Genomic DNA, 56,575 nt, shown 5'->3' on the forward strand with positions numbered 1-56,575 from the left:
GTCAAGCAGGTGCTCGATCTCGGCGCGCAGACGCTGCTCGTGCCGATGGTGCAGAGCGCGGACGAGGCGCGCGCGGCGGTGGCGGCAACCCGTTACCCGCCGCACGGGATTCGCGGTGTCGGCAGTGCGCTGGCGCGCGCATCGCGGTGGAATCGCGTCGGCGAGTACCTGCATCGCGCGAACGACGAGATGGCCGTGCTCGTGCAGGTCGAGACGCGCGCGGGGCTGGAGGCGATCGATGCGATCGCGCGGGTCGACGGCGTCGATGGCGTGTTCATCGGGCCGGCTGATCTTGCGGCCGATCTCGGCCATCTCGGCCATCCGGGGCACCCGGACGTGCAGACCGCGATCGACGGCGCGATCCGCGCGATCAAGGCGGCCGGCAAGGCGCCGGGCATCCTGAGCGCGGATGAAGCAGCCGCGCGGCGCTATCTGGAAGCGGGCGCGTCGTTCGTCGCGGTCGGCGTCGATACGACGCTGCTGGCACGGAGCGCGGAGCGGCTCGCCGCGCAGTTCAAGGGGAGCGGCGGCGCCGCCGCGAAGCAGGGCGACGGCACGTATTGACGCAGCGGCGGGCGGTTTTCCCGTGCCGGGCGCCGGCCGTTCGTCGCGCGGCGTCATGCCCGCGCATGGCGGCCGTACTTATCCCGGTGCTTGCCGTCCCGCCTCCAGGTACCTTCCCGGCGTCGTCCCCAGCGCGCGCCGGAACATGTCGATGAACGCGCTCACGTTGTCGTACCCGAGATCGAGCGCGATCGTCGTCACCGGCACGCCGTCGGCAATGCGCTCCAGCGCCCGCAGCAGCCTGGCCTGCTGACGCCACTGCGCGAACGTCAGCCCCGTCTCGGCGACGAAGCGGCGGCTCATCGTCCGCGCGCCGATGCCGGCCCATTCGGCCCATTCCTCCAGCCGCCGGTCGTTCGCGAGATCCGCGGCCAGCGCATCGGTGATCTTCACGAGCCGCGGGTCCCGCGGCCGGACCAGCCCCAGCGCCTCGGCTTCCGACGCCGCGATTTCATCGAGGATCACGTCGGCGATCCGCGTCTGCGCGGCATTCAGATCGGAATCGCCCCAGCTCGCCGCGCGCTGCACGGCTTCGCGCAGCAGCGGCGTCGTGCGGATCGCGCGCGGCGTCGCCGGCAGCGCCGCGCAGCGGGCTTCGGCGACGAACGCCGACCAGCCGGCAATCGGCCCGAACGAGCGCAGCGAATGCCGGCAATGCGGCGGAATCCAGATTGCATGAATCGCCGGCACGACCCACTCCTGGTCGTCGAGGCCGATCGTCACGAGCCCGCTCAGCGCGCCGACGAGCTGGCCGCGCGCATGCGAATGCGGCGCGGTGATGCGCGGGTCGCGTTGCGACAGGACGGCGGCGACCACGAACGGGCCGTCGTCGGACGTGACGAAGCGGGCGGGCAGGAGTGGATCGGACATGGCCGGATATCGGTATCGAATGGCTGTTATACCGGAGATCGGCCGGATTCGCACGCCTACACTGCGTCCATCGATGACAACCGGAGTACGACGCGATGCGAGCCGAACAGATGCTTCCCGACCATGCCGACCGGATCGATGCCGGCGGAACGACGATCCGCAAGGGGACCGTCGGCGCGTTTCTGGTCAACGCGCGTGTATTGATCGACCCGAACGCTGCCCCGGCCGAGCGGGCGCGTGCGGAGGCCGACGCGATCGATGCGTTGCCCGCGCTGCGTGCGCTCGGCCTGTTCGACGTGCTGGAAGTACGCGACCCCGCGCTGCGCGCATGGCTCGATGCCCGGTAAGGCCCACTCTCCAGAATCGAAGGAATCACCATGAAAGCAGCAGTCGTCGAAGGCGCCGGACAGCGTCCGGTTCATACGGAGTTCGAACCGCCGAGTGCGATGCCGGGCCACAGCCTGATCGACGTGACGGCGTCCGCGCTGAGCCGCATCGCGCAGGGGCGTGCGGCGGGTACGCATTATTCCTCCGTTGGCGCTTATCCGTTCGTTGTGGGTGTCGACGGCGTGGGGCGTCTCGATGATGGCCGGCGCGTCTACTTCTTCGGTGCGCCCGCGCCGTTCGGTGCGATGGCCGAACGCACGATCGCGCCGGATACGCAGTGCGTGCCGCTGCCGGACGCGCTCGACGATGTCACGGCCGCGGCGATCGCGATTCCCGGGATGTCGTCGTGGGCGGCGCTGACCGAACGCGCGAGGTTCGTCGCGGGCGAGACGGTGCTCGTCAATGGCGCAACGGGCACGTCGGGGCGGCTCGCGGTGCGGATCGCGAAGCATCTCGGCGCGGCGAAGGTGATCGCGACGGGCCGCAACGCGGCCGCGTTGCAGGCGTTGCTGAGTGCCGGCGCGGACGCGGTGGTGTCGCTGCAGCAGGACGACGTGCATCTGGCGCGGGCGCTCGAACCGCATTTCCGCGCAGGCGTGGACGTCGTGCTCGATTATCTGTGGGGCGCCAGCGCGCAGACGCTGCTGGTTGTCGCCGCGAAGGCGACGCCCGGCGGCCGGCGGCTGCGTTTCGTGGAGATCGGCTCGATCAGCGGCGCGGATGTGCTGTTGCCGGGCGCCGTGCTGCGCGCGACCGCGATCGAGCTGATGGGCAGCGGCTTGGGCAGCGTGCCGTTGCCGCGCCTGCTGGCGTCGGTGCGCGGCGTGTTCGAAGCGGCCGGCGAGGCAGGACTCGCGATCGACACGCGCACGGTGCCGCTGTCGGCCGTTGGCGAACACTGGGGCGATTCGAGCAGCGTCGTGCGTCCGGTGTTCACGATGCGTGGCGGGTGAGCGGCGGATCGCCACGTGGCGGGCCGGATGTGGCGTGAGCGCCGGGTTGCGCGGCGGCATCGGGCCATTCGCCGTCATGCCGCCGCGCGTAACGTGAAAGCAGGCGGGGCGGCCGATCACCCGCTGCCGCTCGTCACGTCAGCTTCAAAACCGCTGCTGAATCCCCGCCGTGACCCCGACCTGCGTGGTGCCATACCCGGCGAAATCGCGCGACACGCCGACCTTCTGGTCGTGTTTCGCGATCGCGAACGCGCCGGCCGCATACAGCACCGTCCGCTTCGACAGCGCGTAGTTCGCGCGCACCGACACCAGCGTCGGGTCGGCGTCCGTGCCGCCCTTGATGTTCTGGTGATAGACGGCCGCGATCAGCGAGAACGTCGGCGTGAACTGGTACGACCCGCCGAGCCAATACATGTCGCTCAACTGGTTCGCGGCCGTGGTGTGGAACGTGCGCCGATAGTTGCGATAGCCGGCCATCGTTTTCAGGTTGCCGAAGTCGTAGCTCAGGCCCGCGTGGATGCCCTGGATGTAGTTGACGGTATCGGCCGGCGTGACGCTGTCGGCCGCGCCGTTTTGCCGGTCGAACGTGACGACGGCCGCGAACGGCCCCGTCTCGTAGCCGACCGCGAAATCGTACTTCGAGCTGGTCTTCATGCTGCCCGGCACGTTGCCGAAACCGTACAGCGCGCCGAACTTGAAGCCGCTGAATTCGCCGTCGTAGCGCACCGCGTTCGACGAGCGCGTGAACAGGCCGTCCTTGCGGCCGCCGGTCGCCATCGACGAGGTCGCCCACGAGTAGTTCTGCGCGTAACCCATCGGGTCGAACGGCAGCATGTAGTCGTAAGTGACGGTGAAGTTGCGGCCGAGCGACAGTTCGCCCCATTTGCCTTTCAGGCCGACCGTCGCGCGGCGCGCGAAGATCGAGTCCGGGCCGTCGTCGGACGCGCCGTTCGCGAGGTCGATCCCGCTTTCGAGGCGGAACACGGCCTTCAGCCCGCCGCCTAGATCCTCGACGCCGCGCAGGCCCCAGCGCGACGTGTTCTTGTTGCCCGACTTGAGCTTGACCGAATTGCCGCCTTGCGGCGCCGCATGGTTCGTGAATTCGATGCCGGCGTCCATGATCCCGTACATCGTGACCGACGACTGCGCGTGCGCGGCGCCTGCCGCGAGGCCGGCCACGGCGGCCGACCCGGTCAGGACGGCGGCGTGAAGGGAACGGTGTGCGCATGACTTCATTGGCGGTGTCTCCTTGGTTCTTGTGGGTTGGGTGAAACGGATACGGCGCGCGACCGCCCGCGGCGGACGCCGGGAAGCGTCCGCCGGACGGAAGGCCGTTGCGTGGCGCGAGGCGCGCGACATGCGCGGCGGCAGGCGAGCCGCCGCGCCCGGGTCAGCCCGCTTTCGCGAACGCCCAGCAGTCGTTGGTCGGGAATTCGATCCAGTGCTTGCCGGCCGCGCGCGGCACATGGCCGAACGCACGCAGGCGCATCTCGCCGCAATGGAACAGGTATTCCCAGCGGTCGCCGAGATACATCGACGTGACGAGGTCGGCCTGCAGCCGGTTCGCGCCCGGGCCGTCGGCGACCTGCACGCGTTCGAGGCGGATCACGGCCTGGGCGTCCTGGCCGGGTGCCAGCGTGTCACGGGCAAGCGCCTGCAGTTGCCAGCCGTCGCCGGCGAGCGTCACGCATTCGCCGTCGATCGCGGCGACGCGCGCGTCGATCCGGTTGTTGCTGCCCATGAATTCGGCGGTGTACAGCGAGCGCGGCGCGCCGTACAGCTCGGCCGGCGTGCCTTCCTGCTCGATGCGGCCGTTGCGCAACAGCAGGATGCGGTCGGACATCGCCATCGCTTCGGTCTGGTCGTGCGTCACGCAAAGGGCCGACAGCCCGAGCGACACGATCAGCTCGCGCAGCCACGCACGTGCCTCCTCGCGCAGCTTCGCGTCGAGGTTCGACAGCGGCTCGTCGAGCAGGATCACGGGCGGGTTGTAGACGAGCGCGCGGGCGATCGCGACACGCTGCTGCTGGCCGCCCGACAGTTGATGCGGAAAGCGTTCCGCGAGATGGCCGAGGCCGAGCTGGTCGAGCGCGGTCTGCACGCGGCGCTTCTGTTCGGCCGGTGCGACGCGGCGCAGCTTGAGCCCGTAGCCGACGTTGTCGGCGACGGTGCGGTGCGGCCACAGCGCGTACGACTGGAACACGAGGCCGAGCGAGCGCTGTTCGACCGGCAGGTCGATGCGCTGTGCGCCGTCGAAGAACACGCGGTCGTCGAGCTGGATGCGGCCGTCGGACGGCTGTTCGAGGCCGGCTACCGCGCGCAGCAGCGTAGTCTTGCCGCTGCCCGACGCGCCGAGCAGGCACACGACTTCGCCGGCTTTCAGTTCGAACGACACGCCCTTGAGGATCGGGTTGGCGCCGTAGCTGAGATGCAGGTCGTCGACGATGAGCTTATCCATGAAGTTTCACTCCGAAGCGCAGGGCCACGCCGAGACCGGCGCCGACCATCGCGATGTTGATGACAGAGAGCGCGGCGACCTGGTCGACGGCGCCGGTCGCCCACAGCGACACGAGCAGCGCGCCGATCACTTCGGTGCCGGGCGACAGCAGGTAGACGGCCGTCGAGTATTCGCGCTCGAAGATCATGAAGATCAGGAGCCACGCGGCGAGCAGGCCGAAGCGCACGAGCGGCAGCGTCACGTCGAGCGATACGCGGCTGCGGGTCGCGCCGACGCTGCGGCCGGCTTCCTCGAGCTCGGGGCCGACCTGCAGCAGCGCGCTCTGGATGAGCCGCATCCCGTACGCGAGCCACACGACCGTGTACGCGATCCAGATGCTCCACATCGAGTTCTTCAGCTCGCGCAGGCCGGGCACGAACAGGAAGATCCACAGGAACGCGAGACCGGCGAGGAGACCCGGCACCGCGCGCGGCAGCAGCACGAGGTAGTCGAGCAGCTTGGTCGCCCAGTCGGGGCGGCGGTGGCCGGCGAACGCGACGAGCGAGTAGAAGCCGATCGCGAGCGCGCCGCCGATCACGCCGATGCCGAGCGTGTTGACGATCGCGCGCACCAGGTTGTCCTGCTCGAACAGTTCGATGAAGTTCGACAGCGTCAGCACGTCGGCGAGCGGCACGCCTTCGCCCCAGTTGGTCACGAACGCGCGCAGCACGATGCCCGAGATCGGCACGATCACGGTCAGCATCAGCCACAGCGCGACGATCGCGAGCGCGACCCAGCGCCACACGCCGAGCGGCAGCACCGTCGCGCGGCCGGCCTTGCCCTTCACGGTGACGAAGCGGTTCGCGGTCTTCAGCAGGCGGCGCTGCAGCAGCACGAGCGGGAACGTGATCGCGACGATGCACACCGCGACCGCGGCCATCAGGTGATACGACGGCACGCCGAGCTTGTTGGTCAGCTTGTACAGGTAGGTCGCGAGCACGAGGTGGCCTTCCGGATCGCCGAGCACAAGCGGCAGCCCGAACACCTCGAAGCCGAGGAAGAACACCAGCACGCCGGCGAACAGCAGCGCGGGCATCGTCATCGGCAGGCTCACGTCGAGCGCGACGCGGAACGGGCGGGCGCCCGTCACGCGGGCGGCTTCCTCGACGTCCGAGCCGAGGTTGCGCAGCGCGGCCGACGAATACAGGTACACGTGCGGCACGTGCGTGAGGCCGACGATCACCGTGATCGCGAAGATCGAATACACGTTCCAGGGCACGTTCTGCACCCCGAACAGTTCCTTGAACCACACCGAGTAGAAGCCGACCGGGCCGGCCGCGACCACGTAGCCGAACGCGAGCACCATCGGCGACACGAACACCGGCGTGAGCAGCAGCGGTTCGAGCCAGCGGCGGCCGGGCAGGTCGGTGCGCACCATCAGGAACGCGAGGATGCCGCCGAGCGGGATCGAGATGAACAGCATCCCGCCGGCGATGATGAACGAGTTCTTCACGGCCGACCAGAAGTCGGGATCGCTGAAGATGAAGCGGAAGCCTTCGATGCCGAGCGTCTTGTTCGCGTCGAAGAACGGCGCGGACAGCAGGCTCTGGAACAGGATGAAGCCGAGCGGCAGCGCGACCGCGACGGTCAGGACCGCGACGACGATCCAGCGCAGCATGCCGGCGAGCGGCTGCAGGCTGCTGACCGGCAGCGCGGGAATCGCGTCGCGCGGGCCGGTGGCGGGCGGAACGGCCGGTGCCGTGCCGCGGGTGCTGGTTGAAAGCATGAGTTCGCCCCTGCGGCCATCCGGATGGCCGCCTCAAGGAAGTCGGTAAGGGGAAGGGGCCGTCCGCGCGACGTGCGGCGGGCGGCCCGAGGTCAGCGGCTCAGCGCATCAGCGCTTGATCGCCTGCTGCCATTGCTTCAGGAACGCGAGGCGTTTCGACTGGTCGAGATAGACGAGCAGACCGGTGCCGATCTGGATCGGCTTCAGCGAATCGCCGAGCTCCTTCGTGAGGCTCGCGGCCGACGTTTCGCCGCTCACGTCCGTGCGGATCGCGTACAGGTTCGCCTGGTTCGCGATCAGCGTCTGGCCGCGTTTCGACAGCAGGTAGTCGACCCACAGCTTCGCGGCGTTCGGGTTCTTCGCCTTCTTCGATACCGTGGCGAGGCGGCTCACGACCTGCGTGTAGTCCTTCGGAAACACGTAGCCGATCGACTTGTCCTTCTTCGCCTTCGCGTACGCATACGACCCGATGATGTTGTAGCCGATCAGGTTCTCGCCCGACGAGATGCGCTCCATCATCGCGCCCGTGCTCGACTGCAGCTTCGGGCCGGTCGCGCCGATCGCCTTCACGAGTTCCCACGTGACCTTCTCGTTCACGTGCGCGTCCTGCGTCAGGTAGTTGAAGCCGACGCCCGATTTCTCGATGTCGTAGGTCGTGACCTTGCCCTTGAACTTGTCGGCCTGCGTGGTGAGCAGCTTGATCAGGTCGGCGCGGGTCTTCGGCACCTCGTTCTCGGGGATCAGGCGCTTGTTGTAGACGATCGCCAGCGGTTCGAACGTCGTGCCGTACGCCTGCTTCTGGTACTGCGCCCATTGCGGCACGTTCGGGCTTTCGGGCGAATCGTAGGACGCCATCAGGCCGTCGTTGACGAGCTTGACCTGCAGGTCCATCGCCGAGCTCCACAGCACGTCGGCGCTGGTGCTGCTCGCCGCGTTCTCGCTGATGTAGCGGTTGTACAGCTCGGTGCTGTTCATGTCGTTGTACTCGACTTTCACGCCGTACAGGCTTTCGAAGTCCTTGATCAGCGGACGCACGAGGCCCGTGTCGGTGGTCGAGTAGACGATCAGCTTGCCTTCCTTCTTCGCGGCGTCGATCACGCCCTGGTAGTTCCCCGGGTAGCCGGCCGGAACCTGCGCGACGGCGCTGCCGGCGGCAGTGCCCAGAACGACCGCGAGCGCGGCGGCGAGTTGCTTCGGTGCAAACGGCATGTCTTCCTCCAGTGATGCGTGGGTTTTGTTCGAGTGACGCGGATGTTAATTGCGGGGCACTTTCAGCCTGCTTTCATTCCGGTGCGCAATCGCGCCGTCCGTGTCATGGATTTCCCGAGGTCGACGCGGCCGCCGCCGCGGGTTGCGCGGCGTGCGGCGGGGCGAGAAGGGGGAGGACGCGGCGCGTGGTCGCGCGCTATGCGGAGGCGGCCAGCAACTGGCCGAGGACGCGGCCGCCATGCCGCGCGTGCGCGGCCGTCAGCGCGGCATAGCCGACGACGACGCCCGCTTCGCACCGGGCGCTTCGACAGAAGCCGCGGATCGGCTGCAGCGCGATGCCGGCCGCGCGGGCTTGCGCGACCCAGCCCGCGTCGTCGAGGCCGGGCGGCAGCCACAGCACGAAATGAAAGCCCGCGTGCTCGCCGGTCACCGTGTACCGGCCGCCGGCATGTTTGGCCAACTGGTCGAGCACGATGTCGCGCCGCTGGCGGTACGCGTGGCGGGCGGCGCGCAGGTGCTTCGCGAAATCGCCGTGGCCGATGAAGCGGGCCAGCGCCAGCTGGGGCGCGACGCCGACCGAGCGCGCGGTCGCGTGCCAGACGGCGGACAGCGCCGGCCGCAGTGCCGCCGGCACCACCATGAAGCCGATGCGCAGCCCGGAAAACAGCGTCTTGTTGAACGACCCGCAATAGATCACGCGGTCGCACGCGTCGAGCGATTTCAGCGCGGGCAGCGGGGCGGTCTGGTAGCTGAATTCGCCGTCGTAGTCGTCCTCGATGATCCACGTGCGGTGGCGCTGCGCCCAGTCGAGCAGTTCGAGCCGGCGCGAGACCGACATCGTGACGCCGAGCGGCGCCTGATGGGCGGGTGTCACGTACGCGGCGCGCGCATCGGGATGGCGCTCCAGCGACGCGGTGTCGATTCCTTCCCGGTCGACCGGCACGTCGATCACGGTCGCGCCCGCGAACGTGAAGATCTGCCACGCCGACGCATAGCCGGGGTCCTCCATCAGCACCGTCGAGCCGGGCGCGAGCAGCGTGCGTGCGACGAGGTCGATCGCGTGGCGGATCCCGGTCGTGATGACGATGTCGGCGGCCCCGCACGGGATGCCGCGGTATTCCCGCAGGTACGCGGCGATTCCCGCGCGCAGGCCCTCGACGCCTTGCGCCGGCGTCGCGCCGAGATCGTCCGCCGTCGCGGCGAGCAGGCTGGCGCCGAGCGCCTTCTTCCATTGCTGCATCGGCAGCAGGCCGGGATCGGCGAGCCGCGCGACGAACGGGACGCCGGGGCGCACGCCGTGCTCGGGCTCGGCCGGGGCGGCCGGCGCCGGCGAAGCCGGGATGGGGCGCGGGGCGCCGCCGCGCGACTGAGCCGTCGCGCGCAGATAGCTGTCCGGCACGACCGCGCACACGCGCGTGCCGGACCCTTGCGTACGGGCGATGTAACCCTCGGCGCACAGGATGTCGTACGCCGCTTCGACGGTGCCGCGCGCGACATCCCAGCGCGCGGCCAGCGTCCGGCTCGACGGCAGCGGGCTGTCGCCCGGCAGCAGGCGTTTCAGGATCGCGTCGCGAATCGTGTCGGCGATGCATTCCTGCTTCGACTGCGGGCTGCCGCCCGACAGCCCGGCAGGGCGCGGCAGGTCCAGCGGAATCGCGGCTTTGCCTCGCGGCATAGTGGTCCAGTCAATGGGCGATTTAATGGTCCTTCAGCTTATATCACTTTCGCCTTAGATTGCTGTCGACCCCACTCATCCGACCCACACGGACCTACCGCATGAAGACGCGCTCACTACCCCGCCGGGGCTGGCTGTTCCTGTTGATGCTCGTCGTGTGCCTGCCGCGCGTCACGATCGATGCGTACCTGCCGTCGCTGCCCGCGATGGCGGATGCGCTGCACGGCACCGACGCGCAGTTGCAACTCACGCTGACCCTCTACATGGTCGGCTATGCGCTGTCGATGCTGGTGTCGGGGCCGCTGTCCGACCGCTACGGCCGACGCCCGGTGCTGCTCGGCGGCCTGTGCCTGTACGTCGTCGCGAGCGTCGCGTGCGCATGGTCGACCAGCATCCCGGCGCTGATCGCCGCGCGCGTGTGCCAGGCGCTGGGCGGCTGCAGCGGCACGGTGATCGGCCGCGTGATCGTGCGCGAGCGCTTTCCGGCCGCGACGCAGGCCACGATGCTCGGGCATATTTCGGCCGGCATGGCGCTGTCGCCGGTGGTCGCGCCGCTGGCCGGCAGCGCGATTGCCGAGTGGCTCGGCTGGCGCGGCGTGTTCGGCTGGCTGGCGGCGGGCGGGCTGGTCGCGACCGCGATGGTGCTGCGCTACCTGCCTGAAACCCGTGAACGCGACGCGCGGCCGCCCGCCGGCGCCGGGCTGCTGCGGACCTACGCCGGCCTGCTGCGCGACCGGCGTTTCCTGCGCTATTCATTCGCGATCAGCTTTGCCTACGGCACCTACTATCCGTTCATCGCGGAATCGTCGACGCTGTTCCAGCGGCACATCGGGGTGTCCGGGCCGGTCTATGCAGCGATCTTCGGCGTGACCGTGCTCGGCTACCTGATCGGCTCGAATGCGTTCGCGCGGACCAGCGTGCGCTGGTCCGCCGATTCGGTCATCGCGGCGGCGGCGGTCGTCAATCTGGCCGGCGCCGCCGCGCTGTGGGTCGGCGGCGCGATCGCCCCGACGTCGGTGACGGCGCTCGTCGTGCCGATGTTCGTCGTGATGATCGCGGTCGGGGTCGCGATTCCGGCCTGCCAGTTCGCGGTGATGCAGCCGTACACGCAGATCGCCGGCACCGCGTCGGGGCTGTTCTTCTTTATCCAGATGGCGATCACGGCCGCGTGCGGCGGCGTGCTGGCGTGGCTGTCGGACGGTACCGCGCACCCGATGATCGTCGTCACGGCCGGCGCGAGCATCGCGTTCGTCGCGGTGGTGGCCGGTTTTCGCGAGCGCGGCGTGGCCGGCGAGGCGCGCATCGCGGCGCGCAACCGTGCGGCGGCCGAACGCTGAGGCGCGGTGGCCGGCATCGCGCGCGGCGGGTTCGCGACACCCGCGCAACCCGTGTTTCCGCGAGGCGTGGAGACGGAAAGGATCATGTAATGTAGCGGGCTGTTCGCTGACCTTACCGGAATCCCCATGCGTGTGCTGCTCGTCGAAGACAACCCGAACCTGGCCCAGTCGCTGAACGACGCGCTGAGCGCCGCGCGCTTCGCGGTCGATCACATGGCCGACGGCGAGGCGGCGGACCACGTGCTGCGCACGCAGGACTACGCGCTGGTGATCCTCGATCTCGGGTTGCCGAAGCTCGACGGGCTGGAGGTGCTGCGGCGATTGCGTGCGCGCCGCAATCCGGTGCCGGTGCTGATCCTCACCGCGCACGGGTCGGTCGAGGACCGCGTGAAGGGGCTCGATCTCGGCGCCGACGACTACCTCGCGAAGCCGTTCGAGCTGACCGAACTGGAGGCGCGCGCCCGCGCGCTGATCCGGCGCAGCCTCGGTCACGAGCATTCGCGCGTCGAATGCGGGCCGCTTTCGTACGACAGTATCGACCGCAGCTTCCATCTCGCGGGCGAGCCGCTGTCGCTCACGCCGCGCGAGCGCTCGGTGCTCGAGGTGCTGATCCTGCGCAACGGTCGCGCGATCAACAAGGACACGCTGTCGGAGAAGATCTTCGGGCTCGACGAATCGGTCAACGCGGACGCGATCGAGATCTACGTGTACCGGTTGCGCAAGAAGCTGGAGAACACGGGCGTCGCGATCGTCACGCTGCGCGGCCTGGGCTATCTGCTCGAAGCGAAGGCGGAGACGGCTGAATGAGCGGCCCCCGCGCTCACGGTCATTCGCTGCCTCCCGAGGGAGCGCATGCGTTCCTCGGGGCGGCGCGGCGGCAGGCATGATGACCCGCCCGAACCTGCGCGCGCAGGTCGCGCTGTGGCTGCTGCTGCCGCTGCTCGGCCTGCTCGCGCTCGACTCGTGGCTCACGTACCAGCGTGCGATGAGCGCCGCGCACGTCGCGTTCGACCGCACGCTGTCGTCGTCGCTGAAGTCGATCCGCGAAGGCGTGCGGCTCAACGACGGCGAGGTCGAGGTCGACCTGCCGTATCTCGCGCTCGAAATGCTCGAATCGAGCGACGGCGGCAAGATCTACTACCTGATCCGCGAGGACAACGGCCACACGATCACCGGCTATCCGGACCTGCCGCTGCCGCAGGGGCGCGACGCGGGCGACGGCGCGCCGTTCGTCACGCGCTACTACGACGTCGTGTATCGCGGCGAGCAATTGCGGATGGCCGCGCTGCGCATTCCGGTGCACGACGTGCCGACCGCGCAGTCGCGCATCGTCTGGGTGATGGTCGGCGAGACGATCGAGGCGCGCCAGGCGCTCGCGCGCGAGATCCTGATCGGGTCGCTGCTGCAGGAAGGGCTGCTCGTCGTGCTGGCGCTCGGGATCGTGTGGCTCGGCGTCGGCCGCGGGCTGCGGCCGCTGAACCGGCTGTCGGCCACCGTCGCCGCGCGCAGCGAGGACGACACGACGCCGCTCGACACCGGCGCGATGCCGAGCGAGCTCGCGCCGCTCGTCGATTCGATCAACCAGTACATCGGCCGCACGCAGCGGATGCAGGTGGCGCGGCGGCGTTTCTTCGCCGATGCGGCCCATCAGTTGAAGACGCCGCTCGCGGCCGTGCAGGCGGGCGTCGAGCTCGCGTTGCGGCCCGACGAGCAGCCGCGCGCGAACGTGCACCTGCGGCGCGCGAACGGCGCGGTGCGGCAGGCCGCGAAGATCGTCCAGCAATTGCTGTCGCTGTCGCGGCTCGATTCGGACAGCGGCCATGCGGTCGCGCACAAGCCGGTCGCGCTGCACCGGCTCGCGCGCAGCGTGACGCTCGACTGGTCGCCCGTCGCGCGCGCACGCGACATCGATCTCGGCTTCGAGCACGAGGCCGACGTCGACGTGCTCGGGCAGTCCGACTTGCTCGGCGAAATGGTCGGCAACCTGATCGACAACGCGATCCGTTATGCGGGCGACCGTGCGGTGATCACGGTGCGCGTCTCGCGCGACGGCGCGGACGCGCGGCTCGACGTGATCGACAACGGGCCGGGCATTCCGGCCGACGAACGCGACGCGGTGTTCGAGCGCTTCCATCGCGGCAGCAAGACGCAGACGGTCGAAGGAACGGGGCTCGGGTTGTCGATCGTGCGGGAAATCGCGCGTGTGCATCAGGGCAGCGTGACGCTGGCCGATGCGGCCGGCGGCGGGCTGATCGTGACGATCCGGCTGCCGGCGGCGGTGAGTGATGCGATGCCGCGCGCCGCGTGAAGGGAACGGATGGTGCTATCCGGCTCAATCGCCGAAGCCGATCTCCGCTTCGACCGGCTGCCCGACTTCGAGCCACGCACCCGCACCTTCGACGACGATCGCATTGATGCCGAACGTCAGCGCACCGTCGTAGTTCGGATTCGCGCGATAGGTCTGCATCGTGTCGGTCGGCTCGTGCGGCCATGCGGGATCGGGCGCGCCGGTCGCCTGGTCGATCGTCGGCATCGGGCAGCGCGTGCACAGCTTCACGAGTCGCAGCCGCACCGGCGTGTCGCCGTCGACGTCGAGATGCTCGACGAAATCCTCTTCGTACGCGTCGAGATCCGACACGACGATGTTCGGCCGGAAGCGGTTCATCGGGATCGCCGGCGCGCCTTTCGCGGCAAGCCGCGCGTTCAGGTCGTCGAGCGACGACTGGCCGATCACCAAAAGCGGATAGCCGTCCGCGAACTGCGTATGCGTATCGATCTCGCCGGTCCATTTGCGATTGCAGCCGCGGCGTGCATCGGGGCCGAAGCGCGCGAGCTTCGTCGGCACGCCGAGGAATTCGGTGAGCCACGCGGCCGTTTCGGCGCCCGTGTCGATCGCGTCGACGGTGTCGCGCCACACGGTCGCCGCCATCTTCGGCGTGGCGGGCGTCGCGTCGCCGTCGAGCGGCGTGCGCAGTGCCGGCATGCCCGGCGCGTTCAGCACGAGCGCATCGTTGTCGAGCGTCGGACGGATCAGCGCGAGACGCGGATGCGTGCGCTGCGTGAGCATCTGCCCGTGCGGATCGGTGATCAGCCAGTGGCGGTCGTAGGCGAGGCCCGTTTCAAGCAGTTGCGCGCGCGTGAGCGCGATGCCGGCACAGGATTTGATCGGGTAGACGAAGAGTTCGGTGATGGCTGGCATGACGCTGGCTGACGGCGGGATGATCGAATCGCGATTGTGCCAGATCGGGCCGAAGCCGTTTGGGCGGCTGCGTACCGCCTACCGCCAGGCATCCGTCAGCCGAGCGGGAAGCCGGTGTCGAAGGTCGTGCGCACGTCGAGCGGCTGGCGCAGCAGCCCGGCCTTCAGGTAGAAGTCGGCCGTGCGCTGCTGTTCGGCAATCACCGTCGCGTCGATCGGCAGCCAGCGCGTGCCGCGGCGCTCGAATTGCAGCTTCGCGGCGGCCGGCGGAATGCCGATGATGCGCGCGAGCGCCGCCGAATACGCGTCGGCGTGCCGGTACGACCAAGCCTGCGCGCGCACGACGCGTCGCAGGAAATCGTGCAGCACGTCGCGCTTCGAGGCGATCGCCGCGTCGGTCGCCGCGAGATAGCTGAGGCCCGACCACAGTCCGCGGCCGTTGACCAGCACGCGCGCGCGGCCGCTCGTTTCGGCGAGCGCGGTGTAGGGCTCCCAGGTCGCCCACGCGTCGATCGAACCGGTGGCGAGCGCCAGCATCGTGTCGGCCGGCGGCAGGAAGCGGAACGACACGGCATCGGGCGGCAGGCCGGCCGCATCGAGCGCCTTCAGCGTGACGAAATGGCCGATCGAGCCGCGCGTGGTGCCGATGCGCTTGCCCTTCAGGTCGGCCGCGCCTTTCAGCGCGGCGTCGGGTTGCACGAGCACGGCCGTGCCGTACGGATCGGAACGGTTCGCGCCGATCACCTTGATGCGGGCGCCCGATGCGAGCGCGAAGATCACCGGCGCGTCGCCGATCGGCCCGCAGTCGACCGCGGCTGCGTTCAGCGCTTCCGCGAGCGGCGCGGCGGCCGGAAATTCGGTCCACGCGATGTCGTACGCGAGGCCGTTCAGTTCGCCGGCCGCTTCGAGCAGCGCGCGCAGCCCGCCTTTCTGGTCGCCGGCGCGCAGCAGCGGCCGTGTACCGGATTGCGCGCACAGCGCAGTCGGGGCGGCGGCGATCGTGGCAAGGGCGCTCGCCTGCGCGAGGAAGTGGCGTCGGGTCGGATTCATCGTGAAGTTCGGTTGAAGGAAGGATTCGTGGGTTCAATGCGGGAGCCCGGCCTGTACGTCGCGCACGGGTTCGTTGTCGACACGCAGCAGCAGCGCGGTCAGGGCGTCGCCGCTGGTGGCGCGCGCGGCCGGCCGGGCCACCGCATCCGAGCGGCACAGCAGGTCGGCGTCCGACCAGCCGGCGCTGCCCGGCAACGCCCGCGCCCGCAGCCACCCGCGTCGATCGGCGAGCAGTTGCGTGCCGGCGAGTGCCTCGGGTGCGACGCCGGCAATCGTCGCGAACGCGCGCCACGCATCGGCGGTCGTCGCGACGCAGTTCGCGCGCGAGCCGGTCGACGGCGGCACCAACCCCCCGTTTTCGGTGACGAGCAAGGTCTGCCAGCGCGCGTCTTCCGGCGGTGGCGTGGCGCCCGGCTCGAGCGCGACGACGCGCACGCGCTGGCCTTCGCGCCAGCGCTCGAGCGCTTGAGGCGCGGCGCCGCCGCACCGCACGTCGAGGGCCGGCAGCGGGACCGGCACCAGCCACGCGCCTTCCGCCTGCGCGCCGCTGCCGGCGGCCAGCGCTTTCAGGTAGTCGAGCACGGCCCAGGTGTCCTGCGGGCCGAGTGTCGCCGCGAAGCCGGGCATCGTCGACGCGCCGTGCTCGTCCTGCGTGCCGTGGCGCACGCGCCAGAACAGTTCGCCGTCGAGGCGACGCGCGAGCAGCGCGCCGGCGAAGGTCGGCGGCCAGTGCGCGAGCGTGGCGGCGAGCGGCCCTTCACCGCGTCCGTCCGCGCCGTGGCAGGCCGCGCAATGTTGCGTATACAGGTGCGCGCCGCGCATCACGTTCGCTACGGAAAACGGCGCGGGATCGCGCTGGAAGCTCGTCGGCACGGCCGGCGCGAGCCACAGCGAAGCGGGCGGCCACGGCGCGAACCACGCGACGGCCAGTGCGGCGATGGCCGATGCGATACGCCACTTGCGCGAAGCGAGCGCGGTGCACGCGAGCACGACGGCCAGCGCCGTCACGCCGCAGGCGAGCGCGAGCTGCCGCGTGAGCCCCGCGTCGATGCGCAGCGTTTCGAGCGCGATGCGATGCGCCCACGGCCACGCGGCCTGGCCATCGGCGTCGCCGGTCAGGCCGATCGCGTGGAGCCCATGCGCCAGCGCGATTTGCGCGCGATACAGCAGTTGCAGGAACGCGATGGCCCAGTCGGCGAACGGCGGCGCATTCATCGCGCGCGTCTCCGCCGGACGGCAATCAAACGTCGAACGGCATCCGGCATCTACCAGCTCGCATCGAGCCCGAGATGCCGCAGCGCGTCGTGGCGCAAGGCGGCGAGGCGCGGGTCGCCGCGATGGCGCGGGTAGGGCAGGTCGACGCGCAGTTCGGCGACGATCCGGGCCGGCCGCGGCCCGAACACGATCACGCGCTGCGCGAGGAACAGCGCTTCTTCCACGTCGTGCGTGACGAGCAGCGCGGAGAACCCGTCGCGCTGCCACAGCGCGGTCAGCTCGGCCTGCATCGTGAGCCGCGTCAGCGAATCGAGCTTGCCGAGCGGCTCGTCGAGGATCAGCAGGCGCGGATCGTTGACGAGCGCGCGGGCGAGTGCGACGCGCTGCGCCATCCCGCCGGACAACTGATGCGGAAACACGTTCGCGAACTCCTGCAGCCCGACGCGCGCGAGCGCATCGTCGACGCGATGCTGCGCGGTGCGCGCCACCCCGCGCGCTTCGAGGCCGAGCGCGACGTTCGCGCGCACGCGCCGCCACGGGTACAGCGTCGGGTCCTGGAACACGACGATGCGCGACGGATCGGGGCGCTCGATCGGCACGCCGTCCTGCGCGATGGTGCCTTGCCGCGCGGCGTCGAGCCCCGCGACGAGGCGCAGCAGCGTCGATTTCCCGCAGCCGCTCGGGCCGAGCAGTGCGACGAATTCGCCGGCCGCGACCGACAGCGACACGTCGTCGAGCACCGGCAGCGCGCCGCCGGGGCCGTCGAACGCGTGGCTGACGCGGCGGATGTCGATGCGCGCGCCGCGCGGCGGCGTGACGGCGGGCGCCGCGGCAATGGCCGCGGACGGTTCGAGTACGGCGGCGCTTACCATTTGACGGTTCCTTTCTGCCACGCGAGCACACGGTCGCGCAGCGCGAACAGCAGCGCGATCAGCCCGGAAAACAGCAGCGCCATCACGATCAGCGCCGCATACATGTTCACGTACGACGCCCAGCCCTGCGCCCAGCTCAAATACCAGCCGAGCCCCGACTTGACGCCCATCATCTCGGCGACGACCAGCACCGTGAACGATGCGCTGAGCCCCATGAAAATGCCGACGAACACGTGTGGGAGCGCGGCCGGAATCGCGACGCGCAGCACGAGGAAGCGCGCGTTCGCGCCGAGCGTGCGCGCGACGTCGTAGTACTGCTTGTTCACGCTCGCGACGCCCGACCACGTCAGGACGGCAACCGGGAAGCCCGTCGCCAGCGCGATCAGGAACGCGGCGGCCGAATAGCTCGACGGGAAGAAGTAGAACGTGAGCGGCAGCAGCGCGGTGGCCGGCACCGGCCCGAGCACGCGCAGCACCGGATGCACCCAGTAGCCGATCCGGCGCGACCAGCCGATCGACACGCCCACCGCGAAGCCGACCGTGACGCCGTACGCGAAGCCGAGCGCGAGCAGCTTCAGCGTGTTGGCGGCGCTGCCGGCGAGGCGCGGCCAGTCGTCGACGTAGACTTCGATCAGCGCCTGCGGCGGCGCGAAGAACGGCGTCGGCAGCCAGCCGGTTTTCGCGGTGACGATTTCCCACGCGGCGAGCACGAGCGGCAGCGCGACGAGCCACGGGCCGGCCGGACGCACGCGTGCGAGCCGCGTGCGGGTCGCCGCAACGAGATGGCCGAGCGTCGCGGCGACGAGCAGCAGCGCGGCGATCGTCCACGCGGCCGTGCCGAACGTGTCGGTGTACGCCCAGTCGCTGAAGCCGACGATCCGGTTCGGCCACAGTTGCGTGAGCGCGCCGAGCGCGGCCCACGCGACTGCGGCGGCGACCCCGATCGGCCAGATACGCTCGCGCCGCGCTTGCGCGGCCAGCGTGGCGTCGCACGTCGTGCAGGCCGGGCGAGCGGAAGCTGTAGCGTTGGCGGCGGCGCCGGCCGGAGCCGATGCGGTGCGTGCGGCGGAAGCGTGTTCGATCGTCGACATCGCGTTACCCCAGTACGTTCGCATAGACCTGCTGCGCGAAGCGCTGCGGGTCCGTGCTCTTCTTCAGTACGCTGATGCGGCGGAAATCGTCCGCATAGAACGCGATTTCCTGCTGCAGGTCGACGTTGGTCGGGTGATGCGTGTAGGTGAGCGTCGCGTACAGCCTGCGCAGATCCTCGGGGCTGATCTTCGGCGAATACTTCGCGAACACCTTCGCGGCTTCGTTCGGGTTGTCGTGCGTGTACTCGGTGGCCTGCACGATCGAGCGCGCGAGCGCGGCGGCCGACGGCCGGTCGTTGCGCACGAGGTCGCCGCGCGCGCCGATCACGCAGCACACCTTGCGCGCGTATTCGCCGGACAGGTTGGTCGCGAGTTCGGTATACGCGCCGTTGCTGCGCTTTTCGAGCAGATAGAGGTTCGGGTCGCCGTCGGCGATCGCGTGGATTTCGCCCTTGTCGACCGCGACGCCGAGCAGGTCGGCCGGATACTGTCGCCACGTGATGTCGCGCTCCGGATCGATGCCGTTCTTCGCGAGCAGGATCGAGAAGAAGTGCTTGCCGGGCGCGGCCAGATCGCTGACGCCGACCGTCTTGCCCTTCAGCGCCTGCAGCGTCGTGACGCCGGCTGCCTTCGCGCCAAGCAGGCGCACGCAGCCGCCGTGCGAGCTGCCGATGATCTTCACGTCGAAGCCGGCTTCGAGCGGCTTGAGCCAGCGGTGGATCATCCCGACCGCCGCGTCGGCCTTGCCGGTCGCGATCGATTCGAGCAACTGGTCGGTCGAGCCGCTGTAGTTGATCAGCTCGACCTTCAGCCCGTTCTTCTCGAAGAAGCCGCGCTCCTGCGCGACGACGATCGGCGTCAGGCAGAACGCGTTCTGGTTCCACGCGAACGTCAGCTTCTTCAGCGGCGGCGCGGACCAGGCCTTGCGGCCGAGCGTGATCGCCGGTACGGCGAGCGCGGCGGCGCCGGCCGCGCGCAGCAGCCGGCGGCGTTGGTCGTCGTGCGCGTCGGCGGGCGCGGGTGCGGTGGTGTGGGTCATTGTGTGGTCTCCGGGGTAGCGCAAGGGCGGCTCAGTCGAGCAGGTCGGGTTCGTCGGCGACGACGCGCGCGAACAGGCTGTCGAACGCATGCAGCGCGCCGTCGGGGCCGCCGATCTGGCCGTGCGTATGGCGCGCGGTCGCGTGATCGATCGGCTGCGGCGTGCCGGCCGCTTCGGCCAGCAACTGCGTGTGCGCGGCGTTGTCGAGCGCGATGTACCACCACGCGGCGGCCTCGACCGTCGGGCCGGCCGTCAGGATGCCGTGGTTCTTCAGGATCACGCCCTTGTGCGTGGTGCCGTCCGGCTTCGCGAGCGCCTCGGCGATCCGCGCGCCTTCGCTGGTGTCGACGACCATCCCCGTGAAATCGTCGAACAGCGCGTGATCCTCGTAGAACACGCACGCGTCCTGCGTGAGCGGATCGAGCGGGCGACCGAGCGTCGACCAGGCCTTGCCGTAGGTCGAATGCGTGTGCGCGGCGGCGACCACGTGCGGATGGGCTTCGTGGATCGCCGCATGGATCGCGAACGCGGCCTTGTTCAGCGGCCGCTGGCCGATCGCGGTTTCGCCGCGTGCGTTGACGAGCAGCAGGTCGGACACCTTGATCTGCGAGAAATGCACGCCGAGCGGGTTCACCCAGAAATGGTCGGGCAGCTCCGGATCGCGCGCGGTGATGTGGCCGGCGAGGCCCGACGCGAAGCCGAAGCGCGCGAACAGCCGGAACGCGGCTGCGAGCCGCTCCTGCCGGTGGCGGCGCTCGGCGGCCACGTCGATGCGCGGCGCGGGCGGATCGAACCAGAAGTGCTGGCGCGGGGTGTCGGCGAGCACGAGGCCCGATGCGGTACGGTTGGGGGGCGAAAGGACGGCGGACATGATCGCGTAGGGCTCCGTTGGGCTCAGGCGGCGCGGCGTGCCGCGTCGCGTTCGGCGACGGCGTTGCGCACGCGCGGAATCAGTTCGCGGCCGTAGTCGATCGCGTCTTCCAACGGGTCGAAACCGCGGATCAGGAAGGTCGTCACGCCGAGGTCGTAGTAGTCGAGCAGCGCGTCGGCGACCTGTTCGGGCGTGCCGACGAGCGCCGTCGAATTCGAGCGCGCGCCGGTGAGCTTCGCGATCTCGGTCCACAGTCGCTTGTCGACGCGCGAGCCGCGCTCGGCCGCGGCGAGCAGGCGGCGCGCGCCTTCGCTCTGCTGCGGGCCGCCGGCGCCGAGTCCCGCCGCTTCGCGCAACCGGCGCGTTTCGTCGAGGATGCGGTGCGCGCGCGCCCACGCTTCGTCCTCGGTCGCCGCGAGGATCGGGCGGAACGACACGGAGAAGCGCACCTGGCGGCCGTGCTTCGCGGCTTCGGCGCGTACGCGGGTCGTCAGGTCGCGCACCTGGTCGAGCGATTCGCCCCACAGCGCATAGACGTCCGCGTGCTTGCCGGCCACCGCGAGCGCGGCTTCCGACGCGCCGCCGAAGTAGATCGGCACATGCGGCTGCTGGAACGGCTTCACTTCCGAAAAGCCCTGCTTGAACCGGTAGTGCGCGCCGTCGTGATCGAACGGCTGCGTTTCCGTCCAGATCCGCCGCAGGATGCCGAGGTATTCGTCGGTGCGCGCATAGCGTGCGTCGTGATCGAGGAAATCGCCGTCGCGCTGCTGTTCGCTGTCCGAGCCGCCGGAGATGAAGTGCACGGCGAGCCGGCCGCGGCTGAACTGGTCGAGCGTCGCGATCTGCCGCGCGGCGAGCGTCGGCGCGGTGAATCCCGGGCGATGCGCGAGCATGAAGTGGATGCGCTCGGTCGCGGCCGCTGCAAACGCGATCGTCAGCGTCGCCGACGGGCCGGTCGAGTGATGCGGCACGAGGATCCGGTCGAAGCCGGCCGTTTCGTGGGCGCGGGCAAAGTCGCGCACATAGTCGGGATCGACCACGGGGCCGGACGCCGGGTGGATTTCCGACTGCTTCTGGCTCTGGATCATGCCGATGAATTCGACGCTCATCTGGGTCTCCGGTGCAGGGACGTCCCGGCGCACGGCCGGGCAGGAATGGAGCGCAGGTTAACGCCGGGATCATGCGGAATGGAAATAATCAATCCCGATTTGAATATCAGATTTGCATGGTTTGGGGCCGCATGCGTTGCGCATACGCTATGGGCTCGCGAATGATCGGGCGCGCGTTGGCGCCGTTCTCGTCGCCGTGTCCGAACTACCCAGGGAATCCGTTTCGATGTCCGCCAGCCTTGCCGCTTCCTCGCCGCCACCGCAACCTGCGCTGCGCCTTCTGCCTGCCGATGCCGCCGGCACCGCCGACGTTGCGGACGCAGACGCCGACGGGACGAACGACGCGCGCCTCGCCGCGCGGCTCGAACACCTCGCCCCCGAACTCGCCGCCGATGCGGCCCGCAACGACGTCGACGGCCGTTTTCCGCACGAGAACTTCGCGCGGCTGCATCGTGCCGGGCTGATCGCGCAGGTCGTGCCGCGCGAGCACGGCGGCGCCGGGGCGACGCTGGTGCAGGCGAGCCGGATCGTCGCCGCCGTCGCGCGGGCCGATCCCGCCACCGCGCTGGTGCTGACGATGACGTACCTGCAGCATCGCGCGCTCGGCCGCGCCGACAACCGCTGGCCGGCGCAGGTGCGGCGCGCGGTGTTCGACAGCGCGGTCGCGCACGGTGCGCTGATCAATGCGCTGCGCGTGGAGCCGGCGCTCGGTTCGCCGTCGCGCGGCGGGCTGCCGGCGACCATCGCGCGCCGCGATGGCGACGGCTGGCGGCTCTCGGGCCACAAGCTGTACAGCACCGGCATTCCGGCGCTGCGCTGGCTGGCCGTGTGGGCGCGCACCGACGAGCCGACGCCGCGCGTCGGCGTGTTTCTCGTGCCGCGCGACCCTGACACCGACGGCGATCGCATCCGCGTGATCGAAAGCTGGAATCACCTCGGCCTGCGCGCGTCGGGCAGCCATGAAGTCGTGTTCGACGACGTGCCGCTGCCGGCCGATCATGCGGTCGACGTGCGTGCGCCGGACGCATGGGTCGTGTCGGCTGCCACGCACGCGGATGCCGACGCGCAGGCCGATCAGCAGGCGTGGATGGTCGCGTTGCTCGGCAGCCTGTACGACGCGGTGGCGCGCGCATCGCGCGACTGGCTGGTCGAGTTCGCGACGACGCGTGCGCCGAGCGGGCTCGGCGCACCGCTCGCGACGCTGCCGCGCGTGCAGGAAGCGGTCGGCGAAATCGAGGGCTGGCTGCACGCGAATCGCGTGCTGCTCGACGATCACATCGCGCGCACCGACGCCGGCAATGCGCCGTCGGTGACGACCAGCGGCCTCGTCAAGCGGACCGTGACCGAGCAGGCGATCCGCACGGTCGAGCAGGCGCTGAAGCTGTCGGGCAATCACGGGTTGAGCCGCACCAATCCGCTGGAGCGCCACTATCGCGACGTGCTGTGCAGCCGCGTGCATACGCCGCAGGACGATGCGATCGCGGTGGCGGCGGGGCGGGCGGCGCTCGATGCGGCGACGCCCGGAGCAACGAACGCGGCGGCGGGCGGAACGTCACGCGACGGGATCGAACGCGACCGACGCGATGCGTGAACGGGGTCGGGTGGCCCCGCAGGTCATTGGGGCGGCGCGTTGCCGACGCCGCCCGGTGTGGTCACGCAGCCTGGTCGTGCGTCTGCTCGGCGACCGCGAACGCGGTCCGCGCATGCGCGGCGACGACCGCGAGCGGCGCGTCGAAGCGGGCCGCATCGTGCCGGCGCAGCAGCCACAGGTCGATCTGCGGCTTGAAATCGGCGAGCGGCACGATGTCGAGCGCATCGCGCAGCGGGCTGCCTTCGACGAGCGGCAACGGCATCAGCCCGAGGCCGAAGCCGTTCGCGACGCTCTGCAGTTGCAGGTCGCGGCCGTACGCATCGAGCGTGACCGGCATCGGCAGGCCCTGCGCGTCGAGCGCGCGCCGCAGGCCCGCACGAAAGCCGCAGCCGTCCGGATTGAGCACCCAGCCGCGCGCGTGGCAATCGGCGAGCCGGTAGCTGCGGCGCGGCCAGTCGCCCTTGCGGCCGACCGCGACGAGCCGTGTGGCCAGCAACCGAACGCCTTCGACCTGCGCCGGCAGCACCATCTCGCGCGCGAGGAAGACCAGCGCCGCCTCGAGTTCGCGGCGGGCGATGCGTTCGACGAGCTGGCCGCCCCATGCGGTCGTGACCTGCGTCGCGAGCGCGGGCCACTGCGCGCCGAGATCCGCGATGAGCGCCGGCAGCATCAGCTCGCCGAGCCCTTGCGTGAGCCCGATGCGGAATTCGCCAGCGGGCGGTTGCCCGCCGGCCGTCAGTTCGCGCAGCGCATCGACCTCGCGCAGGATCGCGCGACACTGGTCGAATACCTGCCGGCCGATGTCGGTCGGGCGTGGCGGTTTCGTGTTGCGGTCGAGCAGCGTCACGCCGAGCGCTTCCTCGAGATTCTGGACGCGCCGCGTGATCGCGGGCTGCGTCATCCCGAGCTCGGCTGCGGCCTGGCTCAGGGTCTGGCAGCGGACGACCGCTGCAAAAGCGTCGATATCGCTAATTTTCATGTTTGTTCTGCATGGTCTTTCGGGTGCATCATGACGATCCATCATATTCGGCATCATATTCGAGGAGACAGCCGATGAGTACGCTTTCGTTGCAACAGACGCCGCTGCGTCCGTTCGTCGAGGGTCTGGATGCGCTGCTCGCGTCCGGCGCGAACGAGGCGCGCATTCTCGACGAGGGCGGCGCGCTGCTCGCCGCGCTCGTCGAACACGACGACTGGTTGCCCGACGCGTTCGCGCAGCCCGATCCCGAGCGTTACCGGCAGTACCTGTTGCATCTCGACCCGGACGAGCGCTTCTCGGTCGTCAGCTTCGTGTGGGGACCCGGCCAGGCGACGCCGATCCACGACCACACGGTGTGGGGGCTGATCGGGATGCTGCGTGGCGGCGAGTTCTCGCAGCCGTACCGGTTCGACGCGGCCGGCAAGCCGGTGCCCGCGGGCGACGCCGTGCGGCTGCAGCCGGGCGAGGTCGAGGCCGTGTCGCCGCGCATCGGCGACGTGCATCGCGTGACCAACGCGTTCGCCGACCAGGTATCGATCAGCATCCACGTGTACGGCGCGAACATCGGCAAGGTCGAGCGCGCGGTGTACCTGGACGACGGGACCGTGAAGCCGTTCGTGTCGGGCTATTCGAATGCCTGACGTACAGCCCGCTGGCGTGGCCCGTTGCGGGTGCGCGCCGGCAGGGCGAAGATCGAGCCGTTCCGCTTCATTCACCGACTTCAACGTATTCAACATAGAGACATCGTGACGCAATCCGCCGATTCCATTTCCCGCTTTCCCGTCGCGTCGTACCAGGACGTACGCGCGCGCCTGCTGGCCCGTGACGAGATCGCGCTGATCGACGTACGCGAGGAAGATCCGTACGCGCAGGGCCATCCGTTGTGGGCCGCCAACTTTCCGTTGTCGAAGCTCGAACTCGACGCGTGGACCCGGATTCCGCGCCGCGACACGCCGATCGTCGTGTTCGGCGAAGCGGGCGGTGAGGATCTCGCACCGCGCGCGGCCGCCACGCTCGCGCGGCTCGGCTACACCGACGTGCGGCTGCTCGACGGCGGCCTCGCGGGCTGGGTCGCGGCGGGCGGCGAACTGTTCATCGACGTGAACGTGCCGAGCAAGTCGTTCGGCGAATGGGTCGAGGCCGAGCGCCATACGCCGTCGCTGTCCGCGCAGGAGGTGCAGGCGCTGATCGACGCGAAAGCCGATGTGGTGATCGTCGATGCGCGGCGCTTCGACGAATACCAGACGATGAACATCCCGACGTCGACCAGCGTGCCGGGCGCGGAACTCGTGCTGCGCGTGCGGGCGCTCGCGCCGAATCCGCACACGCAGGTGATCGTCAACTGCGCGGGCCGCACGCGCAGCATCATCGGCACGCAGTCGCTCGTCAACGCGGGGCTGCCGAATCCGGTCGCCGCGCTGCGCAACGGCACGATCGGCTGGACGCTGGCCGGCCAGACGCTCGAGCGCGGCGCGGCGCGCCGCTTTCCGGACGAGATCGACGCGGCGCAGCGCGCCGATGCGCGTCGGGCCGCCCGCGCGGTGGCCGAGCGCGCCGGCGTGCCGCGTATCGCGCTGGCCGACGTCGCCGCGCTCGACGAACCGGGCCGCACGCTGTATCGCTTCGACGTGCGTACGCCGGAGGAATACGAAGCCGGCCATCTGCCGGGCTTCCTGAGCACGCCGGGCGGCCAGCTCGTGCAGGAGACCGACCATCACGCGGCCGTGCGCGGCGCGCGGATCGTGCTGGCCGACGACGACGGCGTGCGCGCGGACATGACCGCGTCGTGGCTCGCGCAGATGGGCTGGGACGTGTGCGTCGTCGAGCCGGCCGGCACCGCGGCATTCGCCGAGCGCGGCCAGCCGCCGCGCGACGTGCCGGCAACGCCGCCCGCGACCGACGTGTCGCCCGCGACGCTCGCCGGCTGGCTGAAGGAGGCCGCGCCGGGCGAGCTCGCGATCGTCGACGTGACGGCCAGCGCGAACTACGTGAAGCGTCATATTCCGGGCGCGTGGTTCGCGGTGCGCGCCCAGCTGCGCGACGCGCTGGCGGCGATTCCGCCCGCGAAGCGCTACGTGTTCACGTGCGGATCGAGCCTGCTGGCACGGTTCGCGGCGGACGATGCGCGCGCGCTGCTGCCGGAGTCGGCCGACATCCGCGTGCTGACCGGCGGCACGGCCGCGTGGATCGACGCCGGGCTGCCGCTGGAGAGCGGCGAGACCCGTCTCGCGTCGCCGCGCGTCGACCGCTACCGGCGCCCGTACGAAGGCACCGACAACGCGGCTGCCGCGATGCAGGCGTATCTCGACTGGGAATACGGACTCGTCGACCAGTTGAAGCGGGACGGCACGCACCACTTCAACGTGATCTGACCGACGCGAGGCGACCGGCTGCGGCGCGTCGCGCGCCGCGCCCGGTCACGATGCGGATCGGCGCGTGAACGTATCGACGGCCGTGCGGCCGACGGCCGGATCGTCGGTGAAGAAGCCGTCGATGCCGGCGCGCAGGTACGCCTGGATCTCGCGCACCGAGCCGGCCGTGTTGCGCGTGGACGGCGTGCCGCCGTCCTTCAGCGACGCGGGCAGGAAGTTGTTCTCCGGACGGAACGTGTACGGATGTACGACGAGGCCGGCCTCGTGCGCATAGCGCACGTACGGCGTCGGCTGCTGCAGCGTGCCGTCTGCGGCGACCGCGATGATCGACGTCTTGTACGGCCCGACGCCGTTCGCGTAGGTCGCGATCTCGCGCATGCCGTCGCGCGTCGACAGGTCGCCGTAGGTGCGCGTGTCGTTCGCCTTCACGAAGTCGTACGGGCGCTGCTGCGCTTCGTCCATCAGCTGCACGAGCTTCCAGTTCGGCTGGCTCGACTTGATCCGGTTGCGGATCGCCTTCAGGTTCGCGACTTCGAACGACTGGATGTAGACGGTCGCCGTGCGCGACGTGTACGCATCCTTCAGCAGCGCGTCGACGAGGCGGTCCTCGAGCGGCAGGCCGATCGACTGGAAGTAGGTCGGATGCTTGGTTTCCGGATACAGGTGGATCGTGCGGCCGGTCTGCGCGGACATCTGCTTCGCGAGCGCGACGATCTCGTCGAACGTCGGAATCTCGAACTGGTCGTTGTACGCGGTGTTGGCGGGGCGCACCTGCGGAATCCGCTCGCGCGCCCGCAGCGTCTTCAGCTCGGCGAGCGTGAAATCCTCGGTGAACCAGCCGGTCAACTGCGCGCCGTCGATCGTCTTGGTCGCCTTGCGGCTCGCGTACTGCGGCAGCGTCGAGACGTTCGTCGTGCCCGAGATCTCGTTCTCGTGGCGCGCGACCAGCACACCGTCGCGGGTCGACACGAGGTCGGGCTCGATCACGTCCGCGCCGTCCTCGATCGCCTTGCGGTACGACGCCAGCGTGTGTTCGGGGCGCAGCGCGCTCGCGCCGCGATGGCCGACCACCTGGACCTTCGCGGAAATCGGCTGCGTGGGATCGCGCGTCAGGTCGTCGTCGCCGCCGCACGCGGCGAGCAGGAACGTGGCGGCGCAGGCGAACGGGACGTAGCGCAGGGAGGTCGGGCGCTTGAGGAGCATGTCGATGAACCTTCGAAACGGAGTCGGAAAAGAGGGCGCTCGCGCCGGTGGCCGGGCAGGGCGCCGGGCTACGCGGAATCGAACGGTGCGCGATCGTCGCACCGAATAATTACATATGTATTACTTCGACCTTTCCGTTCGTTTTTCGGCGGCGAGGCACGCGCCAGGCGGTTGATCCGGGGCTTGCCCGCCCCGCATTCCGGCCGCCTCGGGCTGCCCGCGCGCCGGATGCACTAAACTTGCGGGAATTTTGCATCGCCGCCGCGGGGCCGACGCCCGCCTGGCGCGACGATGCGGCGACTCGCGGGCCGGCGCGGGCGCCCGGCGCCCGTGTGCGTCCGGGCCCGCGCCGGCCGATTTTTTCCGACCCATGACGACCCATACCGATCCCGCCTATCTGCTCGGCGAGCTGCTGAAGAACGTTTCCCGCTCCTTCTACCTGACGCTGCGCGTGCTGCCCGACGGCATGCGCGACCCGGTCGGCCTCGCGTATCTGCTCGCGCGCGCAGCCGACACGATCGCCGACACGGCGCTCGTCGCGCCCGACCGCCGCGCGGCGCTGCTGACCGACCTGCGCGACGACATCGAGCGGCTCGGCGACGGCGTGGCGCTGTCGCGTTCGCTCGAGGACGTGACGCGGTTGCAGACCGATTCGCACGAGCACGTGCTGCTCGGCTCGATGGAGCCGATGCTCGCGCTGCTGCGCGCGCAACCGGAGGCCGATCGCGCGTCGATCCGCAAGGTCGTCGCGACGCTCACCGCGGGGATGGAATTCGACCTGCGCACGTTTCCGGACGAGCAGTCGGGGCAGGTCGCGTCGCTGCCGACCCGCGACGTGCTCGACCGCTACACGTATCTCGTCGCGGGCTGCGTCGGCGAGTTCTGGACCGACATGACGGGTGCGCACACGCGCGCCGCGCGCGGCTGGGATCTGCCGGACATGCGCGAGAAGGGCATCCGTTTCGGCAAGGCGCTGCAGATGACCAACATCCTGCGCGACTGCGCGAAGGACTTGCGCATCGGTCGCTGCTACCTGCCCGACGACGTGCTGCGCGCACACGGGCTCGTCGTGGCCGACCTGATGCAGCCAGAAGCATCGGAACGTGCGCGCGGCGTGCTGGTCGACCTGCTGCGCGTCGCACTCGACCAGTATCGTGACGCCTGCCTGTATACGCTCGCGATCCCGCGCCGCTTCGTGCGGCTGCGGCTCGCGTGCCTGTGGCCGATCATGATCGGCCTCGAAACGCTCGAACTGCTGGCCGGCCACGATGCGTGGCTCGACCCGGCGAAGCCGGCCAAGGTGCCGAGAAAGCGCGTCTACCGGATCATGGCGGCGTCGCTTGCGCTGGTCGGTTCGAACACGGCGATCCGCGCGCGTCTGACCGCGCTCGCCGACGCGGTGTCCGCGCGGCTCGCGCGCCCCGCAGCGCAGCACTGAAGCGCGCCGGCGCGACAGGCGCCGGCATCGCTTCCGGCCCGCGTTCGCCGGGCCGTTCCCGTCTAGTCTCCGGCACGCCGACTAAAACGTTTTCATGATTTCGTGTCTCGAAATGTGGGTGTCACGAACGTCAGCGATCCTGCGCGGCGGCGTGAATCGCGGCGTCAGCTTCGATCGCGCATTTGTAAGATGATTTTTTGCCGAAGGCGTCTGACGACATTGGACGGCCGCGTTGCACCCGTAAAAATGTAAAGCTAGGGTTTTCACCGGGAAATGCCGGAAAGGCCCGCCGCACAAGCATTTCGAGGTGTTATGTAACCGTTTGGTGAACCCGCGCGTTGCGTCGATCATACGATGACCGACTGCTCGTATTGGGAAACAATTGGTAATCCGTCAGAATCGCGTCGGCATGTACTCGCACATGTGTCAGTCATAAAACCACACCAGAAAAGAAATCATTCTTTGAGGACGGAGAATCAATGAAAAAGCGCGTCGCTTTCGCCATGACGGCAGTGGGCCTTGCAGCCGCTACCGCCGCCCACGCCCAGAGCAGCGTGACCCTGTACGGTATCGTCGACAACGGTCTGGCATACCAGAACAACGCAGCCCCGACGACGGGCGCGACGACCGGCGGTCACTCGAAGGTGTCGATGTCCAGCGGCGTATGGGCAGGCAGCCGCTTCGGCCTGAAGGGCAGCGAAGATCTCGGTGGCGGCACGAAGGCGATCTTCCAGTTGGAGGCGGGCGTGAACTCCGCGACCGGTGCATCGCAATGGACGGGCGGTATCTTCACCCGCCAGGCATGGGTCGGTATGACGAACCAGGCGTACGGTACGCTGACGGCCGGCCGTCAGTACACGGCGTACTACACGCTGCTGTCGCCGTATAGCCCGACGACGTGGCTGACGGGCGCATACGGCGCGCACCCGGGCGATATCGATTCGCTGGATACCAGCTACCGCGCGAACAACTCGCTCGTCTACATGTCGCCGAAGTTCTACGGCTTCACGGTCGGCGGTTCGTACTCGTTCGGCGGCGTGCCGGGCAGCGTGAATCGCGGCTCGACGTGGAGCGCGGCGGTCCAGTACCTGAATGGCCCGGCAGGCATCGCGGTCGGCTACCAGAAGGTCAACAACTCGACGCTCGGCGGCGGCGCGTGGGGCGACAACTCGACGGTCACGAGCGGCGGCCAGCCGGCGGTGTCCGCGATCAACAACGGTTATCAGACGGCGCAGTCGCAGCAGCGCATCGGCGTGACGGCCGGCTACCAGTTCACGCCGGCGTGGGACGTGTCGGCGTCGTACACGAACGTCAAGTACACGCCGGGCATCGGCTCGGTGTTCCACAACAGTGCGATCTTCAACACGGCTGGCGCCGTGCTGCACTGGAAGGCAGCGGCTCAGTGGGACTTCGCAGTGGGCTACTCGTACACGGCGGCGACGCAGTCGAACGGCATCACGAGCGCGGCCAAGTACCATCAGGTCACGCTGTCGCAGTACTACAGCCTGTCGAAGCGCACGGGCCTGTACGCACTCGAGGCTTACCAGCACGCGTCCGGCAATACGCTGAGCAAGGCTGGCACCATCCAGGCAGCGACGACGCAAATCGGCGACGGCGTGGCGGCAGGTTCGAAGCAGAACCAGATCGCTGTCGGCGTCGGCATGATCCACCGCTTCTGATGTCGCGCGGCGCGCAAGCGCCGCTCACGGCATGCGGTATGAAAAAACCGGCCTTCGGGCCGGTTTTTCCGTTTACGTCGCGAGCCGATGCACGATGCGTCGTGTCGGATCACTGATCGATCGGCGACTTCAGCGGCTGATGCTCGCCCGTCAGCCCGAACACGACGAGCTGCGCGGGTTCGGTCGCGCTCGCGTTGCGCGACACCTGATGGCGCGAGCCGGGCGGCTCGTACCAGCCTTCGCCGGCGCGATAGCGGCGCAGCGGGCCGCCGTTCACCTGCGACAGCACTTCGCCTTTCGACACGACGGCGAACACCGAGCCGAGATGCTTGTGCGCGTCGGAGGCCTGGCCGGGCGCATAGTCGACGGTCGCGACGACGACGCGCTTGGCCGGCGCTTCGGGCACGGCCTGCTGCATGATCGCGTGCACGCTGTCGCCGGCGTCGTGCGCGTGGGCGCCGGCCGGCAGTGCCGCAGCGAGCGCGAGCCCGGCGTACAGCGCGACGCGAGGGTGCGGAGAGCGGATCATCGTCGGCTCCTCACTCGGGCATCTTGCGGAACGCGATCGCGAAGCGGTTCCACGAGTTGATCGTCGCGATCAGCATCGACAGGTCGAACAGTTCCTCGTCGGTGAAATGCGGCTTCACGGCTTCCCAGACGGCGTCGGGCACATGATTGCTGGCCACCAGCGTCAGCGCCTCGGTCCATTCCAGCGCCGCGCGTTCGCGCTCGGTGAAGAACGGCGTTTCGCGCCACGTGCCGACGGTCGCGAGACGGCGATCGGTTTCGCCGCCCTTGCGCGCGTCGGTCGTGTGCATGTCGACGCAGAACGCGCAGCCGTTGATCTGCGACGCGCGCAGGCGGACGAGTTCGGCGAGCGGCTTCTCGATCGAGCTTTTCGCGAGGAATTCCTCGGCATTGCGCATCACCTTGATGGCATTCGGGCTGGCGGCATAGAAGTTCAGGCGCGGTTGCATGGCAGGTCCTTTTCGGTCGGGTTGCGCCAGGGTGGCGCGACAGGACCTACTTTAGGTCGTGCACTGGCCTGCTTGAATAGCCAATTCCATCGAAATTCAGGTGACCAGTGGCGACCCGCCCGCGATGCCGGCATCCAGCAGCGCGGCCAGCTTCGCGAGCGCCGTGTCGATGCGCAGCGCGTCGATCCCGCCATAGCCGAACAGCAGCCCGGGGCGCACCGGCACGCCCACGTGGAACGCCGAGATCCCGTACAGGCCGACGTCCTGCGCTCGCGCCGCGCGGACCAGCGCCGCTTCGTCGAGCCCCGGCTTCAGGTGCGCGGCGAGATGGATGCCGGCGGTCGGCACGATCGCGTCGAACCACGGCGCGAGCGCGCCGCGCAAGTGTGCGATCAGCATCTTGCGGCGCGCGTCGTAGTGCTTCTGCACGCGTTTCAGGTGCCGCGCGAAATCGCCTTCGTGCATGAAGCGGGCGAGCGCCGCCTGCGTGAGCGTGCAGGTGTGCCAGTCGACGATCTGCTTCGCCTTGGCCAGCGCGCCGCGCAGCGCGCGCGGCGGAATCGCGTAGCCGATCCGCAGCTCGGGAAAGATCGTCTTCGAGAAGGTGCCGACGTACGCGACGAGGCCCGTGCGGTCGAGGCTCTTCAGCGATTCGACCGGCCGGCCTTCGAAGCGGAATTCGCCGTCGTAGTCGTCCTCGATGATCACCGCGCGGCGGCGCTGCGCCCATTCGAGCAGCGCGACGCGGCGCTCGAGCGTCATCGGCATGCCGAGCGGGAACTGGTGCGACGGCGTCACGTAGACGAGCCGCGCGTCGTCGGGCAGCCGGTCCGTGACGAGGCCCTGCGCGTCGACCGGCACGCCGATCACCGTCGCGCCGAGCGACGCGAACGCGGCGCGCGCGGGCGGATAGCCGGGATCCTCGACCGCGACGACGTCGCCCGGCCGCACGACGACGCGCGCGAGGAGGTCGAGCGCCTGTTGCGCGCCTTGCGTGACGAGCACGTCGTCCCAGCTGCAGGCGACCGCGCGGCTGAAGGCGACGTAGCGCGCGATCGCACCGCGCAACTGCGGGTCGCCGGCCGGATCGTGATACTGGCCGGGGCCGCGCGCCTGCTGGCGCAGTGCGTGATGCAGGCAGCGCCGCCATGCGTCGAACGGGAACAACGTCTTGTCGGTCACGCCGCCGCGAAAGTCGAAGCCGGGCGAGTCTTGCGGCGTGGGCATCGCGAGCGCGTCGGGCAGCGCGTTCCACAGCGCGCGCGCATCGACCGCGTCGATGCGCGGCACGTCGTCGACGATCGACGGCGCCGACATCGCGGCGGCGTGCGGCACGCGCGCCAGGCCGTCGGCGACGAACGTGCCGTCGCCGGCGCGGGTATTCAGGAAGCCCTCGGCCACCAGTCGCTCGAACGCGTCGAGCGTCGTCTTGCGCGACACGCCGAGCTGTTTCGCGAGGTCGCGCGTCGACGGCAGCCGCGCGCCGCCTTCGAGACGCCCGTCGACGATCGCGGTGCGCAGTTGCCGGAAGATTTGCCCCGTCAGGTCGTGACGGCCTTCGATGCGGATCGCGATGTCCATCGCAGTGGTTACCTCGATTCGTGTAATTTCGCGTGGATCAGCATACCGGAAGTCCGGCGCGCTAGCGGCGGTTCGACGGCTCGCCGCCGCAGCCGCCCTCGCCGGATTGGACCGCCGCCCGTCGCTGCTTTACGATCGACGACACCGTCACCGTGGAGCGACCTCATGCTGTCCGAAGACGAACTGGCGCTGCTCGACGCGATCCGCGCCACCGGCAGCCTGTCGCGCGCCGCCGCGCGGCTCGGCAAGGCGCCGTCGACGGTGTCGCACGCGGCGCGCCAGCTCGAAACGCGCTTTGACGCGCTGCTGTTCGACCGGCGCGGCTACCGGCTGCAGCTCACGCCGGCCGGGCAATTGCTGGCCGACGAGGCCGCGCGGCTGGCGCTCGACGTCGCCCGGCTGACGCAGCGCGTGCGGCAGGTCGCGAGCGGCTGGGAGGACCGGCTGTGGATCGTCAGCGACGAGGTGCTGGAGTTCGATACGCTTCTGCCGGTCGTCCGCGCATTCGATGCGCTCGATTCCGGCGTGTCGCTGCGCTTCACGCACGAGGTGCTCGGCGGGACCTGGGAAGCGTTGCGCGACGGCCGCGCGGACCTGGTCGTCGGCGCGACCAACGAGCCGCCGGCGATTCCGGGCTTCAAGTGGTTCGAACTCGGCGCGATGGACTGGGTGTTCGCGGTGTCGCCGCGCCACCCGCTGGGGGCCGCGAGCGGGGTGCTGACGCGCGATGCGATCGGCGCGCACCGCGCGGTCGTCGTCGCCGATTCGTCGCGGCGGGCCGGTCGCGCGTATGGCCTGCTCGGCGGGCAGGCGGTGCTCGCGGTGCCGTCGATGCGCGCGAAGATCCTCGCGCAGCGCGATGCGCTCGGCGTCGGCTGGGTGCCGCGCCGGCGCGTCGCGTCGCTGCTCGCGCGCGGCGAACTGGTCGAGAAGCCGACGGCCGACCCGCGCGAGCCGAACCGGCTGTACGTCGCGTGGCACGGCGACCGCGATGGCCGCGCGCTGCAATGGTGGCTGGAGCAACTGCGCGAGCCGCGACTCGCGCAGCGGCTGCTCGACGGGATCGACGTGGTCGGCTGAGCACGCTCGGGCCAACATGTTCGACGTTTTCGAACATGTCCGTCGCGCCCGTCGTACGGCAACGCCGCGCGCCGCGCGCATCCTGTGTTCACGGTCAACTCACCGGTTCACAGGAGAACATCATGCAACGCTTCGAAGGAAAGACGGTCCTCGTCACGGGCGGCAACAGCGGCATCGGCCTGGCGGCCGCCAAGGGATTCGCGGCCGAAGGCGCGCGGGTCGTCATCACCGGGCGCGACGCCGAAACGCTGGAAGCCGCCCGTCAAACGCTCGGCGAAGGCGCGCTCGCGATTCGCAACGAAGCCGGCAGCGTCGCGTCGGCGCGCGCGCTGGCCGACGCGCTCGCCGCCGCCGGCGTGCGGCTCGACGCCGTATTCGTCAACGCGGGCGTCGCGAAGCTCGCGCCGTTCGCCGACAGCGACGAAGCGATGTGGGATCTCGTGTTCAACACCAACGTGAAGGGCGCGTATTTCCAGATCCAGTCGCTCGTGCCGCTGCTGAATCGCGGCGCATCGATCGTGATCAACGGCTCGATCAACGCGCATATCGGGATGCCCGGCTCGTCGGTGTACGCGGCGAGCAAGGCGGCCGTCAATTCGTTCGCGAAGACGCTGTCGACGGAACTGCTGCCGCACGGCGTGCGCGTGAACGTGGTGAGCCCGGGGCCCGTGCAGACGCCGCTGTACGGCAAGCTCGGCCTCGATGCGGCGACGCTCGACGCGACGGCCGACAAGATCAAGGGCCTCGTGCCGATCGGCCGGTTCGGCACGCCGGACGAAATCGCCTCGACGGTGCTGCACCTGAGCGCGCCGGAATCCGCGTTCATCGTCGGCGCGGAGATCATCGCGTCGGGCGGGATGGGGTTGCTCTGACGGGCGACAGGGGCGGGGCCGTCACCGGCGTTGCGATGCCGGGCGATCGGCCCCGCACCCGTGGCTATCGGGCAGTGCAGGCGCCGCGCGAGTCGTCGCCGGTTTGCAACTGCGTCACCGTCAACCCCGCGAACGTCGCGCGGCCTTGCTCGGCGAACACGGCCACGCGATCCGCATCGCGCGGCGGAAAGATCAGGTCCGTCAGTGCGACGCGACCGCCGTTCGCGAATACTTCGACCGACCCGCGATCGACGACGATCTCGAGCCGCAGTTGCCCGCGTTCGAGCGGCAGATCGACGATGTGCTCGCGGCTGAACGTGCCGGCGAAATTCGCTTCGCCGGATCGCGCACGGTCGAGCGTCAGCGTGCGCTTCGCGGTGTCGTACACGATCCGGGTGCCGATCGAACCATCGGCCGAGCGCCGGACGATCAGGCCCGCGCGTGCGGCACGCTGCGGCGAGATCGTCACCGTGATGCGCTGGACGACACCGCGTGTGGCGGCCGATAGCGGTCGGGTAGCGGAGTCGACCGTCAGGTCGCCTTCATGCACGGCCGGCCGGCCGTCGGCCCATGCGTCGAACGCGGCGGCGGGCGCGACGATGAGGGTCGGCTCGCCGTCGATCGCCTTCAGCGACAGTTCGCGCGGCAGCGTGGTTGCGCCACGCCATGGCGTGGTCGGTACCTTGGCCGCGTAATCCCAGTTGCTCATCCATGCGATCGCGACCGGCCGGGCCCCCGGTGCGCCGGAGAACGTGCCGGCCGCATAGAAGTCGGCGCCATGGTCGACCCAGCGGAACTGCGCGGGATCGGAGCCCGCCGGCGCGACGCGGTCGGGCGTAAACGTGCGGCCGTCGAAATCGCCGACGAAATACATGGCGCCGGAACCGCCCGCGATCGACCACGGATTCACGTTGACGATCATCACCCACTTGATTCGCTTCGGATCGCCGTCGAGCGGCAGCGGTATGAGGTCCGGCATTTCCCACAGCGCGCCCGCATGCGGCACGTCCGGCAGCGTGAAGTCGCTCAGGAACGACCAGTGGATCAGGTCGTCGGAACGATAGAGCTTCACGACCTGCGCATCGGCGACGACCGTCGTCATCAGCCAGTAGCCGCCCGCCGCATACCACGACACTTTCGGGTCACGAAATTCCTTCGATTCGGGATCGAGCGTCAGCACCGGGTTGTGCGCATACGGCTGCCAGGTCGTGCCCTGATCGAGGCTGTACGCGAGCGACTGCGCCTGGATGCCGGGCGCGTGACCCGAGCCGGGCTTGTAGACGCTCGTGTAAAGCGCGACGAGCGGCGTGTGGCCCGGCGTGCCGAGGCCGGACGTGTTCAGGGTGTCGGCGACGATCGAGCCCGAGAAGATTTCCTCGGTGGCGCTCGCGCGCATCGCGACCGGCTGCTCGCGCCAGTGGACGAGATCGGTGCTGGTCGCGTGCCCCCACGACATGTTGCCCCAGTCGTTGCCGAGCGGGTTGTACTGATAGAACACGTGATAGCGGCCGTTCTCGTAGACGAGCCCGTTCGGATCGTTCATCCAGTTGCGCTGCGGCGTGTAGTGGAGGGCGGGCCGCCATTGCGGCGTGCCGGTTTCGGGCGGCGCGTGGCACGGGGCGGCGACGACCTGCGTGCACGCCAGGCAGGCGAACAACAGGCGAACGAGCCGGACGGAACAGCGGAAAGACGTCGATTTCATGCGGGGGCCGGGCGCTTCGTCGGGCGAAGCGGGTAAGGAGCGCACCTGCCGCCTGTACCGACGACATGCGCAAAGGTCAAAAGAAACGGCGGAAGAAAAAGAGGAGGCGCACACGCGACACGCGCGATACGCGCCTCCCGAACCTCGTGCCTTGATTGACGATCGTTATCGTGGCCTGGCCTGATTACGCTGGCCGTTGCCGTCAGTTGTGACCGGCCCCCGTCGCCGGCAGGTTCGCCGGGATGTCGCCGTAGCCACCGAGGCCGGCGCGCCCATACGCGCGGTCGACCGCCGTCGACGTGCCGTTGATGTTCACCTTCACCGTCGGCGCGAGCGTGCCGCCGCGGCGCGGGCCGATCGCATCGATGAACGACTCGACGAGCCCGCCCGGCATCACGTAGTGCGAATACGACTGGAATTCGCGCGGATTCTGGTTCGGGTCCTGCGCATACGGTGCGCCGGCCGGCGCGGAGAAGTCGGTCGGGTTGCCGAGCACGAGGCCGCTGCCGCCGTTCAGCGGCAGGAAGTCGCTGCGGATGCCGTTGCCGACGAAGCCGTACACGCCGTCCGGGCCGTCGACGCCGGCCGCCATCGTCGTGCGGTGGCTGATCGTGAACAGGTAGTACTTGCCGTCCTTCAGATAGATCTGCGGACGCTCGGTCTGGTCGTCGACGCAGTTCGCCGACAGGATCGGCGGCAGGAACTTCCATTCGGTCAACTGCGGGTTGGTCGCGACCGCGAGGCCGACGTTGGCCTTTTGATACACTGCGCCCGAATTCATCACCGCGTTGAGATCTTCACGGTTCGGATCGTTCGGCGCGTAGCCGAGATCGGCATCGGTGCAGGTGCGTGCGCCGCGCGGGCCGCCGGTGTTGCCTTCGAACACCATGTAGGTCTTGCCCGGATGCGCGGGGTCGGTGAACACGAACGGATCGCGGAACGAGAAGTAGGTGTTCTGCTGGCCGGTCTGGTAGTAGTGGCCGTCCGGTTCCAGCAGCGCCTTGTGATCGTCGAAGCCGGTGAACCACACGTGCTTGTCGTCGGCGTGGATGTGGCCGTCGGCGCGCGTGATGATCGCCTGCGGCGGCGTGATGTCGGCGCCGCCGGGCGCCGAGCGGTTGAACGACGTCGCGGTGTAGTAGAGGCTGACGTTGCTGCCGTTCGTGAGGCGCGCGGAACCCGACCATTCGGCGTTGTTGGTCATCGGCGCGGTGCCGAACACCCGGGCGCTCGCGCCGTCCGGGAACAGATGGCCGCCCCAGGTCCAGCCGCCGTTCGCGGGGCGCTGCGACGCGGGGATGCCGGCGCGGCGATAGAAGAAGCCGATGCGGGCGTGGACGTGACGGTCGTCGAACGTGTAGCCCGCGTGCGGATCGGCGGTGAGCGAGAAGATCACCTCCCAGCCCTTGTAGCTGAGCTGGTTCGCTTGCAGGTCGGCCAGCGGCCACGTGTCCCACACCCACACGTTGGAGTTGATCAGCGGGAAATCCTGCGGGATGTCCGGCATCGTCAGCGCCTGCGGCAGCGAGTTCCTGTCGGCGCCGGCAGTGTGCGATTGCGCGACGATCTGGCGGATGTCCGCCCGCGTCCAGCGCATCGTGAAGTTGCCCTCGGGATCGTAGGCTTGCTGGGTATGGGGCGTGGGCACGGGCGCGCCCGTGCCGCCGGACTGCGCGTGCGCGACGGACGCGAGGGCGGCGAGTGCGCCGCCAGAGAGCAGCAGACGTCTGGCCGCGACCGGACGGAAAAGGGGAAAGTATGTCATCTCGTCGTCGTTTCCTGGGAAGGTGAAAGTGAACGGCTGAGTGGGCATCGATGTCCAAACCGGTTTGGATGCTATTTCAAACCGGTTTGGAACGCAAAAGATATTTATTTGACGGTAATCGTTACCAATTGGAAATAATTACCCGGTCGGCGCGTCCCAGGCTTCGGGCAGCCGGGCGGATCGACGCATGCGAGGGATGACGGTGAAGGTGAATCTGAAGGCGCTGTCGGACGCGCTCGGCCTGTCGCGGACGACGGTCAGCCGCGCGTTGAACGGTTACGACGACGTCAGCGAGGCGACGCGCGAGCGCGTGGCGAAGGCCGCGCGGGAAATGGGCTACGTGGCCGATCCGACCGCGCGCCGGCTCGCGACCGGGCGGGCCGACATGATCGGGATCGTCTATCCGTTCGGCGCGGGCGATCTCGGCGATCCGCGGTTCGGCGAAGTCGTCGCGGGCATCACCGAGCGGCTCGCCGAGCGCAATCTCGATTTCATCATCGCGTCCGCGCGGCCGAACGCGGAGCTGGACACGTACCGGCGGATCGTCGACGGCAAGCTCGTCGACGGGCTGATCGTCGCGCGCACGCGGGTCGACGATCAGCGTATCGCGTACCTGCAAGGGAGCGCGTTTCCGTATGTCGCGTACGGCCGCACGCAGACGGCCGGCCCGTATGCGTGGTTCGACTTCGACAACGAGGCGGGCGCGCGCGACGCGGTGCGCCGGCTGATCGGCTTCGGGCATCGGCGCATCGCGATGATCAGCGCGCCGCTGGCGCTGAATTTCGCCGCGCAGCGGCGCGCCGGTTATCTGTCGGCCTTGCGCGAAGCCGGTATCGACGCGGATCCGGCGCTGCTCGTCGAGTGCGCGTTCACGCACGACGGCGGGCTGCAGGCGGCGCGGGCGTTGCTCGCGCGGGCCGAGCCGCCGACGGCGCTGCTGGTCGACAACAACATCGCGGGAGGCGGCGCATTTCGCGCGCTGGTCGACGGCGGACTGCGCCTGGGCGCGGACATGTCGCTGATCGTCTACGACGGCGTGCCGCCCGATCTCGCGCATCCGTATCGCGTCACGGCGGTCGTGCAGCCGACCGGGCATGCATCGGGGCGCGCGCTCGCGGAACTGATGCTGCGGCTGCTGGACGACGGTGTGCACGACCACCGGCTCGAGGCGCCGGCCATCGAGGCGGGCGACACGGACGGACCGGCGCGCGGGTAGCCCGCCCGGCGACGGCGGCGAGGCAACGGCGGGGCGCGATCGGACTGCGCCCCGGTCGCAAAGGCCATGACGACGGCAGGGGCGAACGCGCATTCTTCTAGACGACCGGTCTAATCCGGCGCTATCATCCGTCCTCACGCGTGCGGCGACGTCTCCGGCGGGCTCAAGCAGGGGACGCCGTCGTTTTATTTCGGCCGCTTCTAGACGACTGGTCTAATAGGCGTATATCGCATGCGGATGAATGAATCGCACGTTGCCGCGCGCCGGCGGACTAACCGACAGGCGTGGCGCGCCGACGTGCGGCCCCGTTCCCCCGTTCATTTTCGAAGGAGTGTCCGATCATGAAGATCCTGGTTGTCCTGACCTCGCACGACACGCTCGGCGACACCGGCAAGAAGACCGGCTTCTGGCTCGAGGAACTGGCCGCGCCGTACTACACGTTCAAGGACGCGGGCGTCGAGTTGACGCTGGCGTCGCCGAAGGGCGGCCAGCCGCCGCTCGATCCGAAAAGCAGCGATCCGACCGCGCAGACCGACGCGACGCGCCGCTTCGACGCCGATGCGGCGGCCAAGGCTGAACTCGCGTCGACGCGCAAGCTGGCCGAGGTATCGGCGGACGACTACGACGCGCTGTTCTACCCGGGTGGCCATGGCCCGCTGTGGGATCTCGCCGAGGATCTGCATTCGATCGGCCTGATCGAGCGCGCGCTCGCGGCCGGCAAGCCGGTCGCGGCGGTCTGCCACGCGCCGGGCGTGCTGCGCCACGTGAAGAACCCGCAGACCGGCGAATCGGTCGTGCGCGGCAAGCGCGCGACGGGATTCACCAACAGCGAGGAGGCGGCCGTCGAGCTGACCGAGGTCGTGCCGTTCCTCGTCGAGGACATGCTGAAGACCAACGGCGCCGAATTCGAGCGCAGCGCCGACTGGGCGCCGCATGTCGTCACCGACGGGCTGCTGATCACCGGGCAGAACCCCGCGTCGTCGGCGCCCGCGGCCGAGGCGCTGCTCGCGAAGCTCGGCCATCGCTAACCGCATGGCGCCGGCCGGGCCGGCGCCGCGTCCTTGCCGTCGCCGGGCGCTGCCGGCCCGCCGACGGCCCGCATCGTTGCGTCGTGCGCACCGCGCGGCGCATTCCCAGCCGTTTTGCAGAACCAAGCAAAGGAGTCGTGGATGTCTGCCCTGTTCGAACCGTTCAAACTCAAGGATGTCACGCTGCGCAACCGCATCGCGGTGCCGCCGATGTGCCAGTACGTCGCCGAAGACGGCGTCGTCAACGACTGGCATCACGTGCATCTGGCCGGCATCGCGCGCGGCGGCGCGGGCCTCGTGATCGCGGAGGCGACCGCCGTGTCGCCGGAAGGCCGCATCACGCCGGGCTGCGCCGGGTTGTGGAACGACGTGCAGGCCGAGGCGTTCGCGCCGTCGGTCGCGGCGATCAAGGCGGCCGGCGCGGTGCCGGGCATCCAGATCGCGCACGCGGGCCGCAAGGCGAGCGCGAACCGCCCGTGGGAAGGCGACGACCATATCGCCGACGGCGATCCGCGCGGCTGGCAGACCATCGCGCCGTCGGCCGTGCCGTTCGGCGCGCATCTGCCCAAGGTGCCGCGTGAAATGACGCACGACGACATCGCCCGCGTGCAGGCCGACTTCGTCGCGTCGGCGCAGCGCGCACGCGACCTCGGTTTCGAATGGCTGGAACTGCACTTCGCGCACGGCTATCTCGGCCAGAGCTTCTTCTCGGTGCATTCGAACCAGCGCACCGACGAATACGGCGGTTCGGCCGAAAACCGCGGCCGTTTCCTCGTCGACACGCTGGCCGCCGTTCGCAAGGTCTGGCCCGAGCATCTGCCGCTGACCGCGCGCCTCGGCGTGATCGAATACGACGGCCGCGACGAAGAGACGCTCGCCGAGTCGATCGCGCTCACGCAGCGGATGAAGCGGGAAGGGCTCGACATGCTGAGCGTGTCGGTCGGCTTCTCGACGCCCACCGCGCAGATTCCGTGGGGCCCGGCGTTCCTCGCGCCGATCGCCGAGCGCGTGCGCCGTGAGGCCGGGCTGCCGGTGTCGTCCGCGTGGGGGATCGACACGCCGCAACTGGCGAACCGCGTGGTGGCGGAACAGCAACTCGATCTCGTGATGGTCGGCCGCGCGCACCTGGCCGATCCGCACTGGCCGTACTACGCGGCCAAGCAGCTCGGCGTCGAGCGTCCGTCGTGGACGCTGCCCGCGCCGTACGCGCACTGGCTCGAACGCTACCGGGTCGCGGACAAGGTGGCGTAAGCGGGGGCACGTCGACGCCGCGCCGCGGCGCTCCGCGCATCGCGCGCGGCGCCGGTCGGGCGCCGATGGATAGAATGGCGGTTCGTCCAGGCCGATGGCCTGCGCGAACCGCCATTTTTTCTTTTCGACAGAGGTGCCATGGGCGCACATGTGCCGTCGTCTCACGATTCCGCCGCGCGGCCGCGCGCGCAACAGATCGCCCGCGTCGCGTTGTATGCGGCGCTGCTGGTGCTCGCGCTGTGGGTGATCCGCGATTTCATTCCCGCCATCGCGTGGGCCTGCGTGATCGCCATCGCGATGTGGCCGCTGCTGAAGCGCTTCGAATCGCACCGGCTGTTCCGCGACCGGCCGACGCTGATCGCGACCGTCATCACGGCGGCGATTTCGCTGCTCGTCGTGCTGCCGGTGGCGGTTGCGACGACCCAGGCGATCGCGCAGGCGCATGACCTGCGCGAGTGGCTGCACACGGTCCAGGACAACGGCATTCCGTTGCCGGACGTGGTCAGCCGGTTGCCGTACGGCGCGGCGCAGATCACCGAATGGTGGCAGGCCAATCTCGGCCATCCGCTGCATGCGGCCACCGCGATGCACGGCGTCAACAGCGAGAAATTCATCGCGTTCGGCCGGCAATTCGGCACGAAGCTCGCGCACGTGCTGCTCGAATTCGGTTTCATGCTCGTCACGCTGTTCGTGATCCTGCGCGCGGGCCACAAGCTGTCGGGTGCGTTGCTGCAGGGCGCGCGGCGCGCGTTCGGGCGCAACGGCGCGGAACTGATCGAGCGGATGGTCGCGGCCGTGTACGGCACGGTGACGGGGCTCGTCGTCGTCGGGCTCGGCGAGGGCGCGCTGCTCGGCGTCGCGTATGCGCTCGCGGGCGTGCCGCATGCGGCGCTGCTCGGGCTCGTCACGGCGGTCGCCGCGATGCTGCCGTTCTGCGCGCCGGTCGTGTTCTGCGGCGCGGCACTCTGGCTGTTCGTGCAGGGGGCGACCATGTGGGCCGTCGTGGTCGCGGCGCTCGGGTTCATCGTCGTGTTCGTCGCCGAGCATTTCGTGCGGCCGGTGCTGATCGGCGGTTCGACACGGCTGCCGTTCCTGCTCGTGCTGTTCGGCATCCTCGGCGGCGCCGAGACGTTCGGCCTGATCGGGCTGTTCGTCGGCCCGGCGCTGATGACGGTGCTCACGATGCTGTGGGCCGAATGGATCGCTTGAGCGCGCATGCTGTTGCGTCGGCTCGACGCAGCGGTGCGACGACGCGGATGCCCACGCACGCGGGTGACGGCTGCAACGATCGCTGACGATTCGGCGGGCGAGGACGCCTGCGATCGCAGGGATCCGGATAACGATCTCTACATTTCTTTTCGATCCGGACCCAAAGGTCGAGTAGCATGGGGCTTTCGATCACGCCGGCATGGCGCAGCAGATTCCCCGAGCATGCGATTGATTTCGATGTCCCGTCCCGCAGCGACGCTGTCCCTGGCCGCCAGCTGCCTGATGTTGCATGGCTGTGCGTGGTTCGACTCGTGGCTGCCGTTTTCGTATTCGCGCACGCCGCTGGCACGGGCCGCGTCGAGGCACGGCGCGACGCGCGCCGACGTCGTCCGCGCCGCCGGCAACCCGCGCAGCGTCTGGATGGTCCGCAACGGCAGCGGTGTCTGCTACAACTATTTCATCGAGCACGGCAACGATCACCGGTCGTACTTCGTCGTGTTCGACAAGGCCGGCGTCGTCACGCAGTACGGCTTCGATTCGTGCATGGACGCCGACCGCAAGGGCACGCTCCAGCCGGGCAAGGCCGCATCGCGCTAACGCGGCCGCCTGCGCCGCGCGAGCGTGTCACGCACGCGTCACGCGATCGTATCGAGCACGCCGCCGTCGGCGCGCAGCGCGGCGCCCGTCGTGGCCGAGGCGAGCGGCGAACACACGTACACGACCAGGTTCGCGATTTCCTCGGGCAGCGCCGGCCGCTGGATGATCGACGTCGCGCGCTCGGTGCGCACGAAATCCACCGCGACGTCGTCGATGCTGCGGCCCGTTTCGTCGGCCTGCGCTTTCAGCATCGCGCGCACGCCTTCCGACATCGTCGGCCCCGGCAGCACCGAATTGACGGTCACGTTGGTGCCGGCCGCGAGTTTTGCGAGGCCGCGCGCGATCGACAACTGCGCGGTTTTCGTGAACCCGTAATGAATCATGTCGACGGGAATGTTCAGGCCCGATTCCGACGAAATGAACACGATGCGCCCGGCATTGCGTTCGATCATCCCTTTCAGGTAATGCCGCGCGAGCCGCACGCCGGACATCACGTTGATCTGGAAATAATGTTCCCATTCGGCATCGTCGATGTCGAAGAACTGCTTCAGGCCGTAGATGCCCGCGTTGTTGACGAGAATGTCGGCATCCGGCGTGTGCTGCGTGACACGCGCGACGCCGGCCGCATCGGACAGGTCGGCGGCGACGCCGTCGAAGCTTGCGCCGGGCACGGTGTCGCGCAGTTTCTCGAGCGCGGATTGCACCGACGTGTCGCTGCGGCCGTTGACGACGACGCGCGCACCGGCGCGCGCGAGTCCTTCGGCGATCGCGAGCCCGATGCCGGCGGTGGAAGCGGTGACGACCGCGGTCTTGCCTTTCAGATCGATCTGCATGAGCGTGGCGGGGGGAAGAGTGAACGGGAAGCGCCGCGCGTGCCGCGGCGGACGGAATTCAAAGCTTAGGCAAATTCCGGTCAATAGGCCATCTCGCGAGCGCGTCGGCGGCGGTCATGCAGGAATGCCGGGGAGGGAAGTCGTGAAGTGCCGGCGTGGATCTCGGTCGCGAGAGATCCGTGCCGGCTCGGGGCAACCACGCGTGAGATCGGGTACCGCGCGTGCTTCACCCGCGCGGTACCCGACCGACGACGTGTTCGCCGGCCGCGATGGCAGCAGGTCGAATGTCGGCCGGAAAGAGTCGGCGCCACTGCCGATGCTGGCGGATGCCGTGCATGCCGCCAGCCCATTTCGTGACTATTGCCCGCGGAACGGGTGAGCCGTCAACGCCGGAAGGCGAATATCAGGAGCACGTGACGAACCAGTCCCACCAGTAGTATCCGACCAGCTCCTGGGTGCTTCTTTCCAGCGTATAGAGCCCGAAGCACGCGCCAAGCGTTTCTATCCCGCTCTCTCTTGCCTTGGAGCCAATGCTGACGAAAGTCTGCGGCTTCGTCACCGGCGGCAGGCCGTCGCGCGTTTCAGGATTCAGTTGCACGGCGTTCACGTCGAGGAAGTCCTGCGAAAACGGGTTGAATACCTGCTGGCCGAACAGGTGCGAAACCTGATAAATCAGCACCGCGTCGTCCACGTTCCCATAGAGGGAGACTGCCCTCAGTGAAACCGTGTCGCCCGGATACAGCGTCAGAACAGGGTCGGCCGGGCCGTTTCCGATCGACCCGCCCCGCGCACCGGTATACAGCAGGCGCACGGCGCGGTGATCGACGGCGATCGGTAATTCGGGCTGCCTGCTCGGATGCGGGTATCTCCACTTGATGTATTCCGTGTCGATTACCGCAAGGATGTCGATTTGCTGCGCGCTCGGGTCGAGCGTGAGGCTTCCAAGATCGGCTGTCATACGGGTGCTCCATTTTGGTTTTGTCGCGGAAAAGGCGCGGCACCGTCCGGGGCGCCGCGCAAGATCTGCCGACTTGAATCGCTCCCGTATCGCTTCGGAGCGAGTTGTCGGCGGCGCTCGCGTCAAGCAGCGGCGGCTTGCCAGACCCAGAAGAAGTAGCCGAACAAGGATTTCCTGTTCTGGCTCCGCGTATAAAGCGCAAAAGACGTGGCGAGGTACTCGGATCCGGCGGATTTTGCGACGGATTCGAATGCCTGGAAGACCTGGGATTGCGCCGAGGTCGCGATGAGGTCCGGCGTTTCGGCAGCGCTCGCCGCGCCAGCCTGTTCGATGGTCACCGCGGTAAACGGAGCGAACACCTGAGCGCCCGAGTATTGCTGGACGTGGTAAATCAGCGCAGCGTCTCCGGAATTGTCGGCCAGCGACGTCCCCATCAGGGATACCTTGTCGCCGACATTCAATTTCAGGCCCAGATTACCGTTTCCCTCCGAACTGCTCACGCCGGGCGCGTGGCCGTTGAGCATGAACAACGCAGTGCTGGGGATGCTGGTCGGGTTCTGCGCGTTCAGGCTCGGATTGGGGTGACTTCTCTTTATGTAATTCGTGTCGATAACTGCAAGAATTTGAACGGACTGAGCGGCTTTTTCCAGATTGATACTGTTCGGATCGACTTTCATTGGAATGCCTCCGTGGTGGGCCAATTGCCCGTGCGGTGCGCGTGGCGCATCGGCGATGCGCTTTTTCAGTATTGGCCATTTATATTGGTTTTAGTACCTGTCAGGTTTGATGAGGGATTTATTTTAATGAAAGTTGCTTTTCGCGGACGAGGTGGGGTCGATGTCGCGGTGTAATCGACTGTAATTGATTTTTATGGATTTTTTCGGTCTGGAATCGGGTTGTTGGGTCTGAATTAAAACGTTCGTCGCCGCGTAATCGACTGTAATTGATTTCGATTGCCGAAGAGGGCGATATTGTCCTTGACGCGCCAATGACGCGTCGTCGGATTTAAATTCATAACGCTTAATGAATGGAGATCAGCCATGGCTACCGAAGTCACTCTTGCATCGAGCGCACAGGACATCAACATCATCGCGGTGATCGATACGGAATGGGTCAAGAAAACGTATCCGAATCCGAGCCAGGATCCGAACAAGCCGACGGGCATCGCCCACAATGGCCAGTTCCTGATTTGCACCGGCGCGCGTGGCGTCAAGGGGCAGGGTACGGCCGACCTGGAAATCACCGCATATCCGGGTGACCGCGTCCAGTTCACCGGCGTGTCGATCTACGACAACTCCGACGATGCCGTGATCATCTACAACATCCCGCGCTATCAAGGCGACGAGGTATTCAACCCGTTCGTCTGCAACACCGTCGTCCGCAATGGCGCGGTGGAACCCAACCCGGATTCGGGGAGCCGCAATGGCCTCCCGCCGCTGAAGAAGCAACTCACGTTCGCGACTTTCGACTCGTCGGTCCGGAAAAGCGGCACCGAATATTTCGGCGTTTGCTTCGCGCTTTACAAGCTCGTCGGCGGGCAGAACCAGGAACTGTTCGGCTACTACTGGTGGGATCCGAAGATCTACGTGCCGGCCTGACCCGATCGTCTCGACGTCGGCGCCCGAGCAGGCGGAAACGCCTGTAGGCGGGTACAGGGCGCGATGTCCCGGCCCAAGCGCGACATCGTGTCGGGCGCCGGCGACGGGCAGGATCGTGCCCACGATCATCGTCGTGGGCACGATTCAACCGAACATCGAAGCCGGACGGTGCGGTTGCGCGGCACCGCACAGTCTTGTACGGTGAGCATTCGTCCGAACCGGAGCCCGCCGCGTGAACCGTACCGCCAACCGATCCACCGTACCGTCGCCGTTCTGGCGCGATACCGCGCTGCCGTTCATCGAGGCGCGCACGGTCGACGACGGGCGTGCGATCTGCTATGCGAAGCACACGCACGACACGCTGTCGGTGGGCGCGATCGTCGGCGGCACGAGCACGTACGTAAACGGTGCGACGAACGCGCACGTCGGCCGCGGCGTGCTCGTGATCATCGATCCGGAGCAGGTACACGCCTGCAATCCCTACGGCCCGGATGCGTGGGCATACCGGATGGTCTATGTCGACGTGCCGTGGCTCGCGCGGCTCCAACACTCGCTGGGGCACGATCCGAACCGCGATTTCCACGGGTTTTCGCCGAAGTGGACCGACCGCGGCGACCTGTTCGCGCAATTTGGCGGCTTCTATCGCACGCTCGTGTCGCCCGGCATCGATGCGCTCGGCAAGGAAAGTGCGGCGGTCGAATTCTTCACGGCGCTGCACGGCGCGCTCGACCGTGAGCTGCCCGACCGGCGGCCGGGAGACGACAACGCGAAACTCGCGCGCGCGGCCGACTACATCGCCGCCCATTGCCGCGAGTCCGTCACGCTCGATGCGATCTGCGCGGCGGCCGACCTGTCGCCGTCGTACCTGATCCGCGCGTTCAATGCGCGTTACGGGATGACGCCCCATGCGTTCCTGATCGATCGGCGCGTGCAGTACGGCCGCACCGAGTTGCGCCGCGGCCGGCCGATCGCCGAAGTCGCGCTCGACGCCGGCTTTGCGGACCAGGCGCATTTCCAGCGCGCATTCCGGCGGATCGCGGCCGCGACGCCCGGACAGTATCGCAGCGCGATGCGCTGACCGGCGAAGCCGCTACACGTCCAGCAGGAACAGCGCGCTGCCCGCGAGCAGCAGCGCCATCAGCCGGTTGAACACGCGCATGCGCCGTGCGTTCGCGAGCCGGTGCCGCAACGACGCGCCCGCATAGCCCCAGCATGCGATCGACGCGAAGCAGATCACCAGATACAGCGCGGCGAACTGCCAGACCTGCGCGCGGTCGCCATCGGCCGCATATGCGCCCATCGCGGCCACGCACGCGAGCCATGCCTTCGGATTGAGCCACTGCATCGCCGCGCCGGACGCCGCCGACGGGCCGGCCACGTGCGGATCGGCCGACAGCCGGCCGTCGTCGAGCGCGAGCCGCAGCGCCATGTACAGCAGGAACGCGATTCCCGACCACTGCGTGGCCGTCGTCAGCACGGGCCAGCGCGCGAGCGCCGCGTGCAGGCCGAGGCCGATCAGCAGGAACAGCGCGACGAAGCCGAGCGTCGCGCCGGCCGCGTAGCGCAGGCTCGCGCCGAGGCCGTGGCGGGCGCCCGCGCTGAGCGCGACGATGTTGACGGGACCGGGGGTGATCGACGAGGCGAGCGCGAACGCGGCCATCGAAACCAGCATGCTCATCAGGTGTCTCCATGCGACATGTCGAAAGTCGTATCGAGACTACGGGCGCCGCGTCGGCCCGTATTGAAGAAAACTGCCCTCGGCGGCGCGCGACCGCCGTCAGTGCAGCGCGCGCGGCGCGTGCGCCGGCCGCGCGTCGCGCGGACCAGACGGATTGGCCGAATCGGCCGAATCCACCGCGCCGGCGACATCGGCCGGCCGCAGCGGCCCGCCCGAGCAGGGATGCGTCGATACCGAGAAGCCGAACGTGTTGACGCCGCCCGAGCACGCGACGAACACGCCGCCGCCGTGCATCTCGGCCACGGCCTTGACGATCGACAGCCCGAGCCCGTGGTTTTCCTTGCTGTTCGCGCGCGCTTCCTCGAGCCGGTAGAAGCGCTCGAACACATGCGAGCGCAGCACCGGGTCGATCGGCTCGCCGGGGTTCGACACGGCCATTTCGACGAGCGCGTCGCGGCGCGTGATCGTCACGTTCAGCGTCGCGCCGGGCGCCGAATGCTGGATCGCGTTGATCAGCAGGTTCGTCATCGCGCGGCGGAACAGCGACGGATCGACGGCCGCGCGCGCATCGCCGTGCAGTTCGGCGCGCAACCGCGCCTCGTCGAGCGGAATTTCGAGGAAGTCGAGCATGCGCCGCACCTCGTCGGCGAGCGACACGTCCTTCAGGTCGGTCGCGCGCTCGCCGCGGTCGCTGCGCGACAGGAACAGCATGTCGTTGATGATCACGCGCAGCCGCTCGAATTCCTCGAGGTTCGACTGCAGTGTCTGGCGCATCCGGTCGACCGACCGGTCGCGGCTCGTCAGCGCGACCTGGGTCTGGCCGATCAGGATGCTGATCGGCGTGCGCAGCTCGTGCGCGACGTCCGCGTTGAACGCTTCGAGCCGCGCGTAGGTTTGCTGGATCCGTTCGAGCGCGCCGTTGAACGACGTTGCGAGATCGCGCAGCTCGGTCGGCAGCGCGTCGGTGTGCAGCCGCTGGCGGCGGTTCGTCGCGCTCACGCTCGCCGCGTCCTGCGACAGCCGGTCGAGCGGCGCGAGCCCGAAGCGCGCGACCGCGCGGCTCAGCAGCAGCGTGATGACGGTGGCCGTCGCGATCAGCGCGGCCAGCGTCCAGCCGAAGCGGCGCAGCATCCGCTGCGTCCGTTCGCACGACGTCGCGACCACCAGTTGCAGCGTCGGCCGCTCGCCGGCGCCGGCGAGCGTGATGGTTTTCGTCATCACCGCGTAGCTGCTGTCGTTGAGCTGGTAGCGCTGGAACGCGCCGAACGGCGGGTCGAGCGGCACGCCGTCGACAGGGCTGCCGAAGCGGAACGCGGGGTTGTCGCTGATTACCTGGTAGTGCGTCGAGCCGTCGGGCGGCTCGAGATCGGCGAGCTTTTCCTGCATCAGGCGGCCGCGCGCGGCCGTGGTCGCGTGCGACACGATCATCTGGGCGACCTTGGCGCGCGTGTCGATCGTCGCGCGCAACTCGGCGAACAGCTGGCGCTCCATCATCACGAACAGCCCGCAGCCGACCAGCGTGAACACGAGCAGCGACACGATGCCGAACATCGCCGAAAGCCGCAGGATGATCGAGCGTTTCATGCGCGCCGCTCCGCGTCGCCGTCCTCGCGCGCCTCGAGCACGTAGCCCATCCCGCGGATCGTGTGCAGCAGCTTGTCCGCGAACGGGCCGTCGAGCTTCGCGCGCAGGCGCTTGATCGCCGTTTCGACGACGTTCGCATTGCTGTCGAAGTTCACGTCCCACACGAGTTCGGCGATGGTCGTCTTCGACAGCACCTCGCCGCTGCGCCGCGCGAGCACGCCGAGCAGCTGGAATTCCTGCGCGGTGAGGTCGAGCCGCGTGCCGTCGCGGGTCGCGCGGCGGCCGATCAGGTCGACGCGCAGGTCGCCGATCGAGATCAGCGTCGATTCCTGCACGCGGGCGCGGCGCGTCAGCGCGCGCAGCCGTTCGATCAGCTCGAGGAACGAGAACGGCTTGGTCAGGTAGTCGTCGGCGCCGCCGCGCAAGCCGCGCACGCGGTCGTCGACGCGATCGCGCGCGGTCAGCATGATGACGGGCGTCTGCTTCTGCGCGCGCAACGCACGCAGCACGCCGAAGCCGTCGAGCTTCGGCAGCATCACGTCGAGCACGACCACGTCGTAGTCGAATTCGACGGCTTTCCACGCACCGTCCTCGCCGTCGAGCGCGGTGTCGACGACCCAGCCTTCCTCGGTCAGGCCGCTCTTCAGGTATTCGACGACTTTCGGTTCGTCTTCGACGATCAGCACTTTCATGTTCGCTTTCCGCGTAACCGGTTAAGGGCGGGTCAAGGGCCGACACCCGCGCCGCGCTGCGGGGCCGCCGACGCGACGTCGGACGGCGCCGGGCCGCTCGCCGCATTGCCGTCCCAGCCGCCGCCGAGCGCCTTCGCGAGAAACACGACGAGCGCCGCGCGCTGGCCCTGGATCTGCACGGCCTGGCGCTCGCTCGTCAGCAGTTGCTGCTGGGCCGTCAGCACGTCGATGAACGGCGTCAGGCCGCCCGCGTAGCGATCCTGTGCGAGCGACACGAGCTTGCGTGCGTCGTCGACGGCCGCGGAGGCCTGCTGCGCGGCCTGCGCGAGCACCGACAGGCCGGTCACCGCATTTTGCACCTCCTGGAACGCGGTGAGCACGGTCTGCCGGTAGCTGGCCTGCGCGGCGACGTAGCCGGCCTGCGCGAAATCGACGCCGGCCTTCAGCTTGCCGCCTTCGAACAGCGGCTGGCTGAGCGACCCGCCGACCGACCACAGCAGCGCCGGCACGGTGAACAGGCCCGCGAAGCGCGTCGCGTCCCAGCCGAGGTCCGGCGACAGCGTGATGCGCGGGAAATACGCGGCGCGCGCGACGCCGATCTGCGCGTTCGCGGCGGCCATCGCGCGCTCGGCCGACGCGACGTCGGGGCGCCGTTGCAGCAGGTCGCTCGGCATGCCGGTCGGCAGCGTGGGCGCATTGATCGGCACCACGCGCGGCGGCAGCGAGAATTCGGGGGCGGGCGCGCCGACCAGCGTCGCGATCGCGGTTTCGACCTGCGCGCGCTGCTGGATCAGCAGTTGCGCCTGCGTGCGCGTCGCGTCGAGCTGCGCGCGCTGCTGCAGCAGATCGAGCCCCGATACCGCGCCGAGGTCGTGGCGCGCGCTCACGTAATCCAGCGCCTTCTGCTGCAGATCGATCGAGCGCTTGACGACGTCGATCTCGGTGTCGAGTTCGCGCAACGCGAAATAGCTCGACGCGAGATCGGCGCTCAGCACGAGGCGCGCATTCGCGAAATCGTCGCGCGCCTGCTCGGAGCTGGCCTGCGCGGCTTCGACGCTGCGCCGCACGCGGCCGAACAGGTCGAGTTCGTAACTGACCGCCGCGCCGACCTGGATCTCGTTCTGCACGGTCGACATGCTGCGCGTCGCGTAGTTGGTCTGCGGCCGGTCGGCGGAGATCTTGAAGCGCTGGCCGCTCGCGTTCAGGCCGACGGCCGGATACTGCGCGGACGCGACCGACGCGAGCGTCGCCTTCGCCTGGTCGTAGCGCGCGGCCACCGCCTTCAGGTTCTGGTTGTTGCGCAGCGCGTCGGCTTCCAGCGCGTCGAGCTGCGCGTCGCCGAACGCGGTCCACCAGACCGGATCGAGCGGCGCGCGGGCCGGCGCGGCCGGCTGCCAGTATTGGTCGGCCGGATCGAGCCGCCACGCGGCTGGTGTATCGACGGGCGGGCGCCGGTAATCCGGGCCGACCGTGCAGCCGGCGGCGACGGCGGCCGCGACGATGGCGGCGAGCGCCACGGGCCGCACGCGCGTGCGCATCGCGCTCACGACTTCGCTCCCGCGACCGCGGAGGCCGGCTGCGCGGCCGGCGCCTGCACGACGACCCGGTCGCCGTTCGCGAGCGCGTCGCTCGGGTTCGCGACGAGGCGGTCGTTCGGCGTGATCGGCCCGTCGACTTCGAGCGTCTGGCCGATCGTGCGCACGACCGTCACCTGCTTCAGGTGGACCTGGCCGTTCGCATCGACGGTCGCAACCGTCGGGCCTTCGGCGCGGAACAGCAGCGTATTGGCCGGCACCTGCAGGCGGCCGACCGGCGTCATCGGCAGCGTCGCCTGCACGTACGCGCCGGGCAGCAGCCGCCCGTCCGGGTTCGGCAGCGTGATCTCGATCTGCAGCGAGCGCGTCGCGACGTCGATCGCCTCGGACGTGCGCGTGATCGTGCCGTCGAACGTCCGCCCCGGCAGCTCGGCCTGCGCGACGCTCACGTGCTGGCCGACCTTCACCTGCTGCGCATACGCCTGCGGCACCTGCACGTACAGGCGCAGCCGGTCGGCCTGCACGACCGTGAACAGCGCGCGGCCCGCGTTGCCGGAATTGACGAGATCGCCGACGTCGACGTTGCGCTGCGTGACGATCCCGTCGATCGGCGCGACGATCCGCTGGAAGCCCTTCAGTTCGGTGAGGCGGCGCATGTTCGCATCGGCCGCCGCGAGGTTCGCGGTGCCCTGGTTGAACGCGCCTTGCCGGTCGTCGAGTTCCTGTTGCGACACCGCATCGCGCTGGCGCAACTGCTGCGCGCGGTCGAACGACGTCTTCGCGAGCGCGAGCGCGGCTTGCGCCTGCTGACGTTGCGCGGTGGCCTGCGCCAGTTCCTGGTTCAGCTCCGGCGTATCGAGTTCGGCGAGCGTTTGCCCCTGTTTCACGTGCGCGCCGATATCGGCCTGCCAGCGCAGCACGTAGCCGCTGGCGCGCGCATGGATCGGCGCCTCGACGAAGCCGCGCAGCGTGCCGGGCAGCGTCAGCTTGCCGCCGGTGGCCGCGTCGACCGGATGCACGACGTTCACGTACTGGCGCGTGTTCTGCTCGGCGACCGCGTCGAGCCGGTTGCGGTTCAGCCCGTTGACGATCAGCGTGCGCGCGGCGCCGGCGGCCAGCAGTACGCCGATCACGATCAGGACGACCCGTCCGCGTCGCGACACCGACGCGCGCGTCGGCAGGTGCATGCCGTGTTCGTCCACCTGGATGCCGACGGCGCTGTGATGTTTCTCTTCCATGAATTCAACCAATTCAACCGGGTAGTGGGGCGAAAGTCAGTGTCCGGCCTGGCGCGCGCGCCGACGGGCCAGCCGTGAATGCACGCCGCCGAACACGAGCGGCACGAACAGCAAGGTCGAAACGGTCGCGAACAGCAGCCCGCCGATCACCGCGCGGCCGAGCGGCGCGTTCTGCTCGGCGCCTTCGCCGAGACCGAGCGCCATCGGCACCATCCCGATGATCATCGCGAGCGCTGTCATCAGCACCGGCCGGATCCGGGTCGCGCCGGCCTCCAGCGCGGCCGTGAGCGGCGGCGCGCCGGCCGCGAGCCGTTGCCGCGCGAACGACACGACCAGGATGCTGTTCGCGGTCGCGACGCCGACCGTCATGATCGCGCCGGTCAGCGCGGGCACGCTCAGGTGCGTGCCGGTGACGAACAGCATCCACGCGATGCCGGCGAGCGCGGCCGGCATCGCGCTGATGATGATCAGCGGGTCGAGCCACGACTGGAAATTGACGACGATCAGCAGGTAGACGAGCACGATCGCCATCGCGACGCCCGCGCCGAGGCCGAGATACGACGTGCGCATCGTCTCGATCTGGCCGCGCATCGCGAGGGCGGTGCCGCGCGGCAGCGTCGCGCGCGCGTCGGACACGATGCGGTCGATCTCGCCCGCGACCGCGCCGAGGTCGCGGCCCTCGACGCTCACGTACACGTCGATCGCCGGGCGGATGTTGTAGTGCGTGATCACGGCCGGGTTCACGGTACTGCGGACCTGCACCAGGTTGCCGAGCAGTTGCAGCGGCGCGCCAGCGCGGCCGCTGGCGGAGATCGGCGTGCCGAGCAGGTCGTCGACCGACGACAGGTTGTATTGCGGGGTCTGGATCTGCAGCGGGTACTGGACGCCGGTGCGCGGGTTGATCCAGAACGACGGCGTCGTCTGCGAACTCCCCGACAGCGAGATCAGCATGTTCTGCGCGACGTTCTGCGCGGAGAGATTGAGCTGCTGCATGCGCGTACGGTCCATGTCGGCCAGCAGGGTCGGCTCGTCGTTGCGTTGCAGCACGTGCACGTCGACGGCGCCGGGGATTTGCCTGATCTTTTTCATCAGGCTGCTCGCAATGGTCATGTTACTCGCGAGATCGTTGCCAAGCACCTGCACGTCGATCGCGGCCGGCTGCCCGAAGTTGAGGATCTGCGTGATGATGTCCGACGGCTGGAAGAAGAACTCGACGCCCGGGAAGCGTTGCGGCAGCAGCGTGCGCAGCGTCTGTACGTAGTGCCCGGTCGCGCGGTGGCCGGCCTTCAGCGCGATCAGCAGCTCGCCGTCGAGCGTGCCGATCGTGCCCGCGTTGCTGTACGACAGGTTGATGCCGCTCACCGGGAGGCCGAGGTTGTCGACGATCGCACCGAGCTCGTCGGGCGGCACGGTTTCGCGGATCACGCGCTCGACCTGGTCGGCGAGGCGCGCGGTTTCCTCGATCCGGTAGCCGGTCGGTGCGCGCATGTGCAGCCGGATGTTGCCGGAATCGGCGTTCGGGAAGAAATCGCGGCCGAGCATGAACACGAGGCCGGTCGACAGCACGCAGAAGCCGAGGAAGCACAGCGCGTAGAAGCGGCGGCGCACGAGCAGGATGCTGAGCAGCACGATGTACCACGCGCGCAGCCGCTCGAACGCGCGGTTGAACGCGTGATGGATGCGGGCGAAGCGCGACGCCGAATGGTCGGCACCGGTGTGCGCCTGCTGCGGGCGGAACAGCAGCATCGCGAGCGTCGGCACCAGCGTGCGCGACAGCACGTACGACGCGAGCATCGCGAACACCACGGCTTCCGCGAGCGGCACGAACAGGAAGCGCGCGACGCCCGTCAGGAAGAACATCGGCACGAACACGATGCAGATGCACAGCGTCGACACGAGCGCGGGCACCGCGATCTCGCCCGCGCCTTCGAGGATCGCGTCGTGCAGGTTCGTACCGAGATGGAGGTGCCGCTCGATGTTCTCGATCGTGACGGTCGCGTCGTCGACGAGAATGCCGACCGCGAGCGCGAGCCCGCCGAGCGTCATGATGTTGATGGTCTCGCCGAGCGCGGACAGCGCGATCAGCGACGTGAAGATCGACAGCGGAATCGAGATCGCGATGATCAGCGTGCTGCGCCAGTTGCCGAGGAACAGCAGGATCATCATCGCGGTCAGCACGGCGGCGATCAGCGCCTCGTGGATCACGCCCTGGACGGCCGCGTTGACGAACACCGACTGGTCGAACAGCGGCGTGAT

Annotated in this window: 50 protein-coding genes (2 of these 50 cut by a window edge); 20 read left to right on the plus strand and 30 right to left on the minus strand. The window is 69.0% G+C overall.

Annotation, left to right across the window (positions count from 1 at the left end; translation table 11 throughout):
• Positions 1-564 carry the 3' portion of a 4-hydroxy-2-oxoheptanedioate aldolase gene (hpaI, locus tag MMB92_RS00945; protein WP_034202416.1) on the plus strand. 243 nt of this gene lie to the left of the window's left edge, so only the last 564 of its 807 coding nucleotides appear in the window; its start codon lies off the left edge, out of view; it ends in the stop codon at positions 562-564.
• Positions 565-642: 78 nt separating this feature from the next.
• Here the strand turns inward: hpaI and MMB92_RS00950 are convergent, their stop codons facing one another.
• Positions 643-1,434, minus strand: coding sequence for a helix-turn-helix transcriptional regulator (locus MMB92_RS00950; RefSeq protein ID WP_006490701.1), 792 nt, complete (start codon positions 1,432-1,434; stop codon positions 643-645).
• Positions 1,435-1,529: 95 nt separating this feature from the next.
• On the opposite strand from MMB92_RS00950, the gene MMB92_RS00955 reads away from it, so the two are divergent.
• Both MMB92_RS00955 and MMB92_RS00960 read left to right on the plus strand, forming a co-directional pair.
• Positions 1,530-1,781: a hypothetical protein gene (locus MMB92_RS00955; RefSeq protein ID WP_006490702.1), complete on the plus strand. Its 252-nt coding sequence runs from the start codon at positions 1,530-1,532 to the stop codon at positions 1,779-1,781.
• A 30-nt stretch (positions 1,782-1,811) separates the two neighbouring features.
• Positions 1,812-2,774, plus strand: a complete 963-nt coding sequence (locus MMB92_RS00960; RefSeq protein WP_277562459.1) for a zinc-binding alcohol dehydrogenase family protein — start codon at positions 1,812-1,814, stop codon at positions 2,772-2,774.
• Between the two features lie 144 nt (positions 2,775-2,918).
• Here MMB92_RS00960 and MMB92_RS00965 read toward each other — a convergent pair whose 3' ends face one another.
• From MMB92_RS00965 to MMB92_RS00985, 5 genes are all read right to left on the minus strand, one after another.
• Positions 2,919-4,010: a porin gene (locus MMB92_RS00965; RefSeq protein ID WP_212093024.1), complete on the minus strand. Its 1,092-nt coding sequence runs from the start codon at positions 4,008-4,010 to the stop codon at positions 2,919-2,921.
• A 154-nt stretch (positions 4,011-4,164) separates the two neighbouring features.
• Entirely contained in the window at positions 4,165-5,232 is a 1,068-nt protein-coding gene (locus MMB92_RS00970) for an ABC transporter ATP-binding protein (protein ID WP_006494964.1), read from the minus strand.
• Positions 5,225-6,997 carry an iron ABC transporter permease gene (locus tag MMB92_RS00975; protein ID WP_006490713.1) on the minus strand — a complete coding sequence of 591 codons (1,773 nt, stop codon included), beginning with the start codon at positions 6,995-6,997 and terminating at the stop codon, positions 5,225-5,227. The genes MMB92_RS00970 and MMB92_RS00975 overlap by 8 nt, the downstream gene beginning before the upstream one ends.
• Before the next feature lie 108 nt (positions 6,998-7,105).
• The gene (locus tag MMB92_RS00980) at positions 7,106-8,206 is read right to left on the minus strand and encodes an ABC transporter substrate-binding protein (protein WP_006490712.1); all 1,101 of its coding nucleotides are present in this window, start codon (positions 8,204-8,206) and stop codon (positions 7,106-7,108) included.
• A 196-nt stretch (positions 8,207-8,402) separates the two neighbouring features.
• Positions 8,403-9,881, minus strand: coding sequence for a PLP-dependent aminotransferase family protein (locus MMB92_RS00985; protein WP_012493301.1), 1,479 nt, complete (start codon positions 9,879-9,881; stop codon positions 8,403-8,405).
• A gap of 101 nt (positions 9,882-9,982) precedes the next feature.
• On the opposite strand from MMB92_RS00985, the gene MMB92_RS00990 reads away from it, so the two are divergent.
• From MMB92_RS00990 to MMB92_RS01000, 3 genes are all read left to right on the plus strand, one after another.
• Entirely contained in the window at positions 9,983-11,218 is a 1,236-nt protein-coding gene (locus MMB92_RS00990; RefSeq protein WP_277562460.1) for a multidrug effflux MFS transporter, read from the plus strand.
• A gap of 126 nt (positions 11,219-11,344) precedes the next feature.
• Entirely contained in the window at positions 11,345-12,025 is a 681-nt protein-coding gene (locus tag MMB92_RS00995; RefSeq protein ID WP_006484260.1) for a response regulator, read from the plus strand.
• A 79-nt stretch (positions 12,026-12,104) separates the two neighbouring features.
• On the plus strand, positions 12,105-13,526 hold the full coding sequence (locus MMB92_RS01000) for a sensor histidine kinase (RefSeq protein ID WP_034203352.1): 1,422 nt from the start codon (positions 12,105-12,107) through the stop codon (positions 13,524-13,526).
• Positions 13,527-13,550: 24 nt separating this feature from the next.
• On the opposite strand, the gene MMB92_RS01005 is transcribed toward MMB92_RS01000, so the two are convergent.
• The 8 genes from MMB92_RS01005 to MMB92_RS01040 all read right to left on the minus strand — a co-directional run bounded on the left by MMB92_RS01005 (position 13,551) and on the right by MMB92_RS01040 (position 21,663).
• Positions 13,551-14,417, minus strand: a complete 867-nt coding sequence (locus MMB92_RS01005) for an MOSC N-terminal beta barrel domain-containing protein (protein WP_277562461.1) — start codon at positions 14,415-14,417, stop codon at positions 13,551-13,553.
• 95 nt (positions 14,418-14,512) lie between these two features.
• Complete coding sequence (locus tag MMB92_RS01010; RefSeq protein ID WP_111441369.1) at positions 14,513-15,466, minus strand: ABC transporter substrate-binding protein; 954 nt, start codon at positions 15,464-15,466, stop codon at positions 14,513-14,515.
• A gap of 33 nt (positions 15,467-15,499) precedes the next feature.
• Positions 15,500-16,681: a cytochrome c gene (locus MMB92_RS01015; protein ID WP_012493303.1), complete on the minus strand. Its 1,182-nt coding sequence runs from the start codon at positions 16,679-16,681 to the stop codon at positions 15,500-15,502.
• Between the two features lie 50 nt (positions 16,682-16,731).
• Entirely contained in the window at positions 16,732-17,553 is an 822-nt protein-coding gene (locus MMB92_RS01020; RefSeq protein ID WP_006488658.1) for an ABC transporter ATP-binding protein, read from the minus strand.
• Positions 17,547-18,644 (minus strand): ABC transporter permease subunit, encoded by a 1,098-nt coding sequence (locus tag MMB92_RS01025; protein ID WP_080322722.1) that lies wholly within the window; start codon positions 18,642-18,644, stop codon positions 17,547-17,549. The genes MMB92_RS01020 and MMB92_RS01025 overlap by 7 nt, the downstream gene beginning before the upstream one ends.
• 4 nt (positions 18,645-18,648) lie before the next feature.
• Complete coding sequence (locus MMB92_RS01030; protein ID WP_124632824.1) at positions 18,649-19,683, minus strand: ABC transporter substrate-binding protein; 1,035 nt, start codon at positions 19,681-19,683, stop codon at positions 18,649-18,651.
• 31 nt (positions 19,684-19,714) lie between these two features.
• The gene (locus tag MMB92_RS01035) at positions 19,715-20,554 is read right to left on the minus strand and encodes a class II aldolase/adducin family protein (RefSeq protein ID WP_006482666.1); all 840 of its coding nucleotides are present in this window, start codon (positions 20,552-20,554) and stop codon (positions 19,715-19,717) included.
• 23 nt (positions 20,555-20,577) lie between these two features.
• The gene (locus tag MMB92_RS01040; protein WP_006494954.1) at positions 20,578-21,663 is read right to left on the minus strand and encodes an LLM class flavin-dependent oxidoreductase; all 1,086 of its coding nucleotides are present in this window, start codon (positions 21,661-21,663) and stop codon (positions 20,578-20,580) included.
• Positions 21,664-21,889: 226 nt separating this feature from the next.
• On the opposite strand from MMB92_RS01040, the gene MMB92_RS01045 reads away from it, so the two are divergent.
• On the plus strand, positions 21,890-23,254 hold the full coding sequence (locus MMB92_RS01045) for an acyl-CoA dehydrogenase family protein (protein ID WP_080330961.1): 1,365 nt from the start codon (positions 21,890-21,892) through the stop codon (positions 23,252-23,254).
• 61 nt (positions 23,255-23,315) lie between these two features.
• Here the strand turns inward: MMB92_RS01045 and MMB92_RS01050 are convergent, their stop codons facing one another.
• A complete protein-coding gene (locus MMB92_RS01050; protein WP_171984061.1) occupies positions 23,316-24,290 on the minus strand; it encodes a LysR family transcriptional regulator in 975 nt (324 codons plus the stop codon).
• Between the two features lie 17 nt (positions 24,291-24,307).
• Here MMB92_RS01050 and MMB92_RS01055 point away from each other — a divergent pair, with 17 nt between their 5' ends.
• Both MMB92_RS01055 and MMB92_RS01060 read left to right on the plus strand, forming a co-directional pair.
• Positions 24,308-24,874, plus strand: a complete 567-nt coding sequence (locus tag MMB92_RS01055; RefSeq protein ID WP_006482085.1) for a cysteine dioxygenase — start codon at positions 24,308-24,310, stop codon at positions 24,872-24,874.
• A gap of 105 nt (positions 24,875-24,979) precedes the next feature.
• Positions 24,980-26,605, plus strand: coding sequence for a rhodanese-related sulfurtransferase (locus tag MMB92_RS01060; RefSeq protein WP_058903067.1), 1,626 nt, complete (start codon positions 24,980-24,982; stop codon positions 26,603-26,605).
• 45 nt (positions 26,606-26,650) lie between these two features.
• Here MMB92_RS01060 and MMB92_RS01065 read toward each other — a convergent pair whose 3' ends face one another.
• Complete coding sequence (locus MMB92_RS01065) at positions 26,651-27,808, minus strand: glycerophosphodiester phosphodiesterase (RefSeq protein ID WP_277562462.1); 1,158 nt, start codon at positions 27,806-27,808, stop codon at positions 26,651-26,653.
• Positions 27,809-28,178: 370 nt separating this feature from the next.
• On the opposite strand from MMB92_RS01065, the gene MMB92_RS01070 reads away from it, so the two are divergent.
• A complete protein-coding gene (locus MMB92_RS01070) occupies positions 28,179-29,246 on the plus strand; it encodes a phytoene/squalene synthase family protein (protein WP_006494948.1) in 1,068 nt (355 codons plus the stop codon).
• Positions 29,247-29,725: 479 nt separating this feature from the next.
• Positions 29,726-30,925, plus strand: coding sequence for a porin (locus tag MMB92_RS01075; RefSeq protein ID WP_006485807.1), 1,200 nt, complete (start codon positions 29,726-29,728; stop codon positions 30,923-30,925).
• Positions 30,926-31,034: 109 nt separating this feature from the next.
• On the opposite strand, the gene MMB92_RS01080 is transcribed toward MMB92_RS01075, so the two are convergent.
• From MMB92_RS01080 to MMB92_RS01090, 3 genes are all read right to left on the minus strand, one after another.
• Positions 31,035-31,454, minus strand: a complete 420-nt coding sequence (locus MMB92_RS01080) for a cupin domain-containing protein (RefSeq protein ID WP_006485809.1) — start codon at positions 31,452-31,454, stop codon at positions 31,035-31,037.
• A gap of 10 nt (positions 31,455-31,464) precedes the next feature.
• Positions 31,465-31,902: a carboxymuconolactone decarboxylase family protein gene (locus MMB92_RS01085; RefSeq protein WP_277562463.1), complete on the minus strand. Its 438-nt coding sequence runs from the start codon at positions 31,900-31,902 to the stop codon at positions 31,465-31,467.
• A gap of 96 nt (positions 31,903-31,998) precedes the next feature.
• Positions 31,999-33,483 carry a PLP-dependent aminotransferase family protein gene (locus MMB92_RS01090; protein WP_006485811.1) on the minus strand — a complete coding sequence of 495 codons (1,485 nt, stop codon included), beginning with the start codon at positions 33,481-33,483 and terminating at the stop codon, positions 31,999-32,001.
• 165 nt (positions 33,484-33,648) lie between these two features.
• Between MMB92_RS01090 and MMB92_RS01095 the strand changes: the two genes are divergently transcribed.
• Positions 33,649-34,563: a LysR family transcriptional regulator gene (locus tag MMB92_RS01095; protein WP_034202401.1), complete on the plus strand. Its 915-nt coding sequence runs from the start codon at positions 33,649-33,651 to the stop codon at positions 34,561-34,563.
• 122 nt (positions 34,564-34,685) lie between these two features.
• Complete coding sequence (locus MMB92_RS01100; RefSeq protein WP_006481722.1) at positions 34,686-35,435, plus strand: SDR family oxidoreductase; 750 nt, start codon at positions 34,686-34,688, stop codon at positions 35,433-35,435.
• Positions 35,436-35,499: 64 nt separating this feature from the next.
• Here MMB92_RS01100 and MMB92_RS01105 read toward each other — a convergent pair whose 3' ends face one another.
• The gene (locus MMB92_RS01105; RefSeq protein ID WP_212137764.1) at positions 35,500-37,137 is read right to left on the minus strand and encodes a glycoside hydrolase family 32 protein; all 1,638 of its coding nucleotides are present in this window, start codon (positions 37,135-37,137) and stop codon (positions 35,500-35,502) included.
• A gap of 202 nt (positions 37,138-37,339) precedes the next feature.
• Positions 37,340-38,902, minus strand: coding sequence for a glycoside hydrolase family 68 protein (locus tag MMB92_RS01110; protein ID WP_277562464.1), 1,563 nt, complete (start codon positions 38,900-38,902; stop codon positions 37,340-37,342).
• Between the two features lie 187 nt (positions 38,903-39,089).
• Between MMB92_RS01110 and MMB92_RS01115 the strand changes: the two genes are divergently transcribed.
• The 5 genes from MMB92_RS01115 to MMB92_RS01135 all read left to right on the plus strand — a co-directional run bounded on the left by MMB92_RS01115 (position 39,090) and on the right by MMB92_RS01135 (position 44,203).
• Complete coding sequence (locus MMB92_RS01115; protein WP_277562465.1) at positions 39,090-40,118, plus strand: substrate-binding domain-containing protein; 1,029 nt, start codon at positions 39,090-39,092, stop codon at positions 40,116-40,118.
• Between the two features lie 341 nt (positions 40,119-40,459).
• Complete coding sequence (locus tag MMB92_RS01120) at positions 40,460-41,146, plus strand: type 1 glutamine amidotransferase domain-containing protein (RefSeq protein ID WP_006481723.1); 687 nt, start codon at positions 40,460-40,462, stop codon at positions 41,144-41,146.
• Positions 41,147-41,287: 141 nt separating this feature from the next.
• The gene (locus MMB92_RS01125; RefSeq protein ID WP_006485651.1) at positions 41,288-42,397 is read left to right on the plus strand and encodes an NADH:flavin oxidoreductase/NADH oxidase; all 1,110 of its coding nucleotides are present in this window, start codon (positions 41,288-41,290) and stop codon (positions 42,395-42,397) included.
• Between the two features lie 138 nt (positions 42,398-42,535).
• Complete coding sequence (locus MMB92_RS01130) at positions 42,536-43,606, plus strand: AI-2E family transporter (protein ID WP_006485660.1); 1,071 nt, start codon at positions 42,536-42,538, stop codon at positions 43,604-43,606.
• Positions 43,607-43,828: 222 nt separating this feature from the next.
• Positions 43,829-44,203, plus strand: coding sequence for a hypothetical protein (locus tag MMB92_RS01135; RefSeq protein WP_006494939.1), 375 nt, complete (start codon positions 43,829-43,831; stop codon positions 44,201-44,203).
• A gap of 38 nt (positions 44,204-44,241) precedes the next feature.
• Here MMB92_RS01135 and MMB92_RS01140 read toward each other — a convergent pair whose 3' ends face one another.
• The 3 genes from MMB92_RS01140 to MMB92_RS01150 all read right to left on the minus strand — a co-directional run bounded on the left by MMB92_RS01140 (position 44,242) and on the right by MMB92_RS01150 (position 46,671).
• The gene (locus tag MMB92_RS01140; protein ID WP_006485656.1) at positions 44,242-45,036 is read right to left on the minus strand and encodes an SDR family oxidoreductase; all 795 of its coding nucleotides are present in this window, start codon (positions 45,034-45,036) and stop codon (positions 44,242-44,244) included.
• Between the two features lie 403 nt (positions 45,037-45,439).
• A complete protein-coding gene (locus MMB92_RS01145; RefSeq protein WP_048985533.1) occupies positions 45,440-45,994 on the minus strand; it encodes an inclusion body family protein in 555 nt (184 codons plus the stop codon).
• A 122-nt stretch (positions 45,995-46,116) separates the two neighbouring features.
• Entirely contained in the window at positions 46,117-46,671 is a 555-nt protein-coding gene (locus tag MMB92_RS01150; protein ID WP_124632830.1) for an AidA/PixA family protein, read from the minus strand.
• Between the two features lie 363 nt (positions 46,672-47,034).
• Between MMB92_RS01150 and MMB92_RS01155 the strand changes: the two genes are divergently transcribed.
• A complete protein-coding gene (locus tag MMB92_RS01155; RefSeq protein WP_006485654.1) occupies positions 47,035-47,592 on the plus strand; it encodes an inclusion body family protein in 558 nt (185 codons plus the stop codon).
• A 232-nt stretch (positions 47,593-47,824) separates the two neighbouring features.
• The gene (locus tag MMB92_RS01160; protein ID WP_006485655.1) at positions 47,825-48,670 is read left to right on the plus strand and encodes an AraC family transcriptional regulator; all 846 of its coding nucleotides are present in this window, start codon (positions 47,825-47,827) and stop codon (positions 48,668-48,670) included.
• 12 nt (positions 48,671-48,682) lie between these two features.
• Here MMB92_RS01160 and MMB92_RS01165 read toward each other — a convergent pair whose 3' ends face one another.
• From MMB92_RS01165 to MMB92_RS01190, 6 genes are all read right to left on the minus strand, one after another.
• Positions 48,683-49,270, minus strand: a complete 588-nt coding sequence (locus tag MMB92_RS01165; RefSeq protein WP_006485658.1) for a LysE family translocator — start codon at positions 49,268-49,270, stop codon at positions 48,683-48,685.
• 99 nt (positions 49,271-49,369) lie between these two features.
• Entirely contained in the window at positions 49,370-50,854 is a 1,485-nt protein-coding gene (locus tag MMB92_RS01170) for a heavy metal sensor histidine kinase (RefSeq protein ID WP_277562466.1), read from the minus strand.
• Entirely contained in the window at positions 50,851-51,546 is a 696-nt protein-coding gene (locus tag MMB92_RS01175) for a heavy metal response regulator transcription factor (RefSeq protein WP_006485649.1), read from the minus strand. The genes MMB92_RS01170 and MMB92_RS01175 overlap by 4 nt, the downstream gene beginning before the upstream one ends.
• 32 nt (positions 51,547-51,578) lie before the next feature.
• Positions 51,579-53,084, minus strand: a complete 1,506-nt coding sequence (locus tag MMB92_RS01180) for an efflux transporter outer membrane subunit (protein ID WP_058903594.1) — start codon at positions 53,082-53,084, stop codon at positions 51,579-51,581.
• Positions 53,085-53,089: 5 nt separating this feature from the next.
• Positions 53,090-54,319: an efflux RND transporter periplasmic adaptor subunit gene (locus MMB92_RS01185; RefSeq protein WP_077021060.1), complete on the minus strand. Its 1,230-nt coding sequence runs from the start codon at positions 54,317-54,319 to the stop codon at positions 53,090-53,092.
• Positions 54,320-54,355: 36 nt separating this feature from the next.
• Positions 54,356-56,575, minus strand: the 3' portion of a protein-coding gene (locus tag MMB92_RS01190; protein ID WP_034202391.1) for an efflux RND transporter permease subunit. The gene runs 948 nt beyond the window's last position; only the last 2,220 of its 3,168 coding nucleotides appear in the window; its start codon lies beyond the right edge, outside the window; it ends in the stop codon at positions 54,356-54,358.

Origin of the sequence: Burkholderia sp. IO2 (assembly GCF_029522185.1) — a bacterium.
GTDB classification, from domain to species: Bacteria; Pseudomonadota; Gammaproteobacteria; order Burkholderiales; family Burkholderiaceae; genus Burkholderia; species Burkholderia cenocepacia.

Bases quoted from the DNA above. Each gene is read 5' to 3' on its own strand.
- MMB92_RS00950 (WP_006490701.1), bottom strand. From the start codon at position 1,434: ATGTCCGATCCACTCCTGCCCGCCCGCTTCGTCACGTCCGACGACGGC.
- MMB92_RS00955 (WP_006490702.1), top strand. From the start codon at position 1,530: ATGCGAGCCGAACAGATGCTTCCCGACCATGCCGACCGGATCGATGCC.
- MMB92_RS00960 (WP_277562459.1), top strand. From the start codon at position 1,812: ATGAAAGCAGCAGTCGTCGAAGGCGCCGGACAGCGTCCGGTTCATACG.
- MMB92_RS00965 (WP_212093024.1), bottom strand. From the start codon at position 4,010: ATGAAGTCATGCGCACACCGTTCCCTTCACGCCGCCGTCCTGACCGGG.
- MMB92_RS00970 (WP_006494964.1), bottom strand. From the start codon at position 5,232: ATGGATAAGCTCATCGTCGACGACCTGCATCTCAGCTACGGCGCCAAC.
- MMB92_RS00975 (WP_006490713.1), bottom strand. From the start codon at position 6,997: ATGCTTTCAACCAGCACCCGCGGCACGGCACCGGCCGTTCCGCCCGCC.
- MMB92_RS00980 (WP_006490712.1), bottom strand. From the start codon at position 8,206: ATGCCGTTTGCACCGAAGCAACTCGCCGCCGCGCTCGCGGTCGTTCTG.
- MMB92_RS00985 (WP_012493301.1), bottom strand. From the start codon at position 9,881: ATGCCGCGAGGCAAAGCCGCGATTCCGCTGGACCTGCCGCGCCCTGCC.
- MMB92_RS00990 (WP_277562460.1), top strand. From the start codon at position 9,983: ATGAAGACGCGCTCACTACCCCGCCGGGGCTGGCTGTTCCTGTTGATG.
- MMB92_RS00995 (WP_006484260.1), top strand. From the start codon at position 11,345: ATGCGTGTGCTGCTCGTCGAAGACAACCCGAACCTGGCCCAGTCGCTG.
- MMB92_RS01000 (WP_034203352.1), top strand. From the start codon at position 12,105: ATGACCCGCCCGAACCTGCGCGCGCAGGTCGCGCTGTGGCTGCTGCTG.
- MMB92_RS01005 (WP_277562461.1), bottom strand. From the start codon at position 14,417: ATGCCAGCCATCACCGAACTCTTCGTCTACCCGATCAAATCCTGTGCC.
- MMB92_RS01010 (WP_111441369.1), bottom strand. From the start codon at position 15,466: ATGAATCCGACCCGACGCCACTTCCTCGCGCAGGCGAGCGCCCTTGCC.
- MMB92_RS01015 (WP_012493303.1), bottom strand. From the start codon at position 16,681: ATGAATGCGCCGCCGTTCGCCGACTGGGCCATCGCGTTCCTGCAACTG.
- MMB92_RS01020 (WP_006488658.1), bottom strand. From the start codon at position 17,553: ATGGTAAGCGCCGCCGTACTCGAACCGTCCGCGGCCATTGCCGCGGCG.
- MMB92_RS01025 (WP_080322722.1), bottom strand. From the start codon at position 18,644: ATGTCGACGATCGAACACGCTTCCGCCGCACGCACCGCATCGGCTCCG.
- MMB92_RS01030 (WP_124632824.1), bottom strand. From the start codon at position 19,683: ATGACCCACACCACCGCACCCGCGCCCGCCGACGCGCACGACGACCAA.
- MMB92_RS01035 (WP_006482666.1), bottom strand. From the start codon at position 20,554: ATGTCCGCCGTCCTTTCGCCCCCCAACCGTACCGCATCGGGCCTCGTG.
- MMB92_RS01040 (WP_006494954.1), bottom strand. From the start codon at position 21,663: ATGAGCGTCGAATTCATCGGCATGATCCAGAGCCAGAAGCAGTCGGAA.
- MMB92_RS01045 (WP_080330961.1), top strand. From the start codon at position 21,890: ATGTCCGCCAGCCTTGCCGCTTCCTCGCCGCCACCGCAACCTGCGCTG.
- MMB92_RS01050 (WP_171984061.1), bottom strand. From the start codon at position 24,290: ATGATGCCGAATATGATGGATCGTCATGATGCACCCGAAAGACCATGC.
- MMB92_RS01055 (WP_006482085.1), top strand. From the start codon at position 24,308: ATGAGTACGCTTTCGTTGCAACAGACGCCGCTGCGTCCGTTCGTCGAG.
- MMB92_RS01065 (WP_277562462.1), bottom strand. From the start codon at position 27,808: ATGCTCCTCAAGCGCCCGACCTCCCTGCGCTACGTCCCGTTCGCCTGC.
- MMB92_RS01070 (WP_006494948.1), top strand. From the start codon at position 28,179: ATGACGACCCATACCGATCCCGCCTATCTGCTCGGCGAGCTGCTGAAG.
- MMB92_RS01075 (WP_006485807.1), top strand. From the start codon at position 29,726: ATGAAAAAGCGCGTCGCTTTCGCCATGACGGCAGTGGGCCTTGCAGCC.
- MMB92_RS01080 (WP_006485809.1), bottom strand. From the start codon at position 31,454: ATGATCCGCTCTCCGCACCCTCGCGTCGCGCTGTACGCCGGGCTCGCG.
- MMB92_RS01085 (WP_277562463.1), bottom strand. From the start codon at position 31,902: ATGCAACCGCGCCTGAACTTCTATGCCGCCAGCCCGAATGCCATCAAG.
- MMB92_RS01090 (WP_006485811.1), bottom strand. From the start codon at position 33,483: ATGGACATCGCGATCCGCATCGAAGGCCGTCACGACCTGACGGGGCAA.
- MMB92_RS01095 (WP_034202401.1), top strand. From the start codon at position 33,649: ATGCTGTCCGAAGACGAACTGGCGCTGCTCGACGCGATCCGCGCCACC.
- MMB92_RS01100 (WP_006481722.1), top strand. From the start codon at position 34,686: ATGCAACGCTTCGAAGGAAAGACGGTCCTCGTCACGGGCGGCAACAGC.
- MMB92_RS01105 (WP_212137764.1), bottom strand. From the start codon at position 37,137: ATGAAATCGACGTCTTTCCGCTGTTCCGTCCGGCTCGTTCGCCTGTTG.
- MMB92_RS01110 (WP_277562464.1), bottom strand. From the start codon at position 38,902: ATGACATACTTTCCCCTTTTCCGTCCGGTCGCGGCCAGACGTCTGCTG.
- MMB92_RS01115 (WP_277562465.1), top strand. From the start codon at position 39,090: ATGCGAGGGATGACGGTGAAGGTGAATCTGAAGGCGCTGTCGGACGCG.
- MMB92_RS01120 (WP_006481723.1), top strand. From the start codon at position 40,460: ATGAAGATCCTGGTTGTCCTGACCTCGCACGACACGCTCGGCGACACC.
- MMB92_RS01125 (WP_006485651.1), top strand. From the start codon at position 41,288: ATGTCTGCCCTGTTCGAACCGTTCAAACTCAAGGATGTCACGCTGCGC.
- MMB92_RS01130 (WP_006485660.1), top strand. From the start codon at position 42,536: ATGGGCGCACATGTGCCGTCGTCTCACGATTCCGCCGCGCGGCCGCGC.
- MMB92_RS01135 (WP_006494939.1), top strand. From the start codon at position 43,829: ATGCGATTGATTTCGATGTCCCGTCCCGCAGCGACGCTGTCCCTGGCC.
- MMB92_RS01140 (WP_006485656.1), bottom strand. From the start codon at position 45,036: ATGCAGATCGATCTGAAAGGCAAGACCGCGGTCGTCACCGCTTCCACC.
- MMB92_RS01145 (WP_048985533.1), bottom strand. From the start codon at position 45,994: ATGACAGCCGATCTTGGAAGCCTCACGCTCGACCCGAGCGCGCAGCAA.
- MMB92_RS01150 (WP_124632830.1), bottom strand. From the start codon at position 46,671: ATGAAAGTCGATCCGAACAGTATCAATCTGGAAAAAGCCGCTCAGTCC.
- MMB92_RS01155 (WP_006485654.1), top strand. From the start codon at position 47,035: ATGGCTACCGAAGTCACTCTTGCATCGAGCGCACAGGACATCAACATC.
- MMB92_RS01165 (WP_006485658.1), bottom strand. From the start codon at position 49,270: ATGAGCATGCTGGTTTCGATGGCCGCGTTCGCGCTCGCCTCGTCGATC.
- MMB92_RS01170 (WP_277562466.1), bottom strand. From the start codon at position 50,854: ATGAAACGCTCGATCATCCTGCGGCTTTCGGCGATGTTCGGCATCGTG.
- MMB92_RS01175 (WP_006485649.1), bottom strand. From the start codon at position 51,546: ATGAAAGTGCTGATCGTCGAAGACGAACCGAAAGTCGTCGAATACCTG.
- MMB92_RS01180 (WP_058903594.1), bottom strand. From the start codon at position 53,084: ATGCGCACGCGCGTGCGGCCCGTGGCGCTCGCCGCCATCGTCGCGGCC.
- MMB92_RS01185 (WP_077021060.1), bottom strand. From the start codon at position 54,319: ATGGAAGAGAAACATCACAGCGCCGTCGGCATCCAGGTGGACGAACAC.